Here is a 43,297-nt window from a genome sequence, read left to right on the forward strand (position 1 = left end):
TATCCGCTGGTTGTGTTGGCCACACTGGCCACCATCATCGCCAGCCAAGCGATCATTACCGGCTCTTTCTCGATGACGCGCCAGGCGATGCAGCTTGGATGGTTTCCCGGCCTCTGGATTTCGCAAACGTCCGCCGACCAGTACGGACAGATTTACGTTCCATTCGTCAACTGGACGATGGCAGCCCTGACCCTCGTGCTCACGGCAAGCTTTGGCAGTTCGGACCGGCTTGCGGGGGCCTATGGTACGGCCGTTTCAACCACCATGGTGCTGACCACGTTCCTGCTCGTTCGGGTCATGACGGTTCGCTGGCACTGGAGCGTTCTGAAATCCCTCGCCGTCGCCGGGCCTTTGCTGTTCGTCGACGTTGCCTTCTTCGGGGCCAATCTGCTGAAGATCGCAGAAGGCGGCTGGATCCCACTCAGCTTCGGGCTGTTAGTTTTCCTGATCATGACCACTTGGCACTACGGGGTCACCGCGATCCGTCGTCGGAATACCGCGCACGCGGAATCACCCTCGGAGTTCCTGCATCGGCTAGAAGAGGAAAAGATCGCGCGCGTGTCCGGGACCGGGGTTTTCTTCACCCGGCTTGGGAAAGGCATGCCGCCGATCATCGTCAATCATGTGACCCAGACGCACTCTCTGTTTGAGACCGTGATCGCGCTGACGGTCAGCTTCGAAGCCGTGCCGCGGATCAGGCAACTCGATCGCATCAGAAGCGACAAGCTCGGCGAGGGAATTTGGCACGTCAACGTTCACTTCGGCTTTGTCGAGATTCCCGACCTCCCAACCGTGATCTCTCAGGCGAGGCACGAGGGATTACCCGCATGGGAGAGGCCCACCTACTACGTCGAACGAGTGGATGCCGTGAGCCGCCCGAAACGCCCGCTTCTTTCCAAATGGAGGGTCGCTCTGTTCGCTTTGATGTCCCGTAACTCAGCCCACGCCGTCGATCGTTTCAGGATTCCTATCAGTCGGCTGGTCGAAATAGGCCGCCGCATCGAGCTCTGACGAGCCGCGAAAAGACTAAGAACGGAATATGTGTGATCAAGATTGCCCCCTCGCCGCTTGCGAACAATACCCTGGCTTGGCGATCGGCATCGTGACCCCACGCCGATTTAAACCCGCGGTTCAGTTCGGCTGGATCCATGCCATGGCGCGCCCTTCCCAGAACACGCTCTATGTCGGCGAGCTCCTGAACTGGCGCGTGCAGAAGCTTCTGCTGAAGCCCTGAGTTCTGCGTTATCGGTATAGGCGTCTGGTTTGATGCGCATCGAGCGCCTGCTGCTTCTTGGCCTACGCGACCAGGTCCACGGATTGCAAGGAAAGCCGTCCTACCCGGCGCCATTGCTCGAGAGAACTCGATCCAGTCATACTAATAAGGCTTTCCTGCAGAAGAATTCCCCAGACGCGGTCGAGCGGTGAGGTCCCGTCGGTGATATCCTTGCTCACACACATCTTTGCGGATCCGAGCGCTGACCGAGCGGACGGCGCGCTTCTTGCGCCAGCTTCCGTTCAAATCAAGTGGGATGGAACGATCCCGGGGAACGACGAGTAGGTCGTTACGGTCGTTCACGTAGACGTCGTACATGGAAGCCCTCATCTCGAGCGACTTTAGCCCGAGGCCCGATCCGCTTGGTGACTTGGGCGCCACACTCCCGCGAAAGCGGTTCAAGCTACTTTTCTGCGCGACAGCTTGCGAAGGGCTTGTCGGGCCACGATCTCCAGGGCAGTGAGCGTATGCTGGCCCCGCCGTGCCGCGCGAACCAGCCGCTCTGCTACGAATTTACGGCTTTCGTGATCGCCGCCATGGTTCGGGAGGTGCCGGCAGACATCGCCGAGGACCACATCCATGTTCGCTAGTGTCCGGTCGTCAAGCTTCCTCATTGGACTGCTCGTTGGAAGAAGTCAGTTCGATGATAGCTGCGCGTCAATGCACCTCACCCGCAGATTGAACTCTCGAGCCGGCAAAAATGGCGTTATCAAATGCTAACCGGTTCCGCGGGCCTGCACCTCGTCCCCGCTTTCCACATTGAACCTCACGTGGCCTCAGCTGCCGGCCTCTTTTCTCCGGCGCGTCTTTGGAAGTGCAGGATGTGAGCATAAACGAGCTACGATGGGATGCTCCCTGTCTGTCGAGCGGTGTAGAACACTGCTCCCCGGTTAACCGTCAGCCCGGGCACAGTGCGTCGCTGTGAGGGAACGCGCCTGGCGGCTAGGGCGTGTTCGAGAAGGAACCGCGCCTTGGGAGCCAGAGAGGAACCCGCTACTTCGCGCGACGTTGTCGGCTCAGGCTCGACGAGCGTGTGGATGATTTTACGTAACCTTATGGGTTTGGTCGTTGTGCTTGGAGCGCTCTCGGCCGGCGGCTTCAGCGTGTACGCTTGGCGCTCCGAGATTCCGGAAGTTGCGCCAGCACAGCCATCCCGCTTCGACCCGGAGCTTGTCCGGCGAGGCGCAGGGCTTGCGGCGGTCGGGAATTGCAACAGCTGCCATACCAGAACGGGTGGTCCGAGTTTCGCCGGCGGACTGCGCATCCCGACCCAATTCGGGTCCATCTATACGACCAACATCACACCTGACCCTGAGACGGGCATCGGCCTTTGGTCGGAAGCAGCGTTTGAGAGGGCGATGCGCGATGGAGTGGATCGCCTGGGTCGGCACCTGTATCCCGCCTTCCCCTACGACCACTTCACCCACGTCACCGACGAGGATATCAGGGCGCTTTATGCTTACTTCATGACCCGCCAGCCGGCGCACGCGACGCCACGCGCCAACGAGCTCCGGTTTCCTTTTGACCAGCGAATTCTTCTGGCCGGTTGGAAGCTCCTCTTCTTCCGCAAGGGTGTCTTTCAGCCGGATGAGCGACATGATCGCAGATGGAATCGAGGCGCCTACCTTGTCGAGGGCCTTGCACATTGCGGTGGCTGTCACACACCGCGGAATACTCTTGGAGCCGAACGCGGCAACGATGCCTATGACGGCGGTGAGGCCGAAGGCTGGACAGCCTATGCGCTGAACGTCGACTCACCCTCCCCGGTCCCATGGGACAAGGACGCCCTGTTTCAATATCTGCGTCACGGCTGGCATGAGGCTCACGGCATGGCACGCGGCCCGATGGCACCGGTCGTCGACAATCTAAACGCTTTGGAAGATGATGACCTGTTGGCCGTCGTCACGTACATCGCCGCTGTCGTCGGCACTCCCTCGCCAGAGCGCGCCCGACGGGGAAGATCTGTGCTCGAACAGACGAGCGGAAATGGCGCGACGTTAACGAGCGACAGCGCTGCGCCGAGCGGAGCCACGAACGAGAGATCCGAGGGCGCAGCCATCTACGTCACAACCTGCGCACCCTGCCACGAGAGCAGCCGGCCGCTGCCATATGGCGGAATCAATCTCGCGAGAAGCACAGGGCCAAACGGCCCAACCGCCCGTAATCTTGTCAATGTGATCCTGTGGGGTCTACCTCCCTCAGATGGTCAACGCAGCCCGATCATGCCGGGCTTCAACAACGCGATGACCGACGACCAGGTGCGGGCGCTGGTGACGTACGTCCGGCAGCGATTTGGCCATGGTCCAACTTGGACCAACGTCGATCAGGACATTCGCGACGCGCGAGCTGGAAACTTCAAGGTCGGAATTTACCCCGCACCCGGCACCGACCCTGCGTCGGGCGTGATTAGCCAGCGGGAAGTGCGATGATCAAGCTCACCGTCAATGGCCACGAGCACGAGCTCGAAACAGAACCTGACACCCCCCTGCTCTACGTTCTTCGGGATGAGCTCGCGCTGAGCGGGGCGAAATTCGGGTGTGGCCTCGGCCAATGCGGCGCATGCACCGTCATGCTCGATGGAAAAGCAGTGTTTTCGTGTTTGACGCCCTTGCTGCTCGCCGCCGGCAAGAACGTGACGACGGTCGAAGGGCTGGGCACTCTGGAAGCTCCAGGGCCCTTGCAGCGAGCGTTCATCGAGGAGCAGGCCGCTCAGTGCGGATATTGTATCGCCGGCATGATGATGCGAGCCCAGGCGCTGCTGGTCAAAAACTCCAGTCCGACGGACGCCGAGATCCGAGCTGCGATGGAGCCGAACCTTTGTCGTTGCGGCACGCACATGCGGATTTTGCGGGCGATCAAACGGGCAGCCGCGCTGATTAAAACGGCGGATGCGGGCGCGGCCGGGAGGGCGAGACCGTGATGAACAGCGTGATTCTTTCTCGTCGTCGTGTCCTTGCAGGCGCCGGGGCACTGGTCGTCAGCTTCGGGGCGGCACATGCGATCGGGCAGGAAGGCAATACAGCGCAGGACATGCAGTCAGGAGCGCGCGTGTCCCCACCTGCGCCTTTGCCTGGGAGCCTCAAGGACGCACCTCTGCTCGATAGCTGGATCCGCATCGACGGCGATGGCGGGATTACGGTGTTTACGGGCAAAGTCGAACTTGGCCAGGGCATCAAGACCTCACTTTTGCAAGTGGCCGCCGAGCAGCTGAGCGTTCCCCTGCAGGCGCTCAAACTACAGACGGCGGATACCGCCCTCACCCCGAACGAAGGATTCACCGCAGGCAGCCATTCGATGCAGGACAGCGGCACTGCCATCATGCATGCTGCAGCACAGAGCCGGATCATCCTAGTCGGTGAAGCCGGCCGCCGGCTTGGGCTTCCGCCCGACCAACTCGAGGCCAAGGACGGGTTCGTGCAGGCCCCGGATGGGCGAAAGCTCTCGTACGGCGAGCTGGTCTCCGAGCAGATTTTGCATGTCCGGGCGCAGCCGAGTTCGCCGTTGAAGCACCCGAACAGCTTCAGCGTTATGAACACCCCCGTCCGTCGGGCGGATATTCCCGCAATGGTCACCGGCGCCCCCGCCTATGTCCAGGATATGCGTCCTCCGGGCATGGTCCATGCGCGTGTCGTCCGCCCGCCGAGCTACGAGGCCCAGCTTGTATCAGTGGACTCCGAGGCGGTCGAAAACGCGCCCGGCGTGCTTAAGGTCGTGCGGGATGGCAATTTCCTCGCGGTGATCGCTGTCAGTGAGTACCAGGCGGTAAAAGCCATGCGACTTCTCGCTGCGGCAGCGCGCTGGGACGAGAAGTCGGCCTTGCCGAGGCTCTCCGACTTGCCGAATGCCATTCTCTCTCTTCCGTCCCAGGACTCCGAAATACTCAGGCAAGGTCAGCCTGAAAGCAGCAGCGGTGGGCGAAAACTCGAGGCCAAATACACCAAACCATATCATTCGCATGGCTCAATCGGACCTTCTTGTGCGATAGCTGAAGCCAGCGGCGACCAAGTGACCGTCTGGACCCACACCCAGGGCGTGTTCCCCGACCGGGATGCCATCGCCGGGATGCTGCATCTTCCGAAGGAGAACGTCCGCTGCATCCATGCCGAAGGATCCGGCTGCTACGGACACAACGGGGCGGACGATGCCGCAGGCGACGCGGCGCTCATTGCACGTGCCTACCCGAACGTGCCGGTGCGCGTTCAATGGATGCGTGAACAAGAGCATGCGTGGGAGCCTTACGGACCGGCGATGGTGACCCATCTGGCCGCGTCCTTGGGCGACGACGGCTCGATCAGAGACTGGCAACACGAGGTCTGGAGCAACACCCACTCCATGCGGCCCGGAGGCGCAGGCGCGCTGTTGGCGGCGCAGCATATGGCGGACCGGGTCCCGGCGCCGCCTCCAAAGCCGCTGCCGTTGCCAGAGGGAGGCGGAGATCGCAACGCGATACCGCTTTACAAATTCCCGAACGCGCGCGTCGTGCACCACTTCCTTCCCGCGATGCCGTTGCGGGTCTCCGCGCTTCGTGCGCTCGGCGCCTACATGAACGTGTTCTCAATCGAGAGCTTCATGGACGAGCTTGCGGAAGCCGTGGGCACCGATTCCGTTGAATTCCGACTCAAACACCTCGAGGATCAACGCGCTCGCGACACCGTGGCAAAAGCAGCGGAGAAATTCAATTGGAGCGCTTTCCAAAAGAGAGCCGGTCGGGGCCGCGGGTTCGGCTTCGCTCGCTACAAGAACCTGGCGGCTTATTGCGCGATTGCCGCCGAGGTCGAAGTCGATCGGGATAGCGGACGCGCCAAGCTGGTTCGGGCAGTTGCGGCGGTCGACAGCGGGCAGATCGTCAATCCCGACGGGCTGGTAAACCAAGTCGAAGGCGCCATCCTGCAGTCAACGAGCTGGACCCTTTACGAGAGCGTCAGCTTCGACGACACCCGCATCACCAGCATTGACTGGGCGACCTATCCGATCATGCGATTTGCACAGGTACCCGAGAGCATTGAAGTTCATCTGATCAACCGGCCGGGGCAGCCTTTTCTTGGAGCCGGCGAAACCGCCCAAGGCCCGGCGGCGGGTGCGGTGGCCAATGCCGTGGCGCATGCAATTGGCAAACGGATACGCGATCTCCCGCTTAGCGGCGAGCGAATTAGGCAGGCATCGATGTAATAGAATGTACGCGGCATGCTCGGTTTGCAAGGCTCGCTTCGAATTCGATCTCTCTTCGTGGGCTCACGGTAACTCGCCGAATGGGCACACGCCTGGGGAGGTAGATCAGCCGTCTGAGCTGCCAACGCTACGAAACTTGCTCTGCGGCGCAAGGTCGGCCCTTGTCAATGGCTGGGCGGGGCCGTGCTCGATCTTCGAGCCTCTCGAGCAGGTTTGGCGAACGGGCCCAGTTCGTCCGAGCCTTCAGCGAATGTGCTTCATCTACATGGACGGCGCGCTTACGCGCTGCCCTGCTTCGGCCGCCTCGTTCAACGCCAGGCAACGACGAGCACGCTCGATCTGCGCCGTGGAGGCCCTGTGACTACGGGCATACATCTCCGCCACCGCCGCCGAATACTTCGCAACGTAGTGTCTGACTTCTGAGCATGAAATCCGCTCGCCGGGACTTTGATGATGAACGGCATACGCTTCAGAGTTCATCGTCATCAGGAACGGGGCGACGGCTGCGATCCCGCGCGTGACAGTCATTATTATCCCCAGTTGCCAACTTTATCGCACGGAGCTGGCCTGAATCGCTCTGATCGCGCAAATTAACTTTCGCGCAGAAGTGCAAGGTCTTGTGGAGTGTTGCCTTCTGCACACGCCAGAACCGTGGGTTCTGAGCGTTACGCTCGTGGCGCAGCCAATTCGTTGGCTTCTCTAGGACGGTGATGCGGCGGAAGAACCCTTGTTAATTCCGCCCACGTGCGTCCGTCAGCTTCGAGCTTGGTCGTAAATGGCTCGCCGATCGGCGTCGGGACCCCACGCCGATCAACAATCAACCGCGCACTGAGCCTGTTCCCCTGGTTCTTGCGCGGCGCGGCGTGGACTCGACAACGACAGCGTCGTCATAAACGATATCGTCCTGCCATGGTGCCGCGAACAGAAGTTCGAAGTCACGCGCTCGCGCGCCTATACGAAGAAGGACGATCAAGCGTTCGTCGAGCAGAAGAATGGTGCAGTCGTCCGCCGCCTCATGGGCTATGGCCGTTTCGATGGTGTCGCGACCACGCGCTTGATAGGCGCTCTCCATCTATGAAGCGGCACGGCTTTGCGTCAACTTCTTCCAGACGTCGAGAAGGGCCGCGGAGGAGCTAAAGTGATCAAGCGTTATCACCTCGACACCCTACGAGCGTGTGTTGGCACATCCCACGGTGACTGCGGCCGTGTTAGCAATTAGTGCGCAAGGGGGTTCGGACGAAGCTGGAAGTGCACCACTAGGGGACTCGACCGTGTGGCATCGGTCGTTCCCGGCGCGCCTGGATGGAGCGCGTCAATGCCCTCGATATGAACCGGGGTGCGGTTGCCGGACGTCACCCACAACCCGCGCCCCTTCCAGCCCGCGGTGGGATCATCGATCCGCCCGTCGATCTGCTTGGCGAAGAACCCCATCGGATAAGGAACGCGCAGCTCGACGAAGCGGCCATTCACCAGCGCATGCAGTGAATCGGACTGGTTGCCCGTTGCGATCGGGGTATTGGCACCTAACCCGAGGATGTCATGCTGATCGACCCAAAGATAATACGGGTTCTCTGCCGCAGCCGTATCGCCCTGTAGCGGCGGTCCCGGCAACGGATAGAAGCTCCAGCCTTCGGGGCATCTGTCACCCTGCTCCGCTCCGGGACCGTTCAGCGGACCTTTGCATTTGCGGCGATCGAAGCTGCCGATATGGCCGCTGTCGAGCGGGACCCACACGATGCCGTCACGATCAACATCCATGCCGCGGATGCCATAGCCGGGTAGTGGCACTCTGTAGACCTCGGATAATGCGGTGTCAGGCGGATTTGACCCAGGATCGACGCGAATGATGTAGCCAGGATGCGGAAGGCTCGAGCCCCAGATCGAACCATCCAGCAGACTCGCCGAAATGCCGTAGAGACCGAGCGGAATGCGCGTATCCTTGCTTGCATCAACCGGCTGGCCGGGCTCGTTGTAGCCTTCGTCGCGCCTGCCATTGCCGTTGGTGTCGACCACGAGCGCCGTCCAGCCCTGCGCGGCCGCCGCGTCTCGATCCGACCAAAACCTCCTGGTATTCACCCATCCGACGACTGCGTTCTTGCCTTGCGTGTTGTTGCTGAACCAAAGCGTATTCGCTTCGTCCTCGGCGAAGTTCAGATGCTGGGTGCCGAAACAGGTGTCGATGAATGTGAACTTCCCGGTGTGAGGGTCGTAGACCGTCACTTGCCGAGAGTTCTGGCTGAATCCCTCCGGCCTCGCCGTGAGCGGATAGAGCTGGGCTGAACGAAGCGGCGAATCTTTACCGCAATAGACGGGCACTTCCGCCGGCGGCCGCGTTTGCGCCGTGAAATAAATGCGGCCATCGCGGTCCATCGCTGGCGAATGGGCATTGACCTGGCTGTCCCATACTTGCTCGCGTCCGAAGTAGGGTGAAGATGCAAACACGGGGTTGGCCAATGCCGAGCTTGGAGTGCTCTCGGGTTCGCGGACCGGCACGTCGACGACGGTCTTGACGTCGTGCACGGGATCGAGCACCGGCATCGTATTGCTGCTGAGCTCGGTCGCACCATAAAGTGGGCCGTTCGCATTCACCGTCGGCTGCCGCTTGTCCGTTGCCACGAGGTCATGCAGGTAGTGCTTCGGATCGAGCCAGTCGCGTATCGTGACGACGAGATTGCGCTCGAGGCCGATCGGTCGCGACGGTGCAGTTTTTGGAACCTCGCCCGCCTTGATGCGATCGCTCCAGTCCGCAAGCGCAGCGAGGTGGCCACCGTCCGGCGTCAACAGCCGACCCATCGTGCGCACCATGGTTGTCCCGCCGGGCCCGGATTGCAGTCGTCGCGCCCATGCCGCAACACTCGAGCCAAGATGATCGAACTCCGGCGGGACGCTGCGTGTGGCATAGTTCCCGATCTGATGACAATTGCCGCAACCGTTGGTCTTGATGACGTCGAGCCATTGATCGCGGGTCTTGAATTCACGGGGAATGCCGTTGCCATTGGCACCCGTGCCGGGAAATTTCTCCGCACCCGGCGGCTTGAACAGCGAGAACCAATATATCGCGGGATAGTATTGCGCTGCTGCAGCACGATCGGGCGCGATCACCGCGTCCAGCTTCAGCCGTTGGCCTCTCTCACTGCTGACCTTCGATGAGTCGACGAGACCATAGCCGCGGACCCAGACCTGGTAGTGGGCCGCCGGAAGATCCGGAATGATGAAGCGTCCCGCATCGTCGGTCACGACGATCTTGGCGAAGCGCGTGCCGAGATCCCTGGTCTCGGCGATAACCCAAACGCCGCCTTCCGGTCCATTCGCGCTTCTGGCGACGCCACCGATGTCGGTCGCGCCGATGTCGACCGGCGGTGCATCCTGGCGAATCGGTTGTGCCAACACGGACGCCGGAGGCATGAATAGTTGCACGAAAACGACCGCTGCAAACAACCCAACCTGCACTTTCATAAGCGCCTCTACTTCTGGGCTGCCAAATAGGCGATGAGATCGTCAAGCTCGGAATCCGGAACGCCTTGGAACACTGACATTTTGTTGCCGGGAATCGTCAGACCGGGGGCAACCACGAAAGAGGCAACAGCGTCCGGACTCCAAGTCCAGGTCGCCTCTGTGACAAATTCCGGCGAATACTCGTATCCAGGCGCGGTGGCGGCCTTGCGCTCCGTGATGCCGAACAGATTGGGTCCGAAACGATTTCGTTCGCCCCTGCCAATGGTGTGACAGAGCGCGCACTCGCGCTCGAAGATTGCTGCACCTTTGACCGAATCGCCAGCGGCGAACGCGGGGCCCGGGCCGAACACGGCTGCGGCAGACAATAGCGTGAGAAAGCGACGGGTAAGGCACAATGACTTGGGCACGGGCGCTGCTCGCGTTCCGATCCGGGCAACAACACGTAAGAGCACAGCCGGTTCCTGGTGCCGCCGATAATCCAGGAACTACACTATGCCAAGCCGGGTTGGATGGTGACTACCGCGATTATGCCCTCAAGGCACGGCGCCGCTCCTCTAATAGGAAGCCCGACAGATGAAGCCGATCTTCGATCGTCGAAAGCTCGTTCGCGCCGCACCGGGATTATTGATCGCCAACGCTTGCCAACAACTGGATCGCGCCCATGCCGAGGAAGCGCATCAGGTGAAGGCGGTCACGCCGCCCGAAGACCTGATGCGGGAGCACGGCGTACTCAATCGCGTGTTGCTGGTGTACGAGGCCACGTTGCAACACTTTGCTCGTGGCGATGATTTCGATGTTGGCATCCTGGCACGTGCGGCAGCCATCGTTCACGAATTTGTCGAGGACTATCACGAGCGCAACGAGGAACAACAGGTGTTTCCGCGCTTTCGCAAAGCCGGGCAGATGAACGAGCTCGTCAATGTGCTCTATCAGCAGCATCAGGCGGGCCGCCGTCTCACCGACACAATTCTCGACCTGGTGCCGGCAAGCCGGGCGGCTGGCGAAAACAGGGACCGACTGATAGCCAGCGTGCAGAGCTTCATTTCCATGTACCGACCCCACGAGGCGCGGGAGGACACCGAATTGTTTCCGAAGCTGCGCGGTATCCTCTCCGCGCACGAGTTCGATGCCATGGCGGAGGATTTCGAACGCGACGAGCGGCGCAAATTCGGTGAGGATGGATTCGAAAAGTATGTGGCGCAGGTAGCGACGCTGGAACAGGCGCTCGGGATCCACGATCTAGCCCGGCTCACACCTATCTGACCGTGACGCCCCCCAAAAGAGTGAGCGGGACTCAGCGATGCGCAAGGAGCTGTAAGGAGGCCCAATTTTGGCGCCGGCCTCTTCTCACCAAGTAGAAGTGGACTGCGACCGAAGTTCGTGTTGTGTTTTTCGAATGGTTTCGCGGCTTTGCGGCTCATTGATGAGCGTAGATTATTCGCAATGGTCGCACCCGAACTCAAGTTGCCGTTCGAGCCGGTGCATGAAGAACCTCCGGTTCGACTATGACAGCTAGGCCACTGAAGTTCCGCGTGAAAGCGACCAACAAGAGTTCAAACATTCCTAGCGAATCGAGTCCCGTGGCGGTTCAGCGCACTGCTGGATAACGCATACATTGATGCGTACGTCCGGGTCACGGGGCCGCCAACAGGCTCGCCCTCGTCCGGCTTAGCTTACTCAAATTAGCGGGGGCCGTGCGACCGGTGAGCCAGTCGCAGTGACAGAGAGAGGTTATTCCGGTCATACGGTTGCGCCATTAGCTCTCAAGCTGTTCGCTGGAGACGATCTCGATGCCGAAACTGTACACGCCCTTATAATTGTGTACCGACGAAGTCAAATTCCGAATCGAGGTGACGCCGAGATCAGGCAGGATCTGAGCGCCACACTGATCTCGCACCGGTTGCGGTCGGCCTCGGTGGTATTGTCCTCCGGCAGCGGTCCCACGGGGGACACCGGCGGCGCCGGCATGACGACGATTTCAGTCTCAGGCTTCCAGTTCAGCGTCAGATCGAGATCGCCGGGGAAGATCTGCCAGCGCGAACCATCGTCGAGCTCGACCATGTGGCTCTCAGAGTGCGATCTGATCCTCATCGCGCAGCCCGGATGCCCGCGCGCTACTTCTGGCCCGACGGCGCCTGGGCGTTCGAGTTATTCGGGTTCTGCTTGTTCGCTTCGTGATGGCCCACCGCGCATCCCGCCGCGGCGCCCAGCTTGCCATGGCCGGCCATGTGTCCAGCAACACCACCGACGATGGCGCCCTTGATGCATCCTTTGGCTTCCGCCGGTGACGCCAAGGCGAGAGCGGACAGGCAGGCGATGGCCAAGATCGTTTTCATGATTGTTCTCCGAGGTAAGAAGATTCGGGGATTCAAGTCGCATGGAGGATCGCCGTTCCGCTCGGATCGCGGATGGTCGCGGAAATGCACCGTTCGCAGGAGCGGAAACTCCCAGACATCCCTCGCCCGCCGCACCTGGAGTGCCTGCTCGTCCGTGGGCCGCCGTGCCAGAGGTGGTGCTCGGCCCCGAGGGCGGCCGCCCTCTCTTGATGCGCCTGCCTCGCTCGACCCAAGGCCTCCTCCGCCTTGCGATCGCCAGCCAGAGGTGCGCTCGACGCAAGGCGCGCGATGGAACGGCCAAAACCTTCGGCCGTTCGCAGACTGGGCGCGGTCGCCGGCGCGGACCTTGGCCTTGGTTTATCGAGACTCTGTGATGCCGCCGCGTTTCCCGCGCCAAATAGGCGTTTCAACGGCTCTTTTGGGACGACGCATCAATCCCGTGAGAGCGGTTGGCGAACGTCTCGTCCGCCCGAGCGGACGTCCTGCTGCTGCGGCGGAGTCAGCTCGACATCGCGTCGGCAAAAATCCGCGAGGCGCCGAATGTGAGACCAATTCACACTCTCCGACGCGGTAACGGGCTACGATGCGGCCTCGGCCCCTGGCTAATGAGATCTCGGCGGGCATTCCGAACATGCGGTACTTCGCCGGAATGCGGCGTCTGAACCAATAGACGTTCGAGCGCGGATTCTTCCAAGGGCCGATCACGACAAGCCTCACGGTGACCACTCCTGTGTACCACCGGGTCTTTTCGGAAAGCCTTACTTTGAAGGTAAACGCGGCGTTTCAGGCGCTTGCGCGAGTCCTCGGCGGAGAGAGTGGGACTCCCTCCCCCGATGCCGCGAGTGCCAGAAAACCGCCGAAAGCCCCTGTCGGCTTCTCGTCGGCGGGTCGACTCGGATGCGGTGGCCCGAATTCATCCGGGCTCTTGCGTTTCTTCGGCTGCAACAAGCTCAGCTTCTGCTCGAAGCCCTCTCGGCCGCCGCCGACGTTGCGGTCGGTATCGACGCAAAAAGCAGAAGTTCTTTTTTGTAACTGTAGACGGCCCATTTGTCGGGGCGGTCCGCGGTAATCTCGATCTCCGGCAGACCGACCTGCATCTCGGTTATGGCGCGCTGGCGCAAAATCCGGAACGCCCGGTTCAACGTGAATGCCATTTGATCCTCGCTGGCTCGGCATGCTGCGAATCGAGACGATGGAGCGAATCGCTGGCGGATGGTGGTTGAGCCAATCCCGGACGCAAGGATTCGGCGGGACCGCTCCGACCGTCCATCTCGGTTGACTTCGAGGTGAATTGAGCGATGGACCGACCTATTCAACGACGCCCCTCGACCATCAAGGCAGGCGTGCAGTACCTGCACGACGTCGGCCTTCTTCGGTCGCGGCGTCGGCTTTGAGCGATGCTCGTCTGCTTCAGGTGGGATGCCGCTGCGGGCCAGGAGCGGGCACGCCCTCTGGCTTGGCGGACGGTCGTTCGGCTCCAGAAGGGATGCAGCTGTTCCAGCGAATGGCTCGCCAGGGAATCAGGTCGATTTGACTTCCCCGCCGTCCAGGCGCAGCGTCGCGCCGGTCATCCAACGGGCGCCGGGCGACACAAGGAATGCCATCAACTCGGCTATCTCCTCAGGCTCGCCATAGCGAGCGATACCGGCTTCCTTCGGGAAGTCTGCCGTTGCCAGCTCGACGGTCATGTCGTGCAGCGGAGCCCAATGCTGAAGATAGGAGCGGCGGCGTTCCGTCATCACCGGTCCCGGCAGCACGCTGTTGACCTGCACGCCGTCCGCGATGCCGCGGTCGGAGAATGCCTTTGCCAGCGCGACGATGGCGGCGTTGATGGTACCGACTCCCGCGTAAGCCGCTTTTGGAAAGAGGGCGGAGTTGCCGGACATCAGCACGACGGACCCCTGCGCTGCCTTTAACGCCGGCCAAGCGGCGATCGTGAGGCGGCGTGCGCCATGGAGTTTCAGCGCAAGGCCGCCTTCCCATTGAGCATCCGTCATCTCGAACAGGTCGGTCTGCGGGACCGCGCCTGCAATGTTGAGCAGGGCATCGACCCGGCCGAAAGTCGCGAGCGCCTGATCGACGATAGCCTGCGCCACTGCTGGAGCCGCTAGATCGGCGTCAACGACCAGCGGTTTTGCGCCGGCAGCCTTCACCGCCTCCGCGGTCTCGTCCAGATTGGCGCGATTCCGAGCGACGAGCACGAGCTCCGAAAAATCACGAGCAAGGCGTATCGCGGTCGCGCGACCGATGCCTTGGCTGGCACCCGTCACGATGCCGACAGACTTCGACATTCGAGATATCCTTACTTGTGGTGACTTGGCACGCACTCGCCCAGGAAGTCGCTGATGGTGTTCGCGATCTCGGTGCAATGCGTCTCCAGTGCGAAATGACCGGTATCGAAGAAGTGGACCTTTGCCTCCGGGATATCGCGCTTGAAGGCTTCGGCTCCCGGCGGAAGGAAGAACGGATCGTTCTTGCCCCACACCGCCAGGAACGGCGGTTTGTGCGTGCGGAAGTAGCTTTGGAAAGAGGGATAGAGCTCGACGTTGCTCTTGTAGTCGCCGAACAGGTCGAGCTGGATGTCGTCTGCACCCGGACGCGCCAGATAGTAGTAGTCGAGGTTCTGACCGTCCGGCGACACGCTCGTCGGGTCGGCTATGCCATGCGTGTACTGCCAGCTTGTCGTTTCGGGCCTGAGGAAAGAGCGCAGCGCCTTTCGGTTCGCTTCCGAGGCCTCTTCCCAATAGGCGCGGATCGGGGTCCAACCCTCGCCGAGACCCTCTTCGTAGGCGTTCCCGTTCTGCGATATAATCCGCTGTGATGCGTTCGGGATGGCGAATGGCCATTCGAAAACCTGTCGGTGCACCGTAGTCGAAAACGTAGAGCGCAAAGCGATCGAACCCGATGACCTCGGTGAAGCGATCGATCACGCGCGCGATTTTGTCGAATGTGTAAGAGAAGCGTTCCCGCGGCGGCAGGTCGGTCAGGCCGAAGCCGGGAAGATCGGGCGCGACCAGATGGAGTCCGTCTGCAAGCAGCGGCATCAGGTCACGGAACATGTGGCTCGAGGTGGGGAAGCCGTGCAGAAGAAGAAGCTTCGGCGCTCCGACTTTCGGCGCTTCGCGATAAAACACCTTGAGGCCGTCGACTTCAACGGAACGGTATCTGATTGAACTCATCGGATTGCTCCTGTTCTCGCTCGATCGGTCAAATCAAGCCGACACGGATTGCAGGACCTCGAACAGCAATTCGATCACCCGCTCTGGTGCTGTCGCGATCGGCGTATGATCGCAGTCCAGCCGCCGAATCCTCGCTTTCATCCGCTGCGCCATGAATTCCTGAGTTTCAGGATCGATCATGCGATCCTGCTCCGCCAGCAGGTACCAGGACGGAAGGGTCTTCCAGAGCGGCTTCGCGGCCTTCTCCTGTAGGCAGGCCCCATGGATCGGTCGCTGCACGGCCGCGAACAGCGCATTCTCCGTCGGGCCGGCGTTCTGGGCGAAGGCGCTCGCAAACGCGCTCTCCGGCAACCAGATGAAGCCGTCGCCATCAGGTCCCAGTTGCGGAGCATTTGGATGCGGTTTGCCCCGGCCGAACACTTCGCCGACGGTCTCACCTTGGTCAGGTGCCAATGCCGCAACGAAGACCAGGCCCTTGACGCGCTCGTTCTTCGATCCCGCGATCACGGCGCCAGCATAGGCGTGGGCGACGAGCACGATGGGCCCCTGGACCCTTGCCAGGCGGCGATCTAGCGCGCGAATGTCGTCCGAAACGCTTGTGAGCGGAAGAGGGGCGGCGACAGCCTTTGCGCCACGGGCCTCGAGCGCTTCGATCACCTTCCGCCAGCTCGATCCGTCCGCCCAGGCTCCGTGAACGAGTACGAACGTCGGAGCAGTCTTCGATTCCACCATGGCAACAATCCTCTTCAGATGACGCGGGACGACTTGAGTCGGCGTGCGGCGCCCGGTGCCCCCGGGCTCAGGTAAACGGCGAGGCAGAGGCAGATCATCGCCATGCCGCCGATCGGGTATCGAAATGCGACGATTCCCGCAGCGGCAAAGATCGCCAGTGTCGCAAGAGAACGGATGCGCATCATCAAGCGGGCATGCGACTCAACCTTGTGCGGCACCGACCTGTCCACGGCCTCCATGCACAGCAGCAGATACGTCGCGTTGACCAGAAAGAAGTCGCCCGCATAGAAGGCGACCGGAACGGCACCCAATCGTGTGCTTGCGATCCACGCCGTCGCGAAGGGCATCAACGACACTGCGAACAGATGCGCAAAATTTCCCCAGATCAGGCGGTGCGTCGCAACGTCGGGAAACCGCAAGAGGTGATGATGGTTCACCCAGACGATGGCGATGAAGAGGTAGCTGATGGCGTAGCTGATCGCGGTCGGCCACAGCGCCAGCAGGGCGCCAAGGCTTGCCTCTTTAGGAGGGCGAAGCTCCAGGACCAGGATCGTGATGATCACCGCGAACACCCCATCGGAGAAGGCGTTCATCCTGTCGGGCGTAACTGTCGCTTCGCTCGCCATCAGCGCCGTCGGCTCTCTATGAAGGTCGGCCGTCGATCTGTCGGTCAACGCAGCGTTTTCATCCAGGCTGCGATGGCACTGCCGATCTCGTCCGGCGAATCCTCCTGCACGAAATGGATTCCCTTTACCGTGACTTCGGTCTGCGCCGGAAAGCTTCGGGCCTGTTCGAGAACCTTGCCCTCGGCGAGGATTCCGCCAGGTTCGGCCTTCAGGAACAGCTTCGGAACGTTGCTGCTCTTCAGCCATTCCGCGTAGGCGTCCACGGCGGCCGTCACGTCGGCAGGATCGCCTTCGATGGGGATTTCCCGAGGGAACGTCAGCGTCGGCCGCCGGCCCTCACCGGGCTCGGTGAACGGCCGGCGATATTCCGCCATCTCCGCGTCCGAGAGCTTGCGCAGGATGGCACCCGGCAAGACCTTCTCAATGAAGAAGTTGTCTTGCAGCACCATCTGCTCGCCGGCTGCGGACCGCAGCGCCTGCAGGACCGGCCGCATTCCGAATTTGTCCCAATGGTCCCAATACTGCCGCCCGACCATCGCCTCCATATAGGCGATGCCCTTCACGGCATCGCGGTGATGGTTGGCCCAATCGAACCCGAGGGTGGAACCCCAGTCGTGGATAACCAAGGTCACACGTTCGCGCACATTTAGCGCCTCGATCAGGGCGCCGAGGTACCGGCGGTGCTCCACGAAGCGGTAGGAGCCGGGTCCGCTGTCGGGCAGCTTCTCGGAGTCGCCCATCCCGATCAGATCGGGCGCAATGCAGCGGCCGAGCGGTTCCAGATGTGGCAGCACGTTGCGCCATAGATAGGATGAGGTTGGATTGCCGTGCAGCAGGACGATGGGGTCCCCCTCGCCCACCTCCACGTACGCCATCTCACGACCGAGAATCTTGCACCGCTGTTTTTTGTAAGGGAACGCCGCGGAGGTCATGATTGCTTCTCCCGATATCGGACGGCTTCATCAAATCGCCGCTAAATAACTGATTAGGCTGGACGTTTCTCTTCCGCGTCAAACACGAACCATGCTAACGTTCGGGTCGTCACACGATGTTCAAGACCTCCTGCTGTAGGCCGCCATCGTTGGAGCGAGCGTTGGAGCGATCATGGAAATGGCGAGCCCGTCGGCGGACCGCGTGCTTTTGTTGGGACCGTTGCAGGTCGTCCGGGATGGAAGCTCGCTGCCCCAGCCACCTTCGCGCAAGGTCCGCGCCCTCCTCGCCTATCTCGCGATGGCGGGACGGCCTGTATCCCGCGAAAAGCTGTGCGAGCTACTTTGGGATGTCGCCGACGATCCGCGAGGCGAGTTACGCTGGTGCCTTTCCAAGCTACGGCCATTGGTCGACGGTCCGGCAGCGATGCGACTGATCGCCGACCGGAAGCAGGTTCGGATCGAAGGGGATGCGCTCGAAGTCGATGCCCTCAAAGTTGCGGGACAAACCCGATCCGCGTTGAGCAGTGGGTCGTCGAGTGATCTTCGATCTCTCCTGGCTCTGTTCCGTGGCGACTTTCTTGAAGGCCTCTCAGTCGAAAGGGCTCCGTCGTTCGAAAACTGGCTTGCAGGCCAGCGCCACCGCTTCGGTCAATTGCGCCAGCAACTGCTGGAGCGCCTGAGCGTTCTATTGCCGCCCGAGGATCGCATTGAAGTGCTGCGGGAACTCATCGAAGTCGCGCCGTTCGATGAAGCAGCTCACGTGGCGCTTGTTCGCGCGCTCACGAACAGTGCGCTCCATGCCGAAGCCAGACTGCAGGTCGACGCGTCCGTCAAGCGCTTCAAGAGTGAAGGTATTGACCCGACATCGCTCAGGTCGGCCTTTGCGACAGCGCAACAACAGCGTGCCAAGCCTGCCAAGGCGCTGAGTCAAAACTCCAACGTCGATGCGACGGGCCATCAGGAACCGGTGCGCACGCGCAGACCGATACTCCTTGTGATGCCGTTCGCCGGAGCGGCGCCCGATGAGATCGCAGACGCCGGCAACGTGACGAGCGACGTGATTTTCGGCATGGCCAAGCTGCGCAGTGTCAGCACGATTGCGTGGAGCACGGCGTCCTCATTGAGCGGACAATCTCCGGCCGTGGCCGCCGCGCGCGTGAACGCGCAATATGTCGCGAGCGGCCGCCTGCAGCGCCACGGATCGGGATATCTCGCATCGATCGAGCTCATCGAGCCCGCGAGCGGCCGGATCTTCTGGGCCAATGAATTTTCCTGCAATGTCGGCGAGGCTTTCTGCGCGGCAAACCCATTGGCGTCGCAGATCGTGGCCGGTCTCGACGCGGAGATTCACATCATCGAACGCAACCGCGCGCTCCTCATGCCGCCTGCCTCGCTCGATGCATGGCAGGCGTACCATCGTGGCGTCGCCAACATGTACCGGTTTACAAGCGAAAGTAATGGCGAGGCGCAGACGTTCTTCCATAGAGCCATCGCCCTCGACCCGACGTTCTCGCGAAGCTATGCCGGCTTGTCCTTCACGCACTTCCAGAATGCATTCGTGCTAAAAACGCGCGAGCGTGAGCAGGAGATCGCCTTGGCGCTCAGCACGGCTGGACACGGACTGGAAATGGATCCGAGCGACCCGGCTGCGCACTGGGCCATGGGTCGAGCGCTGTGGCTTCGAAGAGACCACGAAAGTGCGATTACCGCACTGGACCAGGCCACGCGTCTGAGCCCGAGCTATGCTTCGGCTCACTACTCCCTCGCAATGGTACATTGTCAGATCGGCGATCCCGAGCGCGCCGTGGAGGCGGCGGATACCGCAGCTCTCCTGAGCCCGCTGGATCCGATGCTGTTTGCGATCTTCGGCGCGCGGACCTTCGGTCTGCTGCGGCTGGGGAAAACAGAGGAGGCCGCCGTCTTTGCCCTTCGTGGCGCCGAGCAACCCAACGCTCACATCCACGCGCGAGCGATCGCAGTCTTGACGCTCGCGTCGGCAGGACGAATGGACAAAGCCCACGCGGAATGGGCGCGTCTTAGGCATCTGCAACCCGCCTACAATTTCAGGCAGTTCGAAGATGCATTCCATTTGCTGGATGATCTTAGGAACATCTACCAAAAGGCCGCAAAGGCGATGCATATTCTTGAGTGAACGCCTCCGGCAAAACCAGGCCGGGATGGGGTTTTCCTTTGGACATCTCATGTTCGACACGGCACCGCGCCTGCGGCGGGCGAGATAGCGGTGCCGGACAGACGGCAGGCATGGGCATCGCCTTCGCACCATGGGCCTCTACCAGTATGACCCGATCCTTAGGCGGTTTGCTGAAGTGGTGACTGCGGTCGGGCGGCGAGCGCGACCACGGTGGCTTCAGCGAGAGCGCGTGCCCTGTGCATCAGGCAGCCTCCGCAGTGCGGATACACGAGCGAGCCCGGTCGAAGGTCCTGGCCTAGCCCCTTGAGCTCGGTTCGAGCCGGGCCGGGCCGAGCCGGCCGCGGCATCGCGGATGCCGCCGGGCGTCAACTCGAGAAGTCCAGACCAGCGAAGACCGCGAGTGTTGCGTCGCTGGATGGCCGTAAAATGCGGATGCGACATCGTGGCGTAACCGGGCTAATCGTCGCTCGGCCCGGTGCTGCGGCTCGTCGAAGCGCCAGTCTGGCGGACCGCGCCGCGCTCGGAGGGTTCTCTGCCGACCGTGGACCGCAGCTCGGCCAAGTCGCTGAACACGTCGGCCTGGCGGCGCAGTTCGTCCGCGATCATGGGTGGGCGGCTGACGATGGTGGAGACCACCGTTACCCGGACGCCGCGGCGCTGCACGGCCTCTACCAGCGAGCGGAAGTCGCCGTCACCGGAAAACAGGATCATCTGGTCGAGCTGTCCGGCGAGCTCCATCGCGTGGACCGCAAGCTCGATGTCCATGTTGCCCTTGACCTTGCGGCGACCACCTGCGTCGACGAATTCCTTCGTCGGTTTGGTGACGACGGTGTAGCCGTTGTAGTCGAGCCAGTCCACGAGCGGGCGGATCGACGAATACTCCTGATCCTCGATGACGGCCGTGTAGTAGTAGGCGCGAACCGCCGTGCCGCAGCCCTCGAACGCCTTCAGCAGGCGCTTGTAGTCGATCTCGAATCCCAAGGTCCTTGCGGTGGCGTGGAGATTGGCGCCATCGACGAAGAGCGCGATCCTGCTCGGTGCGGACATTTGGATGCTGCCGGAAATTGGTTCCCGGACGGAAACGGAGGCTTCCATCCGGATTCCAGGTCATCGAGGCAAAAAGCTTCAGGTAAGGTCGGGTGGCGTCCTGCTTCCGCTCACCCGCATTCTACGGCGGAATCCGAGCTCCGACGCGTCGGAGGCTACGCGCAATATTTTCGGCCTCAAAGCATTTTTCCTTCAACGAAGCACTATTCGCTGATCGCCGCGGGCAATTGGACGCCTAGGACCAGAACCTGCGGCTGCAGCGGTAAGACCAAGGCAATGGGTAGTCCCCCTGACGGGTTGGCGGTGCGATGCAATTCCCTGTTTTCGAGACCCACCTCAGAAAGCGCGGCCGCACATGGTGGTGGTTCGTGTGCACGGCCGACGGCCGGAGGCTTAGGCACGGGTCCGAAGCCAAGCGCTCTACAGCCAGATATCGGGCCAACCGGGCACTGTTCGAGGTGCTGCTGTTCGCGGCGCCGTTGTCGGAGAGTACCCCCGACAGGGCCCGGTTCAGCCGGAGGCCCAGCCGCTCGGCGAGCTGACAGCGCAGCCTGCGCGGCCGACGCGCTCTTCGCGCCTCGCCAGGGGCATCTACCCCGACACCACCAGTCGATCGCGCGTGTGCGCAGAGCGCCCCGCCGGCTTCCGCGACAAGATGGTCATGGGTCGGGAGGTACCGCCAGGCGAACTGGCGGAGGAACTCAGCCTGTCCACCAAGCTCGGCAGTGATGCAACCGTGGCCGGACCAGGCAGGTCGGAGCAGAGTCAGAAGGTCGCAGCCCACATGGAGCCGCGGCCCACTTGCAAATCCATTTCTGAAAAGGAGTAGCTGCTGAAATGCTCGTGCTCGATAGCCCCCTTCTAAGCACAGGCGAGCCAAAACTTGGTTTCCGGAATTCTACGGTCCAAGGCCGCCCGGCGGTCGAGAGCGACCTGCCTGGTCAACGAAAGCAGGCGACGGATCGGACGGCGCATCGTCGCGGCCGAATGCTGCCAAGCCGCGCTCTCCCTATTGCCAAGCGTCGGTTGGAAGGTCAGAATTCGCGAGATTTTACAGCACTTGATTTTCACGTCGTGAGCTAATTTTCCAATGGGGTCTCCCATGTTCGATCCTGCTACGACCGCGCTTTTGCGCGCGGTGTTGGACGAGGTCTGCGAAAGCGTTTCCCGGACCGAGACCGGCACCCGTACCCACGTGGCCTCGAAAATTCTGGAAGCCGTGAACAGGGGCGCCATGTCTCCGGACCAGCTCAAGCAGATCGGACGTCAGGCTCTGTCCGACGCGCCGACCATGTGGCGATAGGCGGACGAGGGCGGCAGGTTGAACTTCCAGGTCACGGTGCTGAAGATCCTGGTGAGCTATCCCGACGGCTTTGCCCCGATGGTCGACCTCAAGCGTGACATGGCGATCCTGGCGACCAGCGGTCGCGACTGGGCGGAGCGGACCAGGCGCCTGGCCGCGCGCGTGCCGGACCTGGACATCTTCTCGCAGGCGCTCGTCGAGCGCCGGAACGGCGGCTGGCGCATCACGGAGAATGGGCGGGCGGTGCTCGAATTCATGGAAGCCCGCCCCGCTGCGCCCGAACCAATTCAGGCGCCCCGGGTCGAGGAGACTACGGCCGCGATGGTCGCTGCGATGCAGGTTCCTCCGCTGCGGCAGGCCGTCGATCGAGCCAAATGGCGGCGCGAACGCCGCGAACGTCGGCGCGAGGCGCGCGAACGAGCAAGGGCGAACGCCTCATGAACCTACAGAGCCGGCAAGGGAAGAAAAGAAGATGACGGGAGCCGAACCCGCGCGGTATCGCCAGCCGCGACCGTCCCGCCGACCCGCACCACGCCCAGCACCCCGCATTTGAATGGAGGGCCCGTTTCCGCCGACGAGAGCACCTGCCGTTTCAAGCCAGCCTGGAAGCGTCGATGAGGACACAGGGCCGGCGCCCGTCAGGATCCGGAGCCCGGTCGGGCCGGGCCACACCGGACCGGACCGGACCGGACCGGACCGGACCGGACCGGACCGGACGCGGCATTGCGGATGCCGCCGGGTGCGTCAAGCCGAGAAAAGTCCAGACTAACGAATCCTTGGAATTTCGATCCCCGAAACTTCTGAGGAATTTCGAATCCTAGAAATCGAATCCTTGAGAAAAAGACGAATCCTAGAATCCGAATCCTTGACATCGAAATCCTTGAAAACGAGTCCTTGAAGATGAGACCTTGAAATGAAAGGGGTATCAAAATATTGCCTCGGCGCGACCGGCGACCGGCAGCGCGGGCTGCGCCGGCCGCTCCGGGCCGCGCCTGGCGAACGATCGCTGCGGATGTTTAACAGCAGCGGAGATGTCCGTGGGACGAGCGTGTCGTAGTAGCGTGTCGTAGTACCTCGAATCCTTGAACTCCGAATTCCCTTGAGATCGCGAATCCTTGAAAACGACGTCAGTTGAGGAGCGACCAACGCGGGAGCGCAGATCCGCCGACCGAAATGTGTCGACCGACGACGGGGCTCGCATCGCAGCAGCGAGCCTGCGCAAGGCGGCGGTCTGTCGCGGAAAAACACTGGACCTGGCGAGCGCGGCTGCGCATATGATGCCTGGCCGGGCTCCGAGCCCTATTCAGAATACCAGAGGGTTTTCGCGAATGCCCGCGCAGGGCCGACAGCTCGTATATGCGACGGGTGAGTGGGAGATTGATCTCGGCCGCCGCGAACTACGGACGCGCGGCGCGCCGGTTCCGCTGGGTGGCCGGGCCTTTGAGATCATCGAAGTGCTGATCAAATCGGTCGGCGAACTCGTGACAAAGGACGAGCTGTTGTCCCGCATCTGGCCGGGCGCATCCGTCGAGGAGAACACGCTTCAGGTTCACATCTCCGCGCTGCGCAAGGCGCTGGGTGCGGACCGCGGGATGCTGAAGACAATATCCGGCCGCGGCTACCGCCTGCTTGGCACATGGGAGCCAACGCCACCCGGTCCGCGACCAAAGGCCCGTTCGTTGCAGCCCCTTGTGTCGGAGCAAGTTTTTCAGACCAATCTGCCCGAGGCGACCTCCGCATTGATCGGCCGCGATGCCGTCGGGCAGCATTTGCGCGATCTATTGTCGGCGTACCGCGTGGTCACGCTAACCGGTCCAGGCGGGATCGGAAAGACGCGACTTGCGCTGCAAGTAGCACGCGATCTATTCCCGGACTTTGGTGGCGACTGCCTCCTTGTGGAATTGGCTTCACTGTCGGATCCCGCGCTGCTGCCGTCCGCCGTGGCCCGGGTGCTGGGCCTGAGGCTCGCCGAGGATGCCGCATCGCATACGGTCGCGCAGCTGATGGGCAGCAAGAAGCTGCTCCTCGCGCTCGATAATTGCGAACACGTCATCGAGGCAGCGGCGCAATTCACCGAGACGATCGTGCAGCTGTGTCCGCACGTATCGATCCTTGCGACCAGCCGCGAGGTCCTTCGCATCGACGGCGAGTACGTATATCGCGTGCCGCCGCTCGACGTGCCGCCAGAGGATCAGGCTGATCCCGCAAAGGTCCTCGAGCACAGCGCCGCGCAACTGTTTGTTTCCCGCGCGACGGCGGCGCAAGCGGATTTTCCGCCAGATCGGGAAAATCTTGCCGCCATTTCAGCAATCTGCCGCCGCCTGGACGGTATTCCGCTGGCGATCGAATTTGCCGCGGCCAGCGCTGCGACGCTTGGGCTTCGCCATGTCGCGGCACGGTTGGGCGACCGGTTCGGATTGTTGACGAGCGGCCGCCGGACCGCGTTGCCGCGCCATCAGACACTCCGTGCAGCGCTCGACTGGAGCTACGAACTCCTGACTGAACAGGAGCAACAGGTGCTGTGCCGTTTGGCCGTCTTTCATGGCGGCTTCAGCCTCGAAGCAGCCGCGGCGGTGGCCAAGAATGCGACGAATACGCTGCCCATGATCGAAGACATCATCGGCAAGCTGGCAACGAAATCGCTGGTACAGCTGGACGCGACGGGGCCTGCCGGCCGCTGGCGAATGCTCGAAACGATCCGCGCCTACGCGCTGGAAAAGCTGGATGAGGCCGGAGAAGCCGTGCACGCTAGACGGCGTCACGGGGAATATTTCCGCGATCTGTTCGTGCCTATGAGTTCGGGATTACCCTCGACGAAGTCCGACGGCGTTGCCTGGGATGTCCGCGACATCGACAACATCCGCGGCGCGCTCGACTGGTGCTTCTCTCCTGCCGGCGATCTCGCGATCGGGGTCTCGTTGACCGCGGCCTGCGTACCGATGTGGCTGAACCTGTCATTGGTCGCCGAGTGCCGCGAGCGTGCCGAGCGCGCGCTGGCCTGTCCGGAGATCGAGCAGACCCTGAGCGCGCGGCTGCGGATGCAGCTCTACATCGCCTTCGGACGTGCGTTCGTGCAATCGATGGGCGCCGGCGAGCAGATCCGGTCCGTCCTATCGAAGGGCTTCGAGATTGCAACAGCCATCAATGACGTTGATGCCGAGCTGCGCGCGCTTTGGGCGATGTGGTGTTACCTAGACCACAAAGGAGAACACGCAGAAGCACTCGGTCTCGCGCAACGCTTCACGGAAACCGCGCGCCAAAAGGGCGACAGTGCGGACCTCCTCGTTGGAGAACGGTTGATCGGCTACACCGCGCACTATTTGGGCGATCAGGTTGAGGCGCGACGCCATCTTCAGCGAGTGGTCGAAGGCTATGTCGCTCCTAGCGGCCAGCGCCACATGATCTGGTTTCAACACGATCAGCATGTGGTCGCCAAGGTCCTGCTGGCGCGCGTTCTGTGTCTTCAGGGCTTCTTGGACCAGGCGATGCATCTGGCACGCGAGAGCCTCGAGCAGGCGCGAGCATCGGGGCAAACGCTGACGCTCCGCTACGTGCTGGGCTGGGGCTTGTGCCCGCTTTCGTTGATATCGGGCGATCTCGAAATCAGCGAAGAGGCGGTGGCAATGCTGGTTGAACTCGCCGTACGGCGCGGCCTGCCTTTCTGGCAGACCGTCGGGCGCGCAATGGAAGCGACGCTTGCGATCCGACGCGGCGACTTCGCGTCCGGCTCCGCATGGTTACGTGGCGTGCTCGACGCCAAGCCCGACTGGATCTTGCGCTTCCCGGATTTTCTTGGCGCATTCGCCGAAGGTCTGGCCGGATCGGGGAAGCTTTCCGAAGCACTCTCGACCGTCGAACGCCCGCTCGCTGATGCCAAACAAGGCGAAGCGTGCTGGTACCTGCCGGAAATGCTGCGGATCAAGGGCGAGATTCTGCTCCGGATCGGTGTGGATGAGGCGGAAGCCGAAGCACGCTTTCGAGAGGCGCTCGACGTCGCGCAACAACAAGGCGCCCTGCTTTGGGAATTGCGTAGCGCTACCAGTCTCGCGCGGATGCTGCGAAGAGACCGATCCAAAGAAGCACGCCAAATCCTCGCGCCGGTCTACAGCCGGTTTACTGAGGGTTTCGATGCTACGGATCTGCGCGCCGCTCGAGTCACGCTCGAAACGCTTCGCTGAGGTTACGACGAAAGGCGTAACTGATCGGCGGTCGCCGGCGCGACCCAGCTTCAGACTTCAGAAATCTTCAGAACTGCACCAAGGAATGCCCGCGGGGTAGGAAATACGATCCCACTATCGCAACGACTATAGGGAAGTCGAGATGGGCGATCACATGAAGTTTTCGCTCGATCTCGCCGAGCCGGACCACAAACGGCCGAGCCTCTCTCGCCGCTGCTTCATCACTGCCTCCGCCGGCCTCGCCGGAAGCCTCGCCGCAGGGGCGGCCGCCGCCGATTCACTGGCCGATGTTCCGCCACGCGAGGATGGCGCAGACCTCAGCGGCCACAGCGAGCGATCGCAGTACGTCAAGCTGGCCCGCATTCCCGAATCCGGCCCCGGCAAGCGCAACGTCGACCCGGCAGATGCAATCAATTCCAAGACCCCGCTCGACAAATTGTTCGGCGGAATCACGCCATCGGACCTGCACTACGAGCGCAGTCATTCCGGGGCGCCGGACCTCGATCCCGCGATGCACCGGCTGCTGGTCCACGGCATGGTGAAGAAGCCGCTGGTGTTCAATGTTGAAGACCTCAAGTCGATGCCTTCGGTCTCGCGCGTGGTCTTCATCGAATGCACGGGCAATGGCTGGGAGAACTGGAAGAAGGCCGACGCGAACCTGACGGTGCAGAACACCCATGGGCTGGTCAGCACCAACGAGTGGACAGGCGTTCCGCTCAAATTGATTGTCGACCTGGTCGGCAAGGACGCGGGTTCGCACTGGATGCTGGCCGAAGGCGGCGACGCCGCAGGCGTGGCCCGCAGCATTCCGCTGACTGATGAAATTCTGAATGAAGCCTTTATCGCCTATGGTCAGAATGGCGAACCGCTTCGGCCGGCGCATGGCTTTCCGATGCGGCTGGTGATGCCGGGCTTCGAGGGCAACCTCAACATCAAATGGCTGCGCCGGTTGAAGTTCGGCGAACAGCCCTGGATGACGCGTTGGGAGACCGCGCGCTACACGCAACTGCAAGCCAACGGCAAAGCCACGCAGTTCCAGCTGCGCATGGACACGAATTCGGTAATCACCACGCCGTCGGGCACGATGGCCATCAAGCCCGGCTATCAGCGGATCAACGGCCTTGCCTGGAGCGGACATGGCAAAATCGCCAAGGTTGAGATATCGACCGACGGCGCAAACAGCTGGAAGCCGGCGCAACTGACCCAGCCGGCGTTGCCGAAGGCGCAAGTGCGTTTCCAGATGGATTGGGTCTGGGACGGCAAGCCAACCAGGATCGTTAGCCGCTCCACCGACGACCAGGGCAACGTCCAGCCCGACCGGAAATCCTTCGTCGCCGCGATGGGGAGCAACGCGCTGTTTCACTATAATGCGCAGCAGACCTGGAGCGTGGATGAAACAGGGAGGGTTCGCAATGTCCTCGACTAGCAAGGGCGTTCTTGCCGCTACGATTGCGCTGGTGTTTGCTGCGCCCGCCCTCGCCTATGATTTCGGCCGCCCGGCGACGCCCGGCGAGATCGCATTGTGGGATATCGATGTCAGGCCGGACGGCAAGGGATTGCCACCCGGCAGCGGCACGGTGGCGCAAGGCAAGCAGGTCTTCACCGAAAACTGCTCAGGCTGTCACGGGGACAACGGCGTCGGCGGCCTCAAGGACCGGTTGGTCGGCGGACAAGGCACGCTCGCCTCGGCCAACCCGATCAAGACCGTCGGCAGCTACTGGCCCTATGCGACGACGCTGTTCGACTACATCCGCCGCGCCATGCCGTATCAAGCGCCGGGCTCGCTCAGCAATGAGGACACCTATGCCGTCGCCGCCTACCTCCTGAGCCTTAACGGCATCCTGACGGCGGACGGCAAGCTTGATCGCGACAGCCTGCCGAAAGTGAAAATGCCGAACCGTGAGGGCTTCGTGCCGGAGCCGGAATTCGACCCGGCAAAATTGTTCAAGAAGAAATGAGCGCAAGATTCGCGAGAGCCGCGCTGATCGCAGCGATATCCTTTTGGGGAGTGCATGCAGTGGCCGCCGATGGATTGATTACGCTGCGCAGCAGCGTTGGACCCGAAGAGACCATGAACCGGTTCGAGGCCGAAGTCCGCGCCAGAGGTATGACCGTATTCGCCCATATCGACCACGCTGCGGGTGCCGTCGCGGCCGGGCTGCCGTTGCGGCCGACCGACCTTTTGATCTTCGGCGCCGCCAAGGGCGGCACGCCGCTGATGCAGGCGGTGCAGACCATCGGCATCGACCTGCCGCTGAAGGCGTTGGTCTGGCAGGACGAGGCCGGCACGACTTTCCTATCCTACAACGATCCGCCCTATCTCACGCATCGGCATGGCCTTGGCGACAGCGCCAGGCCCGAGGCCGAAGCGATGTCCGGCGCACTCAAAGCGATCGCGGCCAAGGCTATCGCAGCACCATGAAATGGGGAGGCCTCGATGAATACGACTTTCCGGCGATTCTTTTCATCTCTAGGCCGGACGTTCCCCGCGGTCCTGACCGTCATTGCGACGTCCACCGCGAGCGCTGCTCCCGCGGCCGAACTCGCGCAGCCGAAGCGACTCGTCGTCGATGCCAACCTGCCCAAAGTGCACGCCGCCGCGCGGATCCTTGCCGCGCGACGCAAATAGCCCGCTCAAAACCATTTGAGGACAGAGGTCATGACGCAAGCTGATGCGATGAAGGCCACAACCCTTGGCGGCGCAAAGCAGGCATTCCAACTCGCCTCGATGCCGCGCCCGAGTCCCGGGCGCGGCGAAGTTCTGGTCAGAATCGCGGCGAGCGGCGTCAATCCGCTCGACACTAAAATTCGAGCCGGCGTTGCCGCGCACGCGCGGCATGCCTTGCCGGCAGTCCTCGGCATCGATCTCGCCGGTACCGTAGCGGCAATCGGACCTGAGGTGACGACGTTCAGCGCGGGCGACGAGGTCTATGGCATGACCGGTGGCGTCGGCGGCGTGCAGGGGTCACTCGCCGAATATGCCGCCGTTGACGCGGCCCTATTGGCGAGGAAACCGAAGAACCTCGATATGCGCCAGGCCGCCGCATTGCCGCTAATCTTCATCACGGCATGGGAGGGGCTTGTCGATCGTGGTCATGTCGAGGCTGGACAGAAGGTATTGATCTATGGGGGCGCCGGCGGGGTGGGCCATGTCGCAGTGCAGATTGCGCGCTCGTTCGGGGCCGATGTTTTTGCAACCGGGTCGACGGAAAACCTCACCTACATCCGGCAGCTTGGCGCCACCCCGATCGATTATAGCACGACCGGCGTCGAGCAGTATGTTGCGGAGCACACCGGCGGGAAAGGCTTTGACCTTATCTACGACAACGTCGGCGGCGCGACGCTCGATGCGTCTTTCAACGCCATCGCCCGTTTCGGCCACGTCGTCAGCGCGCTGGGTTGGGGCACGCACACACTCGCGCCGCTGTCGTTCCGCGGCGGCACCTATTCCGGCGTGTTCACTCTGTTGCCACTGCTGACCGGCGAAGGCCGCGCCCACCACGGTGCAATCCTGTGCGAGGCAACCAGGCTCGTTGAGGCCGGCCAACTCAAGCCGCGGCTCGATCCGCGCCGGTTCAATCTCTCGAATGTTGAGGCCGCACATGCCGCGATCGAGGACCGGTCGGCAAAGGGCAAGATCGTCGTCGAGATCATTTGACCGGTCGCGACCAAACTCGGAGCCCTCGAATGTGGAAAGCCCTGATCGTCGGAATGGCTGTCGCCGTCTTCGCGCTTGCCAGCCTGGTGGAGCACGCCGCTCAACCGGCCCGCATGATGTCGGAGATGATTTCCGAACTGTGCGGAGACGGGCCGGAGACTCCGTTCATGGCCGAAAATCAGGCGGCCATGCAGCGCATGATGAGCGGCATGAACATCACCCGGTCCGGAGACGTCGATCGCGACTTCGCCGCGATGATGATTCCGCATCATCAGGGCGCGATCGAGATGGCGCAGGCCGAATTACGCCATGGACATAATGAGCAGCTGCGCCGCATCGCGCAGGAAATCATCGTCGAACAGCAGCAGGAAATCGCCGCGATGCGGCTGGCGCTCGGTCAGGAGTTGCCGCCATCATCCGCAGCGCCTAACCAAGCCAAAGACCTTAAGCTTTCAGCCGTGACTTCAGGGGCTCTCCCCCACGGCCGCGGCGATTACGGCTCACTAGAAGGGGGTAGATGATGCGACGATTTCTGATGCTGGCAACGTCGGTTGTAACTTTGAGCCTGACTGCGGCGCCGGGATGGAGCGGACAGGCGCCCGGGCTCGCATCGACGCCCGATATTCCGGTCAGCCATCATGACCGGGTGTACGCCGCTGAGCAGTTTTCCAACACGGTCTCGGTGATCGATCCCGCCGACAACAAATTGCTTGGCGTCATCCGGCTGGGCGCGCCGTCGCCAGCGAACTTCAGCCCGCTCTACAAGGGCCAGCTTCTGGTGCACGGGATGGGCTATTCGCCCGACCACCGCACTCTCGCCGTGGTCTCGATCGGATCGAATTCGGTCACTTTCATTGACACAGCGACCAATGCCGTCAAGCACACGACCTATGTCGGACGCTCGCCCCACGAAGCTTTCTTCACGCCCGACGGCAAGGAAGTATGGGTAACCGTCCGCGGCGAGAACTACGTATCCGTGCTCGATGCGACGACTTACTCAGAGAAGACACGGATCGCGCTGCCAAACGGCCCGGGCATGCAGATATTCTCGCCTGACGGCAAATACGGCTACGTCTGCTCGTCCTTCAATCCGGAGGTGGATATCATCTCGCTGGCCGATCATGCAATCGTGGGCAAGGTGGTTCAGGCGAGCCCGTTCTGCCCAGATATCGCGGCGACACCAGATGGCTCGCAGGTCTGGTTCACTTTGAAGGACACCGGCAAGGTCGAGGTATTTGACGCAAGGCCGCCGTTCACCGTGCTCAAGATCATGGACACCGGACCGATCACCAACCACGTCAACATCGTACGCAACGCGAATGGCCAGTTCGCCTATGTCACCATCGGCGGGCTCAACGAGATCCAAGTCTATCGCACCGACGATTTCACCAAAGTCGCAACGATCCCGGTCGGAAAGCTGCCACATGGCATTTGGCCGTCGGGCGACGGTTCGAGAGTTTATGTGGGACTGGAGAACGACGACCAAATAACTGCTATCGACACGCTCGCCAATCGCGTGATCGCCAACATCCCCATCGGCCAGGCGCCGCAAGCAGTGGCCTACGTTCCCAATGCGATGCCTGGAGCGCGCGCGTCCGGCAACGAGCCGATGACCGTGCTGGACGGTACCGCCAATCCGGAGACGGACAACCTTCAGCAACTTGGTCTCGCCGGCGAGGTCGCTCATTTCACGATGGCTCCGGCAGGCGCCATCACGCCGAGCGCGGCCAAGTCCTCCACCAGCGTCAGCCTTTTCGATCAGGGTCTGTCACAGGTATTGCAGGCAGCGGTCACCGGACTCGAGCCACGGCATTCCTATGTGCTCGCCTTTGCGCCCAAAGCCAATGGCAGCGGGAACCTAGAGCCGATTGCGAGCTTCATGACCAATCCTTCCGGTGCTGCCATCGTGAATGCGCTCGGCCCGATACGACAAATCGTGCAAGGCGCCGCGCCGGATAGCCGCCGCTATCTCGTGATCGCGCCCGGCTCGACAATCGAGGTCGGCAAGGCGGTGCAGGTTCAGGCTCCTTGATCCCGTCAACGCCGCAAACGGGCGATGAAATACGGCCGGGTGCCCCAACGGGAGCGCGCGAAAGCCGCGCTTGACCACGCTGGGGTCACGCGGCACGCCTAGCGGCTAGGATCGTCAATGCGAGGGAAATCCCGCCTGCTGCTCGACGATGTCGCCTGACGGACGAGAGATCGAGTTCGTCGGTGGTCGGGTCTCGATGAAGACGGGAAAGACGGTCGTAAGGTCTCGACGAATTTCACTTGAACTGACGAGTTGGGAATCAGGAGGCTACGGTCGACGAGCCCGGTTAAAGGTCCTCGCGTAGCCCCTTGAAGAAGGGGTGCCGAACTTTTCCCTCCGCCGACTTGGCCCGGTACTCGATCTCGGCGAGCAGCTTCGGCTCGACCCAGACGCCCTTGTGCGCGATCCGCTTGGAGTAGGGCTGGGTCTTCCTGACGAGCGGCTTCAACCTCTTCTGCAAGTCCGCGGCGCTCGCCTTGTCGAATCCATGGTCGACCTTGCCGGCGTAGACCAGGTCCTCACCCTTGCGGCGACCGAGATAGATGCCGTCCCATTTGCCCTCGTCGAGCGCGAAGCCGGCGATCGTCAGGGTCTCGCGCTGCGCGCAGGTCTTCTTGACCCAGTTGTTGCCGCAGCCGCTGGCGTACACGCTGTCGCGGACCTTCGAGACCACGCCCTCCAGGCCGACCTTGCAGGCGTGCGCGAACATATCCTGGCCCTCGATCTCGAAGCTCTCGCTGAACTGGACGTCGGTGCCGGCAACGATCTTCTTGAGCTCCGCCTTCCGATGCAGGAGCGGCAGCTTCCGCAGGTCGCGGCCGTTCAGGTAGAGCAGGTCGAAGGCAACCAGGACGATGCTGGTGGACTTGCCCTTGAGCTCGTTCTGCAGGACGGAGAAATCCGTAGTGCCATCGGCCGCCGGCACCACGATCTCGCCGTCCAGGATCGCCGAGCCGGCCTTGATGTGCCAGGCGTCGTGAGCGACCTTCATGAACCGGGTGGTCCAGTCGTGGCCCCGCCGGGTGAAGACGTTGACCGCCTGGTTATGCAGATGGACCTGCACCCGATAGCCGTCGAACTTGATTTCGTGAATCCATCGGGATCCGGACGGCACTTTCTCGATCGAGGAGGCCAAGGCCGGTTCGACGAAAGCCGGAAATGGCGCCTTCTCGCCGAGGGCGGCGCCGGTCTTTTTACGCTGAAACGCCACGAACGAACTCCACGCAACGCCGATTCAAAGTGACACGGACGGAATCGTTCCGGAACCGGCGAATCCTTGTGACGTTGCCCTAGCATCGAGCAATGACGGAGGAGCCGAGGATGGCAAAGGCAGCCAAGAAGAGCGCGCGAGGACGCAAGCAGGACCGGGCACGCGTCGCCGGCGGGCAGAAGTACGAAGTCGCCTATGAGGCGAAGAAGACCGGCCGCTCGGCCGCCGCGGTCAAGAAGGCCGTGAAGAAGGTCGGCAACTCCCGCAAGAAGGTCGAGAAGCGCCTCGGCCGCTGACGGCCACGGACGTCAGACCCTGCACGAGAAGCGGGTGAAAGCCGTCATCGTCTGCAGGCGCGGTTCGACGTCCCGGAGATAGATCTCTGACCGGAGAAATGCGAGTTCGGCCTCGAGCGCGGACTCGCCGACGTCGACGTACCAGGACTTGGGCCGGCCATCCGTACCGTCGCTCCAGCGATAGCCTCGCCGTTTCAACGAATCCTTCAACTCGAACGGCGAGTGCTCCGCCCAGATACGGACCGTCTTCCGGCGTGCCGTATCGAGCAGGACGGCGAGCGCCGGCGCGCCGGTCGTCGCTAGGTCGAAGTCCAAGATTTCAAGCAGCGCGTGACAGTCGTCGACGGCGCGGTGCGCCTGGTGGAAGTAGCCGGCACCGTTCAACAGGTAGCCCAGTTTCGTTCCATCGAAGCCGTGCTGCCGCCAATCGACCTCCGTGGCGGAGCATGCCCACGCCTTTCGCTCGAAGACCGGCCAGTAGCGTTCGGAAAATTTCCGATCGAACCCGCTATTGTGCGCGATGATCAAAACCACGGAATCGTCGACGAAGGCCGTGACGGCCGCACCGTCGAATTTTTGGCCGGCTACCATGTCATCGGTGATGCCGGTCAGCGACGTTACCTCGGGAGGGATGGGAACGGAGGGCTCGTTGAAGGCTGAAAAAGTGTCCCTGACGCCGACGATCCTGCCGTCCGGCGTGTAGTCGAACTTGACCATGCCGAGCTCGATGATCTCGTCCCTGGCGTGATCGAGGCCCGTCGTCTCGGTGTCCAGCAGGATGCCCATCTTGGTTTCCTGTCCGGAGGCCGGCATGGACGTCGGCCGGGGCACCAGGCGTCGCAGCACCCGGTAGTCCGTCGACCGACTCAAGGCCTCGGCCATCGCGGCCAGATCCGATGCGTTCTGAAACATCTCTTCTCGAGGCGAGCCTACCCGACAGCCGGTGAGGTCGCAGAATACCGGGAGCGCCGGCCGCGAGGAATCCGAAAAACGAGCAATTCACGGCCTTTTCGGGAGTGCCGGTGCAATTGGATCCTGTTGCAGGGGCGCTCGCGCAGCGGAACGGCCGCCGATATGACGGACGGCCGGCGCTTGCGCTGTGACGGCGCAAAGTCGGCCCACATTTGTACCAGTACGCGCTCGGGAGGCTCGATTGCGGGCTGGTTCAAGTTCATCCTGATGCGCGGCACCCGTTTTCGACACCGTAGCGCCAAGCTGAACAGCCTTCCTCGAGACGAAGCTCAACGAAAACAGCGGCGGCCGCCACTGCCGAAGGAATTCGCTGACTACATCGTCGAGATCGACGGCTGGGACTGGGCCTATTCGTTTTCGCGCCGACCGATTCGTACCACCAATTCCGTCACCACAGGTGCTGGGCAGGCCGCTGCAGCCGACGGGACTGAAGACCGACAAGGTGGACGTGTCGCTGTTGCCGTCCCCGGAGCTCGTCATGGACCGGCGCCGGGTTCGAGCCGATAGCGCTCGGCAGGCTGGACATCCGTACCGACACGATCTAGGGCAATCGGCGCCCGGTGGGCCTCGCTGACAAGCTCACCGAAGACGACCTGTAAGCCGGCTTGGCGGCGGACCCATCAGGCCTCGCCGGGTCCTGACAAGACGGACGCGGGCGGCGTGGTGCGCGGGGGCGGCAGCGGCCGCTCGGTCGCTCCGGATCGCGAGACCGGACCGCCCTTGGCATCGTACCGCTTGGCGAGATCCAGGAGCCGACGTCGGGTGAACGGATCGGCCTTCTCTGCGATGATCCGGACCCGCTGCGCGAGACCGATGTAGAACTCCTGCTCCATGACGCACCCCCGCAACATCACTGATCGTAACAGTTGAGTATGTCCGAGGGCAACGAGTCAAGCGCTCGGCCGGGGCTTCGGATCGCCGGGAGAGATCCGCCAGGCTGGACTGCAAGGAGTTCAGACAGATCGCGCGAAATCTCGTTTCGGGGGCGGCTCGATCCCACGGAAGATCGTCGCGGGCCTGGAAGCGCTCTAGAAGAGCTCCGCCCCGAGATCGAGCCCAGAGGACATCGCGACGACAAGGGACAGGAAAAGGCCTGTGCCGCAAAAGATCATGATGACCTTCGGGCCGTCGACATCGATGTCCGCCCCGGTCGAGTGTGAGAGCGCCTTCGCCAGCGCGGCCATCATCGGTCTGCTCCAGTATCCAGAGATTCGAGACCGCATCGTAGCTGGTTACGACGTCGGACAGTGTGAACTGGGTCTCACATTCGGGGGCCGCGCGGATCGCGACCGACGCGATGTCCAGCTGACCGCTACAGCAGCAGGATGCGCGCTTCGATCGATGAGACGGTCGCGAACTCTCTCGCCGAGTTGATGCGCCGTCCCAAAAGAGCCCTTGAAACGCCTATTTGGCTTGGGAAAAGGCGGCTGCATCACAGAGACTCGATAACCAAGGCCAAGGTCCGCGCCGGCGACCGGCCGCCCGAGAGAAACCTCCGATGCGACACCTCGCTACCGTAGTGTGCGTTTGGCACCCGGAAACAGACGAACTCCTGTTCGAAGGTTCGAGCAGCACGCTAAGCGTCGAAGAAATCCGTGGCGTGGTCGGGCCCGACTTTCCGCAAGACCCGGAGCCGATGGCGGCCTACCCCGTAAGTGCCGCTCATGGCCGGAGGCTGCTCGGGATGATGGGACTCGGCTTCCATGGCGAAGGGGAATTTCAGGTGTCGCGCGAACCGGTCAGGACGACTATCGAATCGGCGAGCAGCCATTAGCGCTCCGGAAGGCCCGGACCGCGGCGGCTCTATCGACGCGTGTCGCAAGTTGCGTCAGCATGCCGAAGGAGTGGTGTGACGCTCCGGCCCGGCCGACGCGTCAGGGCGTGCGCGGGAACGCCACTGACTTCCATCTTGCCGGACGGGGCGGTATTGGCGGACGTCTGCAATCGACCGACAGGACTGCGATGCGCGACGTGCTTACCTTCGATAGCGGCCTGCGCTGGGTGCTCGTCGAGACGGCGGAGGATGCGCGCCTGGCGACGGGCCTGCTCGGCATGCGTCTTTGCACCAGCTACGCCGTGGACGAGGCCTTGGGATACGGGTCGAACTACTACGTCCTGACCAACCGGGGGATGGATGTCGGCCACGTCATGGTGCGCGACGGCGACAAGAAGGTCATGCACAGCGCGTCGGACGGAAAGCTCGTCTGGGGCCACGACTTTTCGGACCCATGGCCGCAATTCGATGGTGAGATCGCGGCGCTCTCCGGACACATCGGCGTCGAACTCGGGAGGCGTCACTGTCCCCATCTCGCCAAGCGGTACGTCGGCCCCGGAATATAGACACCTTGTCCATATGGCCGGCCGAGTAGCCGGGCCCGCCTCGGAACGCAGTGGATTCCGGCGGTTGCTGGGGCGGTGCTGGACGCCGACATCGCGTCCTCTGCGACTGCCCCCCGCCTCGGACGTCCTGCCGGAACATGGTCGATCTCAGTTGGTTTGCAGACGGGGCGCGCGTTGCGGAGCCATCACGATGATCGAAACGGATTCCACTCTGGTGAAATGCCCGCGTACGCTCCGCGACGGCACAGGACCTTCCGCAGCAGCCCCAGGCACGCGGTGTTCATTAGATGAAGATTCTGTCGCATTCCGAGAGCCACATCGTCGAACTCGATGACGGATCGCGCTGGCAGATCTTTCCGGGCGATCTCGACCTCACGCTCGGCTGGAAGCCGGAGACCGAACTTGCCGTCGTTCCGATCGATGACGAGGTCAGATCGCACGCGCTGGTCGGCGACGACGGAATGGTGCGCGCGATACCCGCCGGCGAAAGCTGGTCGGTGCGGGAGATCAGGTCCGCGCTCGAGGATGGCTGAAGCCCCTGCCCGCATAGGACCACGCCAAAAGGCTGACGTTCTTCACACCGGGGATGAACATCGTCGGCAAACCGAGCCTGATTGCAGCCATCCGCGCCGCATAAAGGTCGGAAAGCGCGTCAAAAGCGCGATACCGCTCACATCTTTGCAGCGGCTCGCGCAGAATTTCTGCGACCTGAGCAGTGCGCCGTGCTGAAACCCGTCGGGTGCTGCGCGCCCGCGCGCTCACCAGTTCCGCTGCTCGTGCTTTATCGCGGTGAGAAACGCCCTCATCTGTGCCGGGGACTGCAAGTGGTATACGCGCTTGGAAAATGACACGTCGAGGACAAGCTGTCGGTATCTCGGCGTCAGCCGACCATGACATCGCCAGATGACTCGGTAGCTATCGAGCGTGCTGCTCCACACGGGACTATGTTCCGGCCAACCTGTCGGATTTCGATAGGTCCCCTGAATGAGCCGCTTTGTGACCCGCCAGTAGTGCGTCAACACTGGAAGATCTATGTAGACGAGCGTGTCCGCCGCAGAGAACCGCTCCCAAGCCGATGCTACGCAGCCATAGCCGTCAATTATCCACTGGCTCTGTGTGAGCAGTTCCGCGTGAATCTTCAGGTACTCGTCATGGGGAATCTTGCCGCCGTTCTCCTCTCCCGCCCAATAACGACCTTGCCGAAACTGGACCAGATCGAGGGAATGGAGTGGAAGCCCCGAGATTTCGGAAAGCTGCCTTGCCAGCGTGGATTTTCCACCACCGGCGTTGCCAAATACCGCAACCTTCTTCATTGCGACCAACGTATGCAGTGTGTTCGGGCCCAAAGCATTACAACAAAAATAGGCGGAGCGGGACTAGGGAACGCAATTCGCAAATTTCGAATGGTAGTGACCGCAGCACTTTGTGAGCACGGTGCGAAGAGCGCCCGACCAGATCCGCACGATGAAGGCCGGACTTTTGCATGGTCAGCGCCCTAAAAGGACTTTCCCAGCTATTCGCAGCAATGTCGAAAGTCCAAGCAACAGAAGAGTGAAGCTTGCAAACCGGCTGCTCCATGCCAGGATGCTCGCATCGAGACGCGAGCGCGCCGCCGCGACCGTCGTGCTGAGAATGATCCACCATGCAGCGGAGCCCAGAAACACGCCCGCGACAAGCGATAGTGTGGCCGCTTGACCCGTGAGGGCATGCGATGCCGCGAAGAACAAGACGATCGTCAGCGGGTTTGTTACGCCAAGTGCGATCGCGCTCAGATAGGCGCGTGTCAAATGGATGCGATCGATCTTGACGGCTCGGCAAAAACCGAGGCCAACCCGATGCGTTCTGATTGCAAACCACAGCAGAGTCACGCCGGACAATGTGCCAAGCGCCAAAGTATTGGTCTGCATCCAGGACTGTGCGAGACTGCCAAACCCGAGAACGGCAATCGCGCTGTACGCGAGATGCACGGTTGCGGCACCGAGGCCCGTGGCCAATCCCGCTGCCGGACTGGAAGCCAATGTTCTCTGGATGCATAGCATGCCCATCGGCCCGATCGGTGCAGCGACCGTGAAGCCTATTCCAGCGCCCGAGACCAGGGCCGCAATCATTTGCGAAAACGACATCGTATTTGCCGGTGATTCACGCGCGTTCAAGCCAACGAAATGTGGAAAATGACGTTTGCATCGTACGTCCGTGGCCTAGGGATACTAATTCGGATTAGCCAGTCGCGACGATACCTGCGGCACATTCACTGCGACTTCGCGATGCAGAAATCAGCGCCGCAGAACGACCGGCTCCCAAAAAAAGCGTGAAGCTTCTGCTTGAGCTTCATGCAGGCTGATGCCGATGTCGCGTAGAAGATCGGGGCCATCCTTGAGATCGGCGCGCAACTTTGCCCTGAAGCAGGCACGCTCCAGCCAGATGAGCGGCCGTCTGGCGAAGAAGCCTGCATTGTCCGACCGTGCACCAATTCCAAGATCTGCAGCGGACCGCAGCGGCGACGATCCGGCAGTGAGGGACGAGCTCAGGATCGCGAGAAGGGATGGTACGTTTCGATTGAGCAGGGGAAGATATTTTGCGGTCATGGCCAGTCTCCTGAATTGGGCAGCCAGCGACGGACACGAAATTGGCCTAGCGGCCAAGTGCGGGTCGGCAGCACTCAACCTTCGTTGTCGGCACCGTTCCAACCTGGTGGCCGTCCGATGCACTATGAAGCGTTCCGCAGCTATAGAGACGTCCCAAAATTTCACGCCGCCCTATCCAAGAATTTGATACCCTGCTTCCGGGAGCTGAGAATGCAGATTTCCGGCCTTTCACTTGATCAGATGCGTGCGGCAATTGCGGTTGCTGATACGGGAAGCTTTTCGGCCGCCGCGCGGATACTCCGTCGGAAACAGTCTGCAGTGAGCTATGCTGTGGCTAACTTAGAGCGTCAGCTTGGCGTCGCCTTGTTCGAGCGAAGCGATGGGCACGCACCGACCACTACTGAGGCTGGTCGTATGCTACTGGGCGAAATGGCAGCCGTGGTAAGGCGCTCAGATGAGATCAAGAACCAAGCCAAGGCAGTAGCGAGAGGATTGGAGAATGAACTCACGATTGTGATCGACTCGCTCTTTCCGGTATGCAAATTCGCGGCGTTGTTTTGCGAGTTCGCGGCTCAATTTCCGACCGTCGCGCTTCGGCTGATTCAAGAGTCGATGGGTGCTGTGCAGAAGTCGGTTCTAGAAGGCAAATCAATGCTGGGAATTGCTGGAAGTGTCCCGGACCTCCCCGCCGGCCTGCTGGGTGACGTTATCGGGCAAGTCGTACGAGTTCCGGTTGCCGCTAGGGAGCACCCCCTTACGGCTGGAATTGAATCAGGTCGCCCACTTCCGTCCCGCGCTCTGCTTGATCATGTCCAAATCGTTATCAGCGACCGCAGCGAGGAGGTTACACCGGATTTCGCGGTCTATACGGCCCGCAAATGGCGCGTAACCGACCCATCTACCAAATATGAACTGCTGCTTGCGGGCATAGGGTGGGGCTATATGCCGGAGCACATGATCGCAGCCGACCTGCAAAGCGGGGCGCTTCGCACTATCTTGGTCGACGGTCTGCTCGAGCGCAATCGGGTCGCAATGATGGTTATCCACCGCCGCGGCCATCAGCTTGGGCCAGCCGCTCGCTGGTTTCTCGCGCGACTGATGCAAATGTCTTAGGCTGCTGGTGCGACCGCCGGGCGAATTTGCCGGCACGGGAATGGAGCTGCGCAAACAACCGGCCGATTGCCGCTCCTGGTCCAACTCGGACCTGGGGCCGGGAAGCTCAGAATCGGGCATGTTCAAGAAGGCCAGGTTGGCGGCAGGTGAGTCCTTGGCAGGCTAGGCCGCCGTCGCGTCCATCAACCGGCTGCGTCGGACGAGCACGTCTCGCATTTGGCGACCAGCCGCAGGAGCGTCCCGCATTTGGGGCATTCGAACGATCGGATTTCGTAGTCCGGTGCTATCGGCGAGACGTCGCGAAGCGACCTGCGGACGCTGCAGGCGTAGCAGGCGGGCGGGTCGACGATCGAAGCGGGATCTCGGGTGGCGGACATGCGCATACCCTCGTCCGCAGAGGTTAACAGGGTCCTAAATCAAGAATCCGTACCGAAACGGGGGCACGAAGCGCCCTCCGATCGCCCACCAAGCTAGGCCGCCGCGATTCGCCGAGCGGGCTCGCTGGCGCTGCGCGAAATCAGATGGCGGAGTCTCGCCAGCTCGTCTCCGGAAGCAGCCCGGCACCGCGAGCCGCCGTCGAACTTGGCCTGGTACAGGGCGGCATCGGCGGCCCGCAGCAGTTCGGCCGCCTCTCTTCCGTGCTCGGGCGCCATCGCGATGCCGACGCTAAGGCCGATGCGGGCCGATGTTCCGGAACCGAGGTCGTAGGGCGCCCCGATCGCCTCGATCAGGCGCCAGCCGAACTCCGCCGCTTCCTCCGACGTGCAGCCCGCGGCAAGCACGACGAACTCGTCGCCGCCGAGCCTGGCCGGCAGGTCGCCCTCGCGCAGGAGGCCTCGCATGCGCTCGGCTACGCTTTCCAGCAGCCGATCGCCGGCGGCGTGACCGTGCGTGTCGTTGACCGCCTTGAAGTCGTCCAGATCGAGATAGAGGAGCGCCATCTCTTCCACGCGGCCCGGTCGCGACAGCCGCTCCTCCAGAGCCCGGACGAGCCCGGCCCGATTGGCGAGCCCCGTGAGCTCGTCGTGCCGGGCGCGGAGACCGTTCTCGCGTTCGGCACGCATGGTCGCGATCAGCATCCGGTTCAACTTGAAGCAGGCCATGGTCATGGCCGCAAGATACATCGGGATCTGGAAGAACAGGACGAGCATGAGCGGCTGGGCCGCGATCAGGGCTCCGGGGATCGTCGGCCCCAGGCTCAGCACGATCATCGCGCCGCAGAGCCGCGGCGCACTGAAATTGCGGAAGCAGATGCCGCCGACCATCGCTCCGGCGGACACGCACGCGAGGGTCGCCGCCACCCAGTCGCCGGTCGCCAGGCTGATCAGCGCGCCGTATCCGACGCTGCCGCTCCAGGCGATCGACAGGATCAGATTGAGGTCCGTCGGGGTCGGCCGATGCGCGAGTGCGTGGCGCCGCGCCGCTATCAGCACGGCGAGCCGCGTCGCGCAGATCGCGATCTCGAGCGCGAGCCAGGCGATGAACAGCGGCGTCGGCGAGCGAGCCGTGATGGCAGCAGCCACCAGAAGCGTGTTCAGGATGCCGCCGATGAAGACGGGCAGCGTGCCGTAGAGATTGCCGATCAGCGCGACCCGAATATCCTCGGGTACGCCCGCACCGCAGTCGGCGAGCCATCGCGTCGCCCGCCAGCGCGGAAGGCTGTAGATTCTGGAATCCGATCGCATCGGGGTACTCACGGGTCTCTCGTCGAAAGGTGGCTTGCGGCGATGGCCGCCTAAAGAATCAATCCGAAAAATCAAAGCGCGTTTCGACGATCGCCCCTCCGCACTTCGATTTCGCTAAACGAGGCGCGGCGACTTTAGGTAAATTGCTTGTTTGCATAAGGGGCGCTTTAGGGTTCAGACTCAATTGATCCAATAGGCAATGACGGCGGCGAGGTGGACGGTAGCCAAGAAATTTCTGGCAAGTTTGTCGTAGCGAGTAGCGACACGCCTGAAATCCTTGAGTCGGCAGAAACAGCGCTCGATAACATTGCGCCCTTTATAGGCGCGTTTGCTGAAGCTGTGGAGGGTCACCCTGTTGGACTTGTTTGGAATGACGGGTTTCGCGCCGCGATTGACGATCTCGGCGCGAAAGCCGTCGCCATCGTAGCCTTTGTCCCCAATGAGGGAAGACATGGGCGGCGCGAGTTTCAAAAGGGACGGGCCTGCGGCAATATCTGCGTCTTGTCCCGGAGTGAGATGAAATGCGCAAGGTTTGCAATCGGGGTCGCTCAGCGCGTGGATTTTCGTGGTCCGCCCGCCGCGTGAGCGGCCGATCGCCTGTTCATGCTCCCCCCTTTTCCGCCGCTCGCCGAGCGATGCGCTTTGATCGAGGTCGAGTCGATCGACAAAGTCACGCCGTCCTTGCCGCAGCGGGCGAGCGCTTCAAAGATCGCCTGCCAATGTCCGCGCTTAGCCCAACGATTGAACCGATTGTAGATTTTCGTGTAAGGGCCATAGTCGGGCGGGCAATCGCGCCAGCGTGCGCCGCACTGGAGCATGTGAACGATTCCGCTGATGATGCGTCGATCGTCATCGCGCGCCGGGCCCGTCTGGTTCGTTGGCAGGTGCGGCTCGATCTGAGCCCACTGCTTGTCGTTGAGCCAGAACAGTCCTTTGCGCATCGAAGCCCCCCAGCCGAATCAACTCGGTACGAGGGAATCAGAACCTCCTAATTAGGTACAGACCCTAGCACTACTTTGGCAG

General features: G+C 62.1%; 45 protein-coding genes and 2 pseudogenes (1 of these 47 only partly in view). 22 read left to right on the forward strand and 25 right to left on the reverse strand.

Annotated features, from left to right (window positions below; translation table 11 throughout):
• The 3 genes and pseudogenes from FXB40_RS11380 to FXB40_RS49865 all read left to right on the forward strand — a co-directional run.
• Positions 1–411 (forward strand): annotated as a pseudogene (locus FXB40_RS11380) (KUP/HAK/KT family potassium transporter) (its annotated part extends 758 nt beyond the left edge of the window); the annotation flags it as partial.
• Positions 412–600: 189 nt separating this feature from the next.
• Positions 601–1,011 carry a KUP/HAK/KT family potassium transporter gene (locus tag FXB40_RS50360; protein ID WP_430647088.1) on the forward strand — a complete coding sequence of 137 codons (411 nt, stop codon included), beginning with the start codon at positions 601–603 and terminating at the stop codon, positions 1,009–1,011.
• A gap of 91 nt (positions 1,012–1,102) precedes the next feature.
• On the forward strand, positions 1,103–1,234 hold the full coding sequence (locus FXB40_RS49865; protein WP_283812894.1) for a hypothetical protein: 132 nt from the start codon (positions 1,103–1,105) through the stop codon (positions 1,232–1,234).
• 437 nt (positions 1,235–1,671) lie between these two features.
• Here FXB40_RS49865 and FXB40_RS11390 read toward each other — a convergent pair whose 3' ends face one another.
• Entirely contained in the window at positions 1,672–1,887 is a 216-nt protein-coding gene (locus FXB40_RS11390) for a hypothetical protein (protein WP_148772301.1), read from the reverse strand.
• Between the two features lie 423 nt (positions 1,888–2,310).
• On the opposite strand from FXB40_RS11390, the gene FXB40_RS11395 reads away from it, so the two are divergent.
• Genes FXB40_RS11395 through FXB40_RS11405 form a run of 3 tightly spaced genes read left to right on the forward strand, consistent with a single transcriptional unit; the run spans position 2,311 to position 6,442 of the window.
• Positions 2,311–3,702, forward strand: coding sequence for a c-type cytochrome (locus FXB40_RS11395; RefSeq protein ID WP_148772302.1), 1,392 nt, complete (start codon positions 2,311–2,313; stop codon positions 3,700–3,702).
• The gene (locus FXB40_RS11400; protein WP_148772303.1) at positions 3,699–4,193 is read left to right on the forward strand and encodes a (2Fe-2S)-binding protein; all 495 of its coding nucleotides are present in this window, start codon (positions 3,699–3,701) and stop codon (positions 4,191–4,193) included. Before FXB40_RS11395 ends, FXB40_RS11400 begins: the two co-directional genes overlap by 4 nt.
• The gene (locus tag FXB40_RS11405) at positions 4,193–6,442 is read left to right on the forward strand and encodes a xanthine dehydrogenase family protein molybdopterin-binding subunit (protein WP_187436801.1); all 2,250 of its coding nucleotides are present in this window, start codon (positions 4,193–4,195) and stop codon (positions 6,440–6,442) included. Before FXB40_RS11400 ends, FXB40_RS11405 begins: the two co-directional genes overlap by 1 nt.
• Positions 6,443–6,703: 261 nt before the next feature.
• On the opposite strand, the gene FXB40_RS11410 is transcribed toward FXB40_RS11405, so the two are convergent.
• From FXB40_RS11410 to FXB40_RS11425, 4 genes are all read right to left on the reverse strand, one after another.
• Positions 6,704–6,970: a hypothetical protein gene (locus FXB40_RS11410; protein WP_148772305.1), complete on the reverse strand. Its 267-nt coding sequence runs from the start codon at positions 6,968–6,970 to the stop codon at positions 6,704–6,706.
• Between the two features lie 289 nt (positions 6,971–7,259).
• Complete coding sequence (locus FXB40_RS11415; RefSeq protein WP_148772306.1) at positions 7,260–7,514, reverse strand: hypothetical protein; 255 nt, start codon at positions 7,512–7,514, stop codon at positions 7,260–7,262.
• 143 nt (positions 7,515–7,657) lie between these two features.
• A complete protein-coding gene (locus FXB40_RS11420; protein ID WP_148772307.1) occupies positions 7,658–9,829 on the reverse strand; it encodes a carboxypeptidase-like regulatory domain-containing protein in 2,172 nt (723 codons plus the stop codon).
• A 77-nt stretch (positions 9,830–9,906) separates the two neighbouring features.
• A complete protein-coding gene (locus tag FXB40_RS11425; protein WP_187436802.1) occupies positions 9,907–10,305 on the reverse strand; it encodes a c-type cytochrome in 399 nt (132 codons plus the stop codon).
• A gap of 166 nt (positions 10,306–10,471) precedes the next feature.
• Here FXB40_RS11425 and FXB40_RS11430 point away from each other — a divergent pair, with 166 nt between their 5' ends.
• Positions 10,472–11,161 carry a hemerythrin domain-containing protein gene (locus tag FXB40_RS11430; protein WP_148772309.1) on the forward strand — a complete coding sequence of 230 codons (690 nt, stop codon included), beginning with the start codon at positions 10,472–10,474 and terminating at the stop codon, positions 11,159–11,161.
• Between the two features lie 493 nt (positions 11,162–11,654).
• Here the strand turns inward: FXB40_RS11430 and FXB40_RS49075 are convergent, their stop codons facing one another.
• The 10 genes and pseudogenes from FXB40_RS49075 to FXB40_RS11470 all read right to left on the reverse strand — a co-directional run bounded on the left by FXB40_RS49075 (position 11,655) and on the right by FXB40_RS11470 (position 17,703).
• On the reverse strand, positions 11,655–11,795 hold the full coding sequence (locus FXB40_RS49075) for a hypothetical protein (protein ID WP_347339755.1): 141 nt from the start codon (positions 11,793–11,795) through the stop codon (positions 11,655–11,657).
• Positions 11,732–11,989 (reverse strand): hypothetical protein, encoded by a 258-nt coding sequence (locus FXB40_RS50120; protein WP_347339756.1) that lies wholly within the window; start codon positions 11,987–11,989, stop codon positions 11,732–11,734. The genes FXB40_RS49075 and FXB40_RS50120 overlap by 64 nt, the downstream gene beginning before the upstream one ends.
• A gap of 23 nt (positions 11,990–12,012) precedes the next feature.
• Positions 12,013–12,234, reverse strand: a complete 222-nt coding sequence (locus tag FXB40_RS11440; protein WP_187436803.1) for a hypothetical protein — start codon at positions 12,232–12,234, stop codon at positions 12,013–12,015.
• A 950-nt stretch (positions 12,235–13,184) separates the two neighbouring features.
• Positions 13,185–13,388, reverse strand: a complete 204-nt coding sequence (locus tag FXB40_RS11445) for a hypothetical protein (RefSeq protein WP_148772310.1) — start codon at positions 13,386–13,388, stop codon at positions 13,185–13,187.
• A 366-nt stretch (positions 13,389–13,754) separates the two neighbouring features.
• Positions 13,755–14,525 (reverse strand): SDR family oxidoreductase, encoded by a 771-nt coding sequence (locus FXB40_RS11450; RefSeq protein ID WP_148772311.1) that lies wholly within the window; start codon positions 14,523–14,525, stop codon positions 13,755–13,757.
• Positions 14,526–14,536: 11 nt separating this feature from the next.
• Complete coding sequence (locus FXB40_RS50365) at positions 14,537–14,875, reverse strand: alpha/beta fold hydrolase (RefSeq protein WP_430647090.1); 339 nt, start codon at positions 14,873–14,875, stop codon at positions 14,537–14,539.
• A pseudogene (locus FXB40_RS11455) lies at positions 14,826–15,413 on the reverse strand (alpha/beta fold hydrolase); the annotation flags it as partial. The gene FXB40_RS50365 and the pseudogene FXB40_RS11455, both read right to left, overlap by 50 nt.
• Before the next feature lie 33 nt (positions 15,414–15,446).
• Positions 15,447–16,145: an alpha/beta fold hydrolase gene (locus FXB40_RS11460; RefSeq protein WP_148772312.1), complete on the reverse strand. Its 699-nt coding sequence runs from the start codon at positions 16,143–16,145 to the stop codon at positions 15,447–15,449.
• Positions 16,146–16,159: 14 nt separating this feature from the next.
• A complete protein-coding gene (locus tag FXB40_RS11465; RefSeq protein WP_246207536.1) occupies positions 16,160–16,819 on the reverse strand; it encodes a TMEM175 family protein in 660 nt (219 codons plus the stop codon).
• On the reverse strand, positions 16,816–17,703 hold the full coding sequence (locus FXB40_RS11470) for a haloalkane dehalogenase (protein ID WP_148772313.1): 888 nt from the start codon (positions 17,701–17,703) through the stop codon (positions 16,816–16,818). Before FXB40_RS11470 ends, FXB40_RS11465 begins: the two co-directional genes overlap by 4 nt.
• A 172-nt stretch (positions 17,704–17,875) precedes the next feature.
• Here FXB40_RS11470 and FXB40_RS11475 point away from each other — a divergent pair, with 172 nt between their 5' ends.
• A complete protein-coding gene (locus FXB40_RS11475) occupies positions 17,876–19,855 on the forward strand; it encodes a tetratricopeptide repeat protein (protein ID WP_148772314.1) in 1,980 nt (659 codons plus the stop codon).
• A 456-nt stretch (positions 19,856–20,311) separates the two neighbouring features.
• Here the strand turns inward: FXB40_RS11475 and FXB40_RS11480 are convergent, their stop codons facing one another.
• Complete coding sequence (locus FXB40_RS11480; RefSeq protein WP_148772315.1) at positions 20,312–20,902, reverse strand: LabA-like NYN domain-containing protein; 591 nt, start codon at positions 20,900–20,902, stop codon at positions 20,312–20,314.
• Between the two features lie 1,102 nt (positions 20,903–22,004).
• Between FXB40_RS11480 and FXB40_RS11485 the strand changes: the two genes are divergently transcribed.
• The 10 genes from FXB40_RS11485 to FXB40_RS11535 all read left to right on the forward strand — a co-directional run bounded on the left by FXB40_RS11485 (position 22,005) and on the right by FXB40_RS11535 (position 32,073).
• Entirely contained in the window at positions 22,005–22,205 is a 201-nt protein-coding gene (locus FXB40_RS11485) for a hypothetical protein (protein WP_148772316.1), read from the forward strand.
• 18 nt (positions 22,206–22,223) lie between these two features.
• On the forward strand, positions 22,224–22,646 hold the full coding sequence (locus FXB40_RS11490) for a hypothetical protein (protein ID WP_148772317.1): 423 nt from the start codon (positions 22,224–22,226) through the stop codon (positions 22,644–22,646).
• A 734-nt stretch (positions 22,647–23,380) separates the two neighbouring features.
• Complete coding sequence (locus FXB40_RS11500; RefSeq protein WP_148772318.1) at positions 23,381–26,383, forward strand: ATP-binding protein; 3,003 nt, start codon at positions 23,381–23,383, stop codon at positions 26,381–26,383.
• A gap of 142 nt (positions 26,384–26,525) precedes the next feature.
• Positions 26,526–27,809, forward strand: coding sequence for a sulfite dehydrogenase (soxC, locus tag FXB40_RS11505; RefSeq protein WP_148772319.1), 1,284 nt, complete (start codon positions 26,526–26,528; stop codon positions 27,807–27,809).
• A complete protein-coding gene (locus FXB40_RS11510; RefSeq protein ID WP_148772320.1) occupies positions 27,796–28,341 on the forward strand; it encodes a c-type cytochrome in 546 nt (181 codons plus the stop codon). Before soxC ends, FXB40_RS11510 begins: the two co-directional genes overlap by 14 nt.
• A gap of 59 nt (positions 28,342–28,400) precedes the next feature.
• Positions 28,401–28,805, forward strand: a complete 405-nt coding sequence (locus FXB40_RS11515; RefSeq protein ID WP_246207538.1) for a DUF302 domain-containing protein — start codon at positions 28,401–28,403, stop codon at positions 28,803–28,805.
• A gap of 15 nt (positions 28,806–28,820) precedes the next feature.
• Positions 28,821–29,012 (forward strand): hypothetical protein, encoded by a 192-nt coding sequence (locus FXB40_RS11520; protein WP_148772322.1) that lies wholly within the window; start codon positions 28,821–28,823, stop codon positions 29,010–29,012.
• Positions 29,013–29,042: 30 nt separating this feature from the next.
• Positions 29,043–30,041 (forward strand): zinc-dependent alcohol dehydrogenase family protein, encoded by a 999-nt coding sequence (locus tag FXB40_RS11525; protein WP_148772323.1) that lies wholly within the window; start codon positions 29,043–29,045, stop codon positions 30,039–30,041.
• Positions 30,042–30,154: 113 nt separating this feature from the next.
• Positions 30,155–30,562, forward strand: coding sequence for a DUF305 domain-containing protein (locus tag FXB40_RS11530; RefSeq protein ID WP_246207546.1), 408 nt, complete (start codon positions 30,155–30,157; stop codon positions 30,560–30,562).
• Positions 30,562–32,073 carry a YncE family protein gene (locus FXB40_RS11535; protein ID WP_148772342.1) on the forward strand — a complete coding sequence of 504 codons (1,512 nt, stop codon included), beginning with the start codon at positions 30,562–30,564 and terminating at the stop codon, positions 32,071–32,073. The genes FXB40_RS11530 and FXB40_RS11535 overlap by 1 nt, the downstream gene beginning before the upstream one ends.
• Positions 32,074–32,359: 286 nt before the next feature.
• On the opposite strand, the gene ligD is transcribed toward FXB40_RS11535, so the two are convergent.
• Positions 32,360–33,283, reverse strand: coding sequence for a non-homologous end-joining DNA ligase (gene ligD, locus FXB40_RS11540; RefSeq protein ID WP_148772324.1), 924 nt, complete (start codon positions 33,281–33,283; stop codon positions 32,360–32,362).
• A gap of 110 nt (positions 33,284–33,393) precedes the next feature.
• Between ligD and FXB40_RS11545 the strand changes: the two genes are divergently transcribed.
• Entirely contained in the window at positions 33,394–33,579 is a 186-nt protein-coding gene (locus tag FXB40_RS11545) for a DUF3606 domain-containing protein (protein WP_063994365.1), read from the forward strand.
• A 12-nt stretch (positions 33,580–33,591) separates the two neighbouring features.
• Here FXB40_RS11545 and FXB40_RS11550 read toward each other — a convergent pair whose 3' ends face one another.
• The 3 genes from FXB40_RS11550 to FXB40_RS47800 all read right to left on the reverse strand — a co-directional run bounded on the left by FXB40_RS11550 (position 33,592) and on the right by FXB40_RS47800 (position 35,738).
• Complete coding sequence (locus FXB40_RS11550; RefSeq protein ID WP_148772325.1) at positions 33,592–34,491, reverse strand: 3'-5' exonuclease; 900 nt, start codon at positions 34,489–34,491, stop codon at positions 33,592–33,594.
• A 680-nt stretch (positions 34,492–35,171) separates the two neighbouring features.
• The gene (locus tag FXB40_RS11560; protein ID WP_148772327.1) at positions 35,172–35,384 is read right to left on the reverse strand and encodes a hypothetical protein; all 213 of its coding nucleotides are present in this window, start codon (positions 35,382–35,384) and stop codon (positions 35,172–35,174) included.
• A 195-nt stretch (positions 35,385–35,579) separates the two neighbouring features.
• The gene (locus FXB40_RS47800; RefSeq protein WP_187436804.1) at positions 35,580–35,738 is read right to left on the reverse strand and encodes a hypothetical protein; all 159 of its coding nucleotides are present in this window, start codon (positions 35,736–35,738) and stop codon (positions 35,580–35,582) included.
• Between the two features lie 775 nt (positions 35,739–36,513).
• On the opposite strand from FXB40_RS47800, the gene FXB40_RS11565 reads away from it, so the two are divergent.
• Both FXB40_RS11565 and FXB40_RS11570 read left to right on the forward strand, forming a co-directional pair.
• On the forward strand, positions 36,514–36,891 hold the full coding sequence (locus FXB40_RS11565; RefSeq protein WP_148772328.1) for a hypothetical protein: 378 nt from the start codon (positions 36,514–36,516) through the stop codon (positions 36,889–36,891).
• A gap of 287 nt (positions 36,892–37,178) precedes the next feature.
• Positions 37,179–37,424 carry a hypothetical protein gene (locus FXB40_RS11570; RefSeq protein WP_148772329.1) on the forward strand — a complete coding sequence of 82 codons (246 nt, stop codon included), beginning with the start codon at positions 37,179–37,181 and terminating at the stop codon, positions 37,422–37,424.
• A gap of 225 nt (positions 37,425–37,649) precedes the next feature.
• Here the strand turns inward: FXB40_RS11570 and FXB40_RS11575 are convergent, their stop codons facing one another.
• The 3 genes from FXB40_RS11575 to FXB40_RS11585 form a co-directional block, all read right to left on the reverse strand.
• Positions 37,650–38,204: a P-loop NTPase family protein gene (locus FXB40_RS11575; RefSeq protein ID WP_148772330.1), complete on the reverse strand. Its 555-nt coding sequence runs from the start codon at positions 38,202–38,204 to the stop codon at positions 37,650–37,652.
• A 174-nt stretch (positions 38,205–38,378) separates the two neighbouring features.
• Positions 38,379–38,999: a LysE family translocator gene (locus tag FXB40_RS11580; RefSeq protein ID WP_246207543.1), complete on the reverse strand. Its 621-nt coding sequence runs from the start codon at positions 38,997–38,999 to the stop codon at positions 38,379–38,381.
• Positions 39,000–39,164: 165 nt separating this feature from the next.
• Positions 39,165–39,476, reverse strand: coding sequence for a hypothetical protein (locus tag FXB40_RS11585; RefSeq protein WP_148772331.1), 312 nt, complete (start codon positions 39,474–39,476; stop codon positions 39,165–39,167).
• A gap of 210 nt (positions 39,477–39,686) precedes the next feature.
• Here FXB40_RS11585 and FXB40_RS11590 point away from each other — a divergent pair, with 210 nt between their 5' ends.
• Positions 39,687–40,589 (forward strand): LysR family transcriptional regulator, encoded by a 903-nt coding sequence (locus tag FXB40_RS11590; RefSeq protein WP_187436805.1) that lies wholly within the window; start codon positions 39,687–39,689, stop codon positions 40,587–40,589.
• A 470-nt stretch (positions 40,590–41,059) separates the two neighbouring features.
• Here FXB40_RS11590 and FXB40_RS11595 read toward each other — a convergent pair whose 3' ends face one another.
• Both FXB40_RS11595 and FXB40_RS11600 read right to left on the reverse strand, forming a co-directional pair.
• Positions 41,060–42,286 carry a diguanylate cyclase domain-containing protein gene (locus tag FXB40_RS11595; RefSeq protein WP_347339758.1) on the reverse strand — a complete coding sequence of 409 codons (1,227 nt, stop codon included), beginning with the start codon at positions 42,284–42,286 and terminating at the stop codon, positions 41,060–41,062.
• A gap of 168 nt (positions 42,287–42,454) precedes the next feature.
• A protein-coding gene (locus FXB40_RS11600) for an IS5 family transposase (RefSeq protein WP_148772333.1) occupies positions 42,455–43,215 on the reverse strand; the annotation gives its coding sequence in 2 pieces (ribosomal slippage) (positions 42,455–42,882 and positions 42,882–43,215; 762 coding nt in all).
• Between the last annotated feature and the right edge of the window lie 82 nt (positions 43,216–43,297).

This window comes from Bradyrhizobium rifense, assembly GCF_008123425.1.
Taxonomy (GTDB): domain Bacteria; phylum Pseudomonadota; class Alphaproteobacteria; order Rhizobiales; family Xanthobacteraceae; genus Bradyrhizobium; species Bradyrhizobium rifense.

What these genes read in the sequence shown, in the direction of transcription:
- FXB40_RS50360 (WP_430647088.1), top strand. Translation starts at nt 601, where the DNA reads ATGCCGCCGATCATCGTCAATCATGTGACCCAGACGCACTCTCTGTTT.
- FXB40_RS11390 (WP_148772301.1), bottom strand. Translation starts at nt 1,887, where the DNA reads ATGAGGAAGCTTGACGACCGGACACTAGCGAACATGGATGTGGTCCTC.
- FXB40_RS11395 (WP_148772302.1), top strand. Translation starts at nt 2,311, where the DNA reads ATGATTTTACGTAACCTTATGGGTTTGGTCGTTGTGCTTGGAGCGCTC.
- FXB40_RS11400 (WP_148772303.1), top strand. Translation starts at nt 3,699, where the DNA reads ATGATCAAGCTCACCGTCAATGGCCACGAGCACGAGCTCGAAACAGAA.
- FXB40_RS11405 (WP_187436801.1), top strand. Translation starts at nt 4,193, where the DNA reads ATGAACAGCGTGATTCTTTCTCGTCGTCGTGTCCTTGCAGGCGCCGGG.
- FXB40_RS11410 (WP_148772305.1), bottom strand. Translation starts at nt 6,970, where the DNA reads ATGACTGTCACGCGCGGGATCGCAGCCGTCGCCCCGTTCCTGATGACG.
- FXB40_RS11415 (WP_148772306.1), bottom strand. Translation starts at nt 7,514, where the DNA reads ATGGAGAGCGCCTATCAAGCGCGTGGTCGCGACACCATCGAAACGGCC.
- FXB40_RS11430 (WP_148772309.1), top strand. Translation starts at nt 10,472, where the DNA reads ATGAAGCCGATCTTCGATCGTCGAAAGCTCGTTCGCGCCGCACCGGGA.
- FXB40_RS50120 (WP_347339756.1), bottom strand. Translation starts at nt 11,989, where the DNA reads ATGAGGATCAGATCGCACTCTGAGAGCCACATGGTCGAGCTCGACGAT.
- FXB40_RS11440 (WP_187436803.1), bottom strand. Translation starts at nt 12,234, where the DNA reads ATGAAAACGATCTTGGCCATCGCCTGCCTGTCCGCTCTCGCCTTGGCG.
- FXB40_RS11445 (WP_148772310.1), bottom strand. Translation starts at nt 13,388, where the DNA reads ATGGCATTCACGTTGAACCGGGCGTTCCGGATTTTGCGCCAGCGCGCC.
- FXB40_RS11450 (WP_148772311.1), bottom strand. Translation starts at nt 14,525, where the DNA reads ATGTCGAAGTCTGTCGGCATCGTGACGGGTGCCAGCCAAGGCATCGGT.
- FXB40_RS11460 (WP_148772312.1), bottom strand. Translation starts at nt 16,145, where the DNA reads ATGGTGGAATCGAAGACTGCTCCGACGTTCGTACTCGTTCACGGAGCC.
- FXB40_RS11470 (WP_148772313.1), bottom strand. Translation starts at nt 17,703, where the DNA reads ATGACCTCCGCGGCGTTCCCTTACAAAAAACAGCGGTGCAAGATTCTC.
- FXB40_RS11475 (WP_148772314.1), top strand. Translation starts at nt 17,876, where the DNA reads ATGGAAATGGCGAGCCCGTCGGCGGACCGCGTGCTTTTGTTGGGACCG.
- FXB40_RS11480 (WP_148772315.1), bottom strand. Translation starts at nt 20,902, where the DNA reads ATGTCCGCACCGAGCAGGATCGCGCTCTTCGTCGATGGCGCCAATCTC.
- FXB40_RS11485 (WP_148772316.1), top strand. Translation starts at nt 22,005, where the DNA reads ATGTTCGATCCTGCTACGACCGCGCTTTTGCGCGCGGTGTTGGACGAG.
- soxC (WP_148772319.1), top strand. Translation starts at nt 26,526, where the DNA reads ATGGGCGATCACATGAAGTTTTCGCTCGATCTCGCCGAGCCGGACCAC.
- FXB40_RS11510 (WP_148772320.1), top strand. Translation starts at nt 27,796, where the DNA reads ATGTCCTCGACTAGCAAGGGCGTTCTTGCCGCTACGATTGCGCTGGTG.
- FXB40_RS11520 (WP_148772322.1), top strand. Translation starts at nt 28,821, where the DNA reads ATGAATACGACTTTCCGGCGATTCTTTTCATCTCTAGGCCGGACGTTC.
- FXB40_RS11525 (WP_148772323.1), top strand. Translation starts at nt 29,043, where the DNA reads ATGACGCAAGCTGATGCGATGAAGGCCACAACCCTTGGCGGCGCAAAG.
- FXB40_RS11530 (WP_246207546.1), top strand. Translation starts at nt 30,155, where the DNA reads ATGATGTCGGAGATGATTTCCGAACTGTGCGGAGACGGGCCGGAGACT.
- FXB40_RS11535 (WP_148772342.1), top strand. Translation starts at nt 30,562, where the DNA reads ATGCGACGATTTCTGATGCTGGCAACGTCGGTTGTAACTTTGAGCCTG.
- FXB40_RS11545 (WP_063994365.1), top strand. Translation starts at nt 33,394, where the DNA reads ATGGCAAAGGCAGCCAAGAAGAGCGCGCGAGGACGCAAGCAGGACCGG.
- FXB40_RS11550 (WP_148772325.1), bottom strand. Translation starts at nt 34,491, where the DNA reads ATGTTTCAGAACGCATCGGATCTGGCCGCGATGGCCGAGGCCTTGAGT.
- FXB40_RS11560 (WP_148772327.1), bottom strand. Translation starts at nt 35,384, where the DNA reads ATGGAGCAGGAGTTCTACATCGGTCTCGCGCAGCGGGTCCGGATCATC.
- FXB40_RS47800 (WP_187436804.1), bottom strand. Translation starts at nt 35,738, where the DNA reads ATGATGGCCGCGCTGGCGAAGGCGCTCTCACACTCGACCGGGGCGGAC.
- FXB40_RS11565 (WP_148772328.1), top strand. Translation starts at nt 36,514, where the DNA reads ATGCGCGACGTGCTTACCTTCGATAGCGGCCTGCGCTGGGTGCTCGTC.
- FXB40_RS11570 (WP_148772329.1), top strand. Translation starts at nt 37,179, where the DNA reads ATGAAGATTCTGTCGCATTCCGAGAGCCACATCGTCGAACTCGATGAC.
- FXB40_RS11575 (WP_148772330.1), bottom strand. Translation starts at nt 38,204, where the DNA reads ATGAAGAAGGTTGCGGTATTTGGCAACGCCGGTGGTGGAAAATCCACG.
- FXB40_RS11580 (WP_246207543.1), bottom strand. Translation starts at nt 38,999, where the DNA reads ATGATTGCGGCCCTGGTCTCGGGCGCTGGAATAGGCTTCACGGTCGCT.
- FXB40_RS11585 (WP_148772331.1), bottom strand. Translation starts at nt 39,476, where the DNA reads ATGACCGCAAAATATCTTCCCCTGCTCAATCGAAACGTACCATCCCTT.
- FXB40_RS11590 (WP_187436805.1), top strand. Translation starts at nt 39,687, where the DNA reads ATGCAGATTTCCGGCCTTTCACTTGATCAGATGCGTGCGGCAATTGCG.